Genomic DNA, 57671 nt, shown 5'->3' on the forward strand with positions numbered 1-57671 from the left:
GCAGGTCCATGTCCATCTATAAGTGACAGATTRCTCCGTCTTTCCCGATTCGGTCATGCGACCAAATCGCGTATCCGGTATTAGCATTCGTTTCCGAATGTTATCCCAGTCTTATAGGCAGGTTACCTACGTGTTACTCACCCGTCCGCCGCTAAGTTATCCCCGAAGGAATAACYCCGCTCGACTTGCATGTATTAGGCACGCCGCCAGCGTTCGTCCTGAGCCAGGATCAAACTCTCCATAAAGGTGTTTGACTTGCTCAAAAACTTTTTATTGCTTTAGTCAGAAGCCGAAGCTTCTTAACTGGCAGTTTCGCTCGTTGTTCAGTTTTCAAAGAACAATCTTTTCTTTCGTGTCGGCCGTGTGTTTCAGCGGCGACTTAGATAATATATCACAGACGCCTATAGCATTGCAAGCACTTTTTTGATTTAATTTCATTTTTATTATTGCTGCGATTTATCTACACCATTCAGCTGTTATATTCCTTATTAATCCTTACTCTTCAACAAAATAAAAACGAGCCTTGCTACAGTTTAGACGATGCGATCATCTGTAAGCTGCAGCAAGACTCATATGCATGGTACCTATTTCAAAACTTCGTTAATATGAAGATGTCGTTCAACGGTCAGGTTAACAATTACTCCGCCGATCGACACCCAAGGCCTTGTAGGATGCTTGGCATCAGAGAATACAATCTCGCCGATCCGTCCATCACTAAGCTTCACTACCGTACCGTTGTGGAATTGCGTCACCTTATTCACGAAGATCGTTACATATCCAGGGTCCAGCTTACCGAACGCATCCTCCTGGATTTGCTCCAAAACGAGATATGGCGAAGCCGCTTTGCGATACGATTTGTTAAGCGTCATTGCATGGAAGATATCCGCTATACTCACTATTTTGGCATAGGGATGAATTTTTGTTGCGTCAATACCGAGCGGGTAACCGGAACCGTCAACCTTCTCGTGATGCTGCAGGGCAGTCAGCTTAGCACCCTCATTGAGAGCTGCTACGCTCTTAAGCAACTGATAGCCGAGCACGGTATGGCGCTTCATCTCTTCCTTCTCTTCCCCTGACAACGCATTAGGCTTATTCAAGATCGCCTTATCGATACGGATGTTTCCAATATCGTGCAGCAAGCCTGCGAGCGCAATCTGCATCCAATCCTTCTGCGCGAACCCCGTCCACTGTGCGATCAGATACGAAGTCATGGCTGACGTAACGCTATTATGAAGCAAATAATCACGCTCGTTGAATTGACGAGGCATGAAGGTTAATATTTTGTAGTCTTGAACATGCAGCAGCAGCTTCTCGAGCTGAGACCGTATATCCATGATGGGTAAACCCTCGCCCGTCACATACGATGCAAATACTTTTCTCAATAGCGTCAGCATCTTCTCATATTCACTATGAAGGGGAGAAACCTCCTGCTTTGCAGCTCCCTCCGCTCGAGGCTCCTCTTGCGTGTCCTCTTTGGTCTTCGAAGTGATTGTTCCGTAATCTACAGCAACTGACGTTACTAGAAATGCGTGCAAGATCTCAAGTTCCTTCGGCGTAATGACTTTGCCCTTTTGGAACAAAACTCCGCCTAACGGGGTGAGGACATCTTCTCCGATTTTATCTCCCAGCTTCAACTGAGATACATTTACCGCTGCCATCTGCTGTCCCCTCCCCTATGCTTATCCTGCTTCTGCATGTTACTGTCTGAAATTATTCGACCGGCGTTTCGCCTTCATTCTCTTCTTCGCCGTCTTCAAGGTTGTCATTCTCTTCGCTGCGAGCGACTCTAGTTACGGTTGCTACCGTATCGTCATCACGCGTATTGATGAGCTTGACGCCCTGCGTATTACGACCCATCGTCGAGATGCCTTCCATGCTCGTACGAATCAATGTTCCTAGAGCCGTCATAATCATAAGATCCTCATCGTTCTCAACGACTTTGAGCGATACGATCGGACCGTTCTTATCGGTAACGTTAAGCGTCTTGATGCCTTTTCCGCCGCGGTTCTGACTCCGATAATCGCTAACCGGCGTACGCTTGCCGTAACCTTTGGAGGTTACGATCAATACGTCCTTCTCCGGAACGATGACGTCCATATCGATAACCGTATCATCATCATCGAGCGCAATCCCTTTCACGCCTGTTGCGGAACGTCCCATCGAACGAACATCCTGCTCAGAGAAGCGAATGGACATCCCTTGGGCCGTACCCATAATGATCTCCTGGTTGCCGTCAGTCAGCTTCACTCCGATTAAGTCATCATCCTCACGAAGCGAGATTGCAATCAAGCCAACGCGGCGGATATTAATATAATCATCGAGCGGCGTTTTCTTAACGACACCTTGCCTTGTAGCGAAGAACAGATAATGATCCGGATCGAAATCTTGAACGGGGATAACGGCGTTGACCGTCTCGCCTTGTTCGATCTGAATCAAGTTAATAATCGGCGTTCCGCGAGCCGTACGGCTGAGATCTGGAATTTCATAAGCCTTCAGCTTATAAACTTTCCCTTTGTTCGTGAAGAACAGCAAGTAATGATGCGTGTTCGAGACGAATAGATGCTCAACGAAGTCATGCTCCTTCGTATCCATGCCGACTACGCCCTTGCCGCCCCGTTTCTGGCTGCGGTAAGTCGTTACAGGCAGTCGCTTAATGTAGCCTGTATGTGTAATCGAGATAATAACATCCTCGCGAGGAATGAGATCCTCGTCCAATATTTCATCGTCGCTTGCCGTAATCTCGGTGCGGCGCTCATCGCCGAATCTATCCTTCAATTCCGCAAGCTCCGTGCTAATGATGTCCAATACGAGTTGCTCGTCAGCCAAAATCGCTTTGAACTCAGCAATCTTGCGCTGCAATTCCGCGTATTCCGCTTCGATCTTCTCGCGTTCCAAGCCAGTCAGACGTTGCAAACGCATATCCAGAATCGCTTGTGCTTGCTCTAAGCTGAGCGAGAAGCGCGAAATTAATCCTTCGCGTGCTTCGTCCGTCGTGCGCGAGCTGCGGATCAAAGCAATAACTTCATCCAGATGGTCAAGCGCGATACGCAAGCCCTCCAAAATGTGAGCGCGCGCCTCTGCCTTCTTCAGATCGAACTCTGTACGGCGACGAATAACTTCTATCTGATGCTGGAGGTAGTGATAAAGCATTTCGCGTATATTAAGCGTGCGAGGCTCTCCATTAACGAGCGCCAGCATATTAATGCCGAAGTTCGTTTGCAGTTGCGTCTGTTTGTATAGATTGTTCAATACGACGCTTGGGTTAACGTCACGGCGAAGCTCAATGACGACCCGCATACCGTTCCGATCGGACTCATCGCGGAGATCGGTAATGCCCTCGATCTTCTTCTCGCGGACAAGCTCGGCGATCTTCTCGACAAGCCGCGCTTTAATAACTTGGTAAGGAAGTTCATGAACAATGATACGCGCCTTGTTGCCATTCTCTTCTATCGTTGCCCGAGCACGCATGGTAACGGAACCGCGTCCTGTCAGATAAGCCTGACGGATACCTTGATAACCCATAACGAAACCAGCCGTCGGGAAATCCGGGCCTTTTATAAATTCCATCAATTCGACCGGCGTAATATCCGGGTTGCGAATCAATGCTTGCACGCCATCGATGACCTCGTTCAAGTTATGAGGCGGGATGTTCGTTGCCATACCTACCGCAATACCGGTAACCCCGTTGACAAGAAGGTTCGGGTAACGAGCTGGCAATACGACCGGCTCTTTCTCTTCACCATCGTAGTTCGGTACGAAGTCGATCGTTTCTTTGTTGATATCGCGCAACAGCTCCATCGCAATCTTGGACAGCCTTGCTTCGGTATATCGCATCGCAGCTGCCATGTCGCCGTCAATGGAACCAAAGTTGCCGTGACCGTCGACGAGCATATAACGCATAGAGAAATCTTGAGCCATCCGGACCATTGATTCATAAACAGCAGAGTCGCCGTGCGGATGGTACTTACCGATAACCTCGCCTACGATTCTCGCTGATTTCTTATGCGGCTTGTCCGGCGACATGCCAAGCTCAGACATCGCGAACAAAATACGGCGATGCACAGGCTTAAGTCCGTCCCTTACATCGGGAAGAGCACGGCTAACGATGATACTCATCGCATAATCCATGAATGAATCCCGCATCTCCGTACCGATATCCCGATCCTTAACTGACAATCGTTGTTCTTCCGCCATGATTTACCTCCCTGACGTCATCTATAGCTAGTCCTAATCAACATAACCATTATATTACTTTCACAAATAGAGGGCTGCTAAACCCTATAAGCGCAAATAGAGAAAATGCTCATAAAAATAGGTTAATTACCGCTCTCCAGATGCTAAAAATCACCATAAAATAAACAGACCCAAACTTCATTATACCACTCATTCCAAAGTCTGTCTCCTGCCTCATTGGAAACGAAGAAGCGATTTTTATATCATCGATCTTCTTCTCCGGCTCGAGGAGATCATCGATATAAACTTTTGGAAAAATACCGAATCTGTGAAAGGAGATACGGACGTTGACCATTCAGCGCGTTAACAGCAAATGGGCCAAAACGCTCGTCTTGCTCAAATCAGACTATTTACGCCAATATATCCCGCTTACGAAGCTGTTCAGCCGCGAGACCGTCTACCGGATGCTTAATGAGTACGGCATGATTTATGTGAAGCCCATTAACGGTACGTTTGGCAAAGGAGTTATACGTGTCGAACGCACGACTGACTCGAACCGCAGCTATAAGTATCAGCAGGACACAGTCATCCACCACTATGCAAGCTTTGAAGATCTTTACAAAATGCTGCTGAAGCAGAAGAAAAATCGCAAATATATTGTCCAAAAAGGCATTCATCTGCTCCGTCACCAAAAGCGGCGCTTCGATATTCGGGTCATGGTCCAAAAAAACTTGCGCGGCGAATGGGAAGCGACGGGTATTATCGGGCGCCTCGCCCATCCAGCCAAAATCGTAACCAATTATCACAGCGGAGGAACTCCGATGCCGATCGATTCCTTAATGTCTGACCATGCCAGCCCTCAGCAAATCACGATCTACAAAAACAGACTCCAAAAGCTTAGCATTACGATTGCGAATCAATTAGTCGCCGCCTATCCGAATTTGAAGGAAATCGGCGTCGATATCGCTATCGATCATAAACTTCACCCTTGGATTCTTGAGGTTAATACGCGGCCCGATCTGCAAATCTTCCGTAAGCTCTCCGACCAGAATGTGTTTCACAAAATGTATCGCTATGCGGTAGCCTACGGGCGCTACAAGAGCTGAATAAAAGGAATAAGCAGCCTCTCACGGTGAACTGCACCCCATTTGTTAGAACGACTAACAATGGAGGGGCAGTCCACTTACAGATGGCTGCTTATTATTTATGAACTTGCTAGCCTATGACCGAATGTCCGGAAATGCTAGAAGTCTAAGTTTTTCACATATTTCGCGTACTTTTGGATGAAGTCGCGACGCGGTTCAACGTTATCGCCCATAAGCGTATCAAAGACGATATCCGCCTCCATCGCATCGTCGATCGTAACCTGGAGCATCGTACGGCTCTCCGGATCCATCGTCGTTTCCCATAGCTGCGTCGCATTCATCTCGCCCAAACCTTTGTAGCGCTGTACGTTAACCTTTACGCCTTCACCGAACTCGGCAATAATTTGGTCTCGCTCCTTCTCGGTCTGCGCATAACGAATGACTTTATTCCGTTCAACCTTGAACAATGGCGGTTGAGCGATGTAAATATAACCTGCTTCGATAATCTCCCGCATGTAGCGATAGAAGAATGTCAGCATGAGCGTACGAATGTGCGCGCCATCGACGTCGGCATCCGTCATGATGATGATTTTGTGATAACGAGCCTTCGCGAGATCGAAATCATCACTTATGCCAGTTCCAAGCGCGGTAATAATAGCCCGAATCTCAGCATTGCCGAGAATCCGATCCAGACGCGCCTTCTCAACGTTCAGAATCTTACCACGAAGCGGCAAGATAGCCTGGAAGTGACGATCACGTCCTTGCTTAGCCGATCCGCCGGCGGAGTCGCCTTCGACAATATACAATTCGCTGATCGAAGCGTCCTTGGATGAGCAGTCAGCCAGCTTACCCGGCAATGAACCGACCTCAAGCGCGCTCTTGCGGCGAGTCAGCTCGCGCGCTTTGCGCGCAGCTTCACGGGCGCGGGCAGCTTGCAGCCCCTTCTCGACGATTTTGCGCGATACGGAAGGATTCTCCTCAAGAAACTCTTGCAGCTTCTCGGCGAAGAACGATTCAACGATACCGCGAACCTCGCTGTTGCCGAGCTTCGTCTTCGTCTGTCCTTCGAACTGCGGCTCAGGAATCTTAACCGAAATGATCGCAGTCAAGCCTTCCCGTACGTCATCGCCCGAGAAGTTCGAGTCATTATCTTTAATCAGGTTCGTCTTACGGGCGTAATCGTTAATAATACGCGTGAGCGCACTCTTAAAGCCGGATTCATGCGTGCCGCCCTCATGCGTGTTGATGTTATTGGCGAACGAATAAATATTCTCAGCGTAGCTGTCGTTATACTGCAGCGCTACTTCAACCTGTATATAATCCTTCGAGCCCTCCACATAAATCGGTTTCTCGTGGAGCACCTCGCGGTTACGGTTTAAATACTCAACAAACTCGATAATACCGCCGTCATTCTTGAACGTATTAGATACGCCAGTACGCTCGTCGGTCAATACGATTTGGATGCCTTTATTCAAGAAAGCCAGCTCGCGGATACGCGATTGCAGGATCTCGTAATCATAGACGGTCGTATCTGTAAATATTTCAGGATCGGGCTGGAACGTTACCTGCGTGCCTGTCTCCGTGGACTCGCCGACGATCTTGACGTCATATTGCGGAGCGCCCTTGCGGTACTCCTGCTGATACACTTTGCCGTGAAGTTTAACTTGAACGACTACGAGCTCAGACAGTGCATTAACGACCGATACGCCAACGCCATGGAGACCGCCGGATACTTTATAGCCTTCGCCGCCGAACTTGCCGCCCGCATGCAGAACGGTCATAACGACCTCAAGCGTCGATTTCTTCAGCTTCGTATTCTCGCCTACCGGAATGCCGCGGCCGTTATCAATGACGGTGATGCTATTATTCTCGTGAACGATAACTTCGATTCGGTTACAGTAGCCTGCAAGAGCCTCGTCGATACTGTTATCGACAACTTCCCAAACAAGATGATGAAGACCTTTGCTGCTTGTGGAGCCGATGTACATCCCCGGACGTTTGCGTACTGCCTCTAAACCCTCCAGGACCTGTATCTGACTCTCGTCATACGTATGTTGTTCCAAAGACATGCAAGTTCACTGCTCCTCTCAACTGCTCTTCCTTATCGCCTTACCCGTTCGCCGCAAAATGATGTGCTCGTTTCTTCAACGTAGAGGATGATATGGGCGAATAATAAATCTTTTGCTTCGTCACGACGATTGATTTCGGCTCTTCCTCGCCAATCGTCTCGACATCCTTCCGCTTCCGCGCTCCCGCAACGAATTGCTTGGACAACTTGGAGGATTGCTCGATCGAAATATCAAAAATGGCTACTAGTTCCGCAGCCCGGATAATTTTCTCGCCGCCCAAATGGATATACATAACGTCCACCTCTCCTCTAATAGCGCCTTATCTCGTCACTCGGCCCTCTTGCACATGGTAGATGCCGGCATCTTGAAGCTTGGATAAATTCACGCTTTCAAGCCCGGTCGTCGTTATAAACGTTTGCACTTTGCTCTGAAACGTTTCGATGAGCTGCGTCTGCCGATTTTGGTCGAGTTCGGATAAGACGTCATCGAGGAGCAATAGCGGATATTCACCGATTTCCTCGTTAATGAGCTCGATTTCTGCCAATTTTAAAGATAAGGCCGTCGTTCGCTGTTGGCCTTGCGAGCCATAGGTTTGCGCTTCCTTGCCGTTAATAAAAAACGTCAAATCGTCGCGGTGCGGTCCCGCTAAAGTCACGCCTCTGCGAATCTCCTGATCTTTCACCTGTGTTAACTTTATCATAAATTGATCAAATAAAACAGATTCATCTTGAAGCGCGTCGGTGTCGAAGGAGGGGCAATATTCGATCGTGAGCTGCTCTGCGCCGCCTGTAATGCCTGCATGAATTTGCTCGGCGAACACTTGTAATTTATGTATAAAGTGTTTCCTTTTTTTCATGATTTTAACACCATGCTCCGCAAGCTGCATATTCCACACATCGAGCATCGTCTGATTAACGCTGCCGGGGCCTGCCGTCTTCAAGTAATTGTTGCGCTGCTGAAGCACTTTGCCGTATTGCTGGAGCGTATGCAAATAACCGGGCTGCACTTGTCCGATTTCCATATCGAGAAACCGTCTTCGTACCCCCGGCGTACCTTTTACAATTTCGAGATCCTCAGGCGCGAACATGACGACATTCACCGATCCGATGAAATCGCTCAGCTTGCGCTGCTCCAGACCGTTAATCCGTGCCTTCTTTCCTTGCTGCGTGAATGCGAGATCAAGCTTGACTGAGCCGTAGCGTTTATCTACCTCGCAGCTTAGGCGAGCGGAATCGGCTTCCCAGCCGATCAGCTCCTTGTCCTTCGACGTACGATGCGACTTCGACAGCGCCAGCACGAATATAGCTTCAAGCAGATTCGTCTTGCCCTGGGCGTTAGGCCCAAGAAATATATTCACCTTATTCGGCGTTTGCAGGTCAAGCTGACCGTAATTGCGATAATTTTGCAGTTGTATGCTCGTTAGAAACACGCTTCGTCCTCCCGGTTCGTTGATGCATTAGCTCCTAACAACCGTAAAGACGCCGCATCCTTCCACTTCTACGCGATCGCCGGCATAAAGTTTCCGTCCACGTCTGTTATCCGCTTCGCCATTAATGTGAACAGCCGTTTCCTGAAGAAAAAATTTTGCTTGTCCACCTGTGGATATACAATCCGACAGCTTCAGAAATTGTCCAAGCGCGATGTATTCGGTTTGAATGGAGATTTCCTTCACCCTAATGTCTCATTCCCTTCTTCGCTAGTGATTTCTCTACCTAGCCCGTTGTACGATACGGCAAAATGACGTACATGCTGTACTCATGGTCAAGCGGACGAATAATGATCGGGCTCATCGCTCCGGTGAATCCGATGAACAATTGCTCGCTGTCGATAACTTTAAGCACGTCGAGCATATATTTGGAGTTGAACGCGATACGCAGCGGTTCGCCATTGAACTGCTTCGCCTCAAGCTGCTCCGTTACACGGCCAAGCTCAGTTGAGCTCGACGAAATTTCGATGCTGCCATCCTCAAGCGTCATAAGGCGGACGATGTTCGTTTTTTCCTCACGCGACATCAAATAAGCGCGATCGATCGCGTCCATCACATTTTTTGTATCAAGAACAAGTTCTGTTTTGAACACTTGCGGAATAATTTTAGAAGTGTCGGGATAAGTCCCGTCCAATATACGCGAATAGAACAACACGTTGCCGATCTTGAACAGCACTTGATTGTCGGCGACAACGATATCGACGAGCATATTCTGCTCGGGAACAAGCTTCGACAGTTCCACGAGCGTTTTCGCGGAAATTACGATGTTGTTGAAACGGTAATCCGGATGCGTATCGACTTTCGCAGTACGGCTCGCAAGACGATGGCGGTCAGTTGCGACGAACTTGAGCTCGCCTTCGTTCAGATTCCACAAGACACCCGTCAAAATCGGCGTTTGTTCGCTTGTCGATGCAGCTAGCACGGATTGGCGAATCATCGCTTTTAATAAATCGCCAGGCATTTGGAATATTTCATTTTGCTCAATGGATGGCAGCACCGGGAACTCTTCTGGATCAAGTCCAACCATTTGAATTTCGGTAGCGCCTGAACGAATGATCGTTTGGTAGTGAGCGCCGACTTCGATGCTGACCTGGTCCGATGGGAGCTTTTTAACGATTTCCACAAAAAATTTGGCAGGCAATACGACATTGCCCGGTTTATCCACATGTGAAATAACGAATTGATCTCTTTCAACAGGTATGAAGCTTTGGATGGAGATATCGGTATCACTCGCTGTTAATGTTACACCTTGGTGCGTAACTTCAATCTTGATACCGCCAAGAATCGGAATTGTAGGGCGAGAGGACGCTGCTTTGGCAACCTGTTGGATAGCGTCGTTCAATTCATTTTTTGAGATCGTTAGTTTCATGATTACACTCCTAGCGTTTATATAGATTGAGCGATGCGAAATTTGGTTTTGACGGGCTTTCAACAGGCGGCGTTAGCCGTCTATATTTGATGATGTTTATTAAAGATTTTTAGTAGACGTAGTAGTAGGGGCACTGAATATGTGGATAACCCTGCGGAAAACCGATAAAGCAAGCCTATCCACATGTGCATAGCGTGTGCATAGGCTTGCTTGGTTGTTCACATATGATTTTTGATTTTTTCGGTTAAATTCTGAATGATCTTCGTAAGATCCTGATCCACTTTAAGCTGCTGTGAAATTTTCTCGTGCGCATGGATGACTGTCGTATGGTCGCGGCCGCCGAACGCCTCGCCGATCTTCGGCAATGAGAAGTCGGTAAGCTCGCGTGACAGGTACATCGCGATTTGGCGCGGATAGGCAACGGCTTTCGTACGCTTGCGGGCTTTGAATTCCTCCAGGCGCAGTCCGTAGAACTCTCCGACCTTAGCCTGAATGTCCTGCATCGTGATCATCCGCGGTCGGCTTGATGGAATAATATCCTTCAGCGCTTCGGCTGCCAGATGCGACGTAATATCGGCGTTGATCAAGGATGAATAGGCGACAACGCGGATAAGCGCCCCCTCAAGTTCCCGAATATTCGTATCGATCTGGTTGGCGATATACACCATCGCTTCGTTCGGAATATCAAGATTCTCAGCTTTCGCTTTCTTGCGCAGAATGGCGATTCGCGTTTCGAGATCAGGCGGTTGAATGTCGGTAATAAGTCCCCATTCGAACCGTGAACGCAGCCGTTCTTCGAGCGTTGGAATTTCTTTCGGCGGACGGTCACTAGAAATGACGATCTGCTTTCTTTCTTCATGCAGCGCATTGAAGGTATGGAAGAACTCCTCCTGCGTTTGCTCCTTGCCCGCTAGAAACTGAATATCATCGACGAGCAATACGTCGATATTGCGGTACTTCGTACGGAAGCTCTCGCCGCGATTGTCACGAATGGCGTTAATGAACTCGTTCGTGAACTTCTCGGATGATATATAGAGAACCTTCGTATTCGGATTATGGTCCATGATGTAGTGGCCGATCGCATGCATTAAGTGCGTCTTGCCGAGTCCAACACCACCATAAAGAAACAACGGATTGTACGCCTTGGCCGGCGCTTCAGCGACGGCGAGCGATGCCGCATGGGCGAACCGGTTGTTGGCTCCGATTACGAATGTATCAAACGTATATTTTGGGTTAAGCATATGGCTATGCGTTTCTTCTTGCGCAACCGGTGTTTGCACGGTCTTCGGCGGAAGCGAAATGATCGGTTCTGCGCTGCGCTGCTCTTCAATTGCAAATTGAACGTCCACCTGTCTGCCCAAAAATTCAAACAGTGTCGTTCTTATGAGCTTCGTATAGCGATTCTCCAGCCATTCGACAGCAAATGTTGTCGGGGCGGTTACTTCAAGTATGGAATCATCGACAAAAGAAGCCTTCGTCGCTTTGAACCAGGTGTCAAAGCTCGGCTTGCTTAATTTGGTCTGGATGATTGACAACACTTGCTGCCATAAATCATAGGTATGGCTGTCCACAGACTGTCACTCCTTATTCAACTCGCCTAAGTCGGCGCGGTTAAGCTAAACGTTGTCGAAAATCAGGGATTTATAACGAAAGCATCCACATTATGACGTAGATGAAGAAACTGAGTTATAAATAKGGGATGATTTTGTTCACAATGTTATCCACAGGTTGTTGATAAATATGAGGCTTCTACGATGTAATCCACATCAAAAACATAATAATCATAGCAAAAGATCCCTTATATTTCAACGAATTCGCTGATTTTATCCACATTCTCAACTGCTTGTGCATAGAAGTTATCTACAACACTACATATTGTTTATATCTTGTTATCATTTCGACAAAGTTCGTTACCGATCGAGAAAAATTGTGCACATGTTATTAGTTTTCTAGAATGAGCCGCATTTCATACGTTATCCACAATAAAAATCGGATAAAGCTTATTCCTGTATTTTGCATCGGCGAGGTACATTGACTTTTGACCGCCCACATGGTTTAATTAAAAAGGTGTTTTTTAAACAGAGAAGAAGTTATAACTGACACATTGATATATGTAATATAGGAGGTGCAGAACGATGAGACCTACATTTAAACCGAATGTAAGCAAACGCAGCAAAGTGCACGGCTTCCGCAAACGTATGAGCTCGAAAAACGGACGTAAAGTTTTGGCAGCGCGTCGTCAAAGAGGAAGAAAAGTACTGAGCGCATAAGCAGAAGACCACGTCCGGTGGTCTTCTTTTTTTTGTTTATACAAGCCCTATATTTTTCACGAAATGCAATGTCCTCTATATAGGAATAGGAGGACTGAGTCGTTTCGTCTCCAAATATAAGATTTTATAAGGTTTACACTTATAATTTGGCTTATATTTCACCGCGAAACGGTTACTACACCGCCATTGATCGGTGTAGGTCGTTTACGCTTGGGCTATACTTATTAGAAGAAATGAAAGAACGGTGGCCATAAGTCGTGCATAGAAAGTTGCGTCTGCGTAACCGCGGGGATTTCAGCCGGATCTATCGAGGCGGCAAATCATTCGCAAATGGACAATTTGTCGTATATTGGTCTAAACAGCCGGACGCGGATCCATTCCGCCTCGGTGTTTCGGCGAGCAAAAAAATCGGAAATGCGGTCATGCGCAATCGGATGAGGCGGATGGTTAAGGAGATCGTGCGCCACCAGGCTGATCGGATAGCCCCGAAGACGGATCTTATTCTTATTGTCAGGAAGCCGGCAACGGTCATGAAGATGAAGGAAATGGAGAAATCGGTGCTTCATGTGCTTAAGAAGGCAGGACTGCTGAAGAGTTTGGGCCAACCGCCTGTTAAGCGTAAGGAATAGCCTGTTTTCGGCTGAAAATGGACGTTCACTCAAAGTCGTTAAGAAAGCGCATGCACCTTGATGCTGCTTGTTTCTTTGTCCCATAAATTATGGTATAGTCTAGATTGACGAGCCTGTCGTAAAGCTGCTAATTCAATTGTCAAACGACGTTGGCTTGCTGTGCTTATCAAGTTATAGTCATATAGTTGAAACCCTAATGCTTCTTATTCAGTATTAGGGGAGTTGACTATTTGTTTATCTATAGGTAAGTATACGTTTTTCTCGTTATACTTCACCTATATTTCACTGCGAAACGTTGCTTTAGACGCCAAACATTGGCTTCAGCCGTTTACGCCTTGGGCAATGGCTCTTAGAGAGGAGTTTTCATGTTGTTTCGGAATTCAAAACGCAAATGGCTTCTAGTATTGGGGCTCGTCCTTGTTATGGGCGTGCTTGCAGGCTGTGGAGCTCCTACGAATCAGACGACGGAAACGGCTGATTTATTGAAGGGCAATTTTTGGGAGAAAAACGTCGTTTATTACTTCGCAATCACGCTCGATACGTTTGCCAAGTGGTTCGGTGATTCGTATGGTCTAGCTATATTGCTGCTGACGATTATTGTAAGAACGTTAATCCTTCCGCTGACACTTAAGCAATATCGAAGCTCGAAGGCGATGCAGGCGATTCAGCCTCAGATGGCTGAAATTAAGAAGAAGCATAAGGATAACCCGCAAAAACAGCAAGAAGAAACGATGAAGCTGTTCCAGCAGAATCAGGTCAATCCGATGGCGGGCTGCTTGCCGCTAATTGTGCAAATGCCTGTTTTCATCGCGCTCTACAATTCGATCTACAAAAACCCGGATATTCGCGAGCATACGTTTTTGTGGTTTGAGTTAGGCAAGAGTGCTAATGATGGCGGATGGACGTATTACCTGCTTCCATTACTCGCTGCCGCAACGACATTCATTCAGTCGAAAATGATGCAGAAGCAGCAAACGCAAACGATGCCGGGTATGGGCATGATGCTCACGATCTTCCCTGTATTAATCTTCGTTATGGCGATCAACTTCCCGTCGGCGCTTCCGCTGTACTGGGTATATAGCAACATCTATACAATCGTTCAAAACTACTTCCTGTACGTGCGTTCATCTGACAAGGGTAAGGGGGCCCTCGCGAAATGAAGAAAATCGTTGCATCAGGAAAGACGATAGACGATGCTGTGCGTAATGGTTTGACACAATTGCAAGTGACTGAAGACCGCGTGAAGAAGGTTGTGCTTGAACACCCCACCAAAGGGTTGTTCGGATTGTTTGGCGCAAAGGAAGCGAAAGTTGAGCTTGAATTGATTCCGGATGCTACGGAAGAAGCTGAGAAGTTTCTACTGGAGATTGCCGGAACAATGGGGCTGCAAGTAAGCATCGATCGTAAGCAAACGAGAGAAGGGACGAGGCTGGCCGTTACGGGCAGCGGAGACCTTGGTATGCTGATTGGGCGTCGCGGACAAACGTTGGATGCGTTACAGTACTTGGTTAACATTGTGGCTAATCGTTATTCGGATAGTCATCTTCGAATCGTCCTTGATGCAGAGGATTTTCGCGAGCGCCGGCGCAAAACGCTGGAAGAGCTGTCGGAGCGCCTTGCGGGCAGAGTCATTCGGACCAAGAAGGAAGTTGTGCTTGAGCCGATGTCTCCGCATGAGCGCAAAGTCATTCATTCGCAATTGCAGAACCATCCTCGGGTGAAGACCTATAGCAAGGGCGACGAGCCGAATCGGAGAGTCGTGATCTCGCTTAGGTAATGCTAGTAGGCAGGCAACAAATAGATATTTAGATACGGTACGCAGCAATGGCTCCTATGGTCATTGCTGTTTTTCCATTTGAGAGGTGCTGACTTAAAGGTGATATTGGATACGATTGCGGCTATTTCGACGGCAGTCGGAGAGGGCGGCATTGCGATTATACGGATAAGCGGGCCTGATGCGATAAGCGGTACGGCTTCCATTTTTCAATCCAAAACAAGCTTGAACGATGTACAGTCGCATACGGTCAACTACGGACATATTATTGATCCTGCAACAGGTGAGCAGGTGGAAGAGGTGCTAGTGACCGTCATGCGCGGGCCGCGCTCCTTCACGGCTGAGGATGTTGTAGAGATTAATGCCCATGGCGGCGTAGTAGCGGTTAAACAGGTGCTTGATGTTGTGCTGCAGCTGGAGGGCTTCCGTACGGCGGAGCCGGGGGAGTTCACGAAGCGGGCGTTCCTGAACGGACGCATTGATCTGATGCAGGCCGAGGCAGTTATCGACTTAATTCGTTCGAAGTCGGACCGGGCATTCTCGGTAGCAAGGAAGCAGGCTGAGGGCGCACTGTCGAAGCAGATTAAGGCGCTTAGGCAAACGGTTATTGAGCTGCTAGCCCATATAGAGGTTAATATTGATTACCCCGAGCATGATGTTGAAGATTTAACGAGTGCTTATATACGAGAGCAATGCGGCTCTGCGATTGAGTCAATCGGGAAGTTGTTAAAAACGGCAAACGAAGGCAAAATATTACGAGAAGGTATATTGACCGCTATCGTTGGACGCCCGAATGTTGGAAAGTCTTCGCTCATGAACGTACTGACGCAAGAGAACAAGGCGATTGTCACCGATATACCGGGTACGACTCGTGATGTGATCGAGCAATTCGTTACGTTAAACGGCATTCCGCTTCGCCTGCTCGATACGGCGGGTATTCGCGATACGGAGGATGTCGTCGAGAAGATTGGTGTTGAGCGTTCGCGTTCAGCGCTGGAGGAAGCGGAGCTGATCTTGCTCGTTCTGAATTATAATGAACCTTTGCAGCCCGATGATCGCGAATTATTGGAGCAATTAGCTGGTCGTTCTGTCATTGTTATCCTGAATAAGACTGACTTGCCGCATCAATTAGAAATTGAGGTGGTGGAGCAGTTCGTTTCGGCCGATTCGATCGTACGAATGTCGGTGCTTGAAGAGCGTGGACTCGATCGATTGGAGCGGGCGATTAGCGAAATGTTTTTTGAAGGACAGCTTGAAGCGAATGATCTGACATATGTAAGCAATGTTCGGCATATTTCTTTGCTGAAGCGCGCGAATCAATCGCTCGTCGATGCCATTGAGGCGTCGAATATGGGAATTCCGATAGATGTTATACAGATTGATGTGCGGTCGGCCTGGGAGTCGCTTGGCGAGATTCTTGGCGATGAAGTAGGCGATTCATTAATTGATCAAATCTTTTCACAGTTCTGTTTAGGGAAGTAGGGATAAATAATGGGTTATTTAGCTGGTGAATTTGATGTTATCGTTATTGGAGCTGGTCACGCGGGCTGCGAGTCAGCGCTTGCTTCGGCAAGGATGGGCTGCAATACGCTGCTCTTAACGATTAACCTGGATATGGTGGCATTCATGCCTTGCAATCCGTCTATCGGCGGACCGGCGAAAGGCCATGTCGTGCGCGAGATTGATGCATTGGGCGGCGAGATGGGACGCAATATCGACAAAACGTTTATTCAAATGCGGATGCTGAATACGGGTAAGGGGCCGGCTGTTCATGCTCTGCGTGCGCAAGCAGATAAATTCTCCTATCAGCATACGATGAAGAAAACGATTGAAGAGACCGATAATCTGACATTGAGACAAGGGATGGCAGAGGAGATTATTGTCGAAGAAGGCAAAATTGTCGGCATTACAACGAAGACARGCGCAGAGTATCGTGCACGCGCTGTTATCGTTACAACAGGCACGTACTTGCGCGGCAAAATCATTATGGGTGAGCTTATGTATGAAAGCGGCCCGAACAACCAGCAGCCTTCCGTAAGGCTGTCCGCGAGTCTGAAGGAGCACGGGTTCGAGCTTGTCCGATTCAAGACGGGTACGCCGCCGCGCGTCCATAAGGATACGATTGATTTCTCCAAGACGGAAATTCAGCCTGGCGACGAGTCGCCGAAGTTCTTCTCCCATGAGACGGAATCGTCGGATAACGAACAGTTGCCTTGTTGGCTGACGTACACATCTGAAGCAACGCATAAGATTATCAATGATAACTTACACCGCGCGCCGATGTTCTCAGGTGCGATCGAAGGCACTGGGCCGCGCTATTGCCCATCTATTGAAGATAAAATTGTCCGCTTTGCAGATAAACCGAAGCATCAGATTTTCCTTGAGCCAGAAGGCAAGCACACGTCGGAATATTACGTCCAAGGGTTATCCACAAGTATGCCTGAGGATGTACAACTCGGGATCTTACGATCAATCCCAGGATTGGAAAATGTTGAGATGATGCGTAACGGTTACGCAATTGAATACGATGCGGTAGTACCGACACAGCTATGGCCATCCCTGGAGACAAAGGTCGTTGATGGGTTATTCACAGCTGGACAAATCAACGGAACTTCCGGTTATGAAGAAGCAGCAGGACAAGGGATCATTGCGGGTATTAATGCAGCGCGCAAAGTACAAGGCAAAGAGCCTGTAATTATTGATCGTTCGCAAGGTTATATCGGTGTTATGATCGATGATCTCGTAACGAAAGGGACGAATGATCCTTATCGATTGCTGACATCTCGTGCCGAATATCGCCTGTTGCTTCGCCACGATAATGCGGATCTTCGTCTTACACCTATCGGTCATGAGATCGGTCTTATTTCAGAAGAACGGTATGCCAAGTTCCTTCGCAAGAAAGAGCTGGTTGAGCTTGAGATTGAACGGTTGAAGTCGACGAAAGTGAAACCAGACGATGTGCTTGAGATGCTGACAGCTGCTGGATCGACTCCAATGACGAATGGTGCCGATGCGTTGTCGCTGTTAAGAAGACCTGAAATCACGTATGCAATGGTGGAGTCGGTTGTACCTTCATCGGAACATGAACTGACGGAAGAGATGAAAGAGCAAGTTGAGATCCAAATTAAATATGCAGGATATATCGAGAAGCAGCTGATTCAAGTAGAGCGTCTTAATAAAATGGAGAAGAAACGTATCCCGGATGATATCGAATATAGCCAGGTTCATGGTCTTGCTTCCGAGGCGAAGCAGAAGCTGGCTGTTATTCGTCCACTGTCTATCGGGCAGGCTTCGCGGATTGCCGGCGTAACGCCAGCGGATATCTCTATCTTGCTTGTATATCTTGAGCATTATAATCGCGTAATAGCGGCGAGAGGATAGTTAAGCTTATGGATCAAACGTTGCAATGGTTTACATCACGTATGGAGGAGAGCGGAATCACGCTCTCTCCACTACAGCTTGAGCAATTCGACACCTATTTCCGTTTGTTAGTGGAATGGAACGAAAAGATGAATTTGACGGGCATAACGGAAAGGGACGCCGTATACGAGAAACATTTTTACGATTCGGCGTCGCTTTCTTTTTTTGTAAATATAGATAAGGTTGAGAGGATAGCCGATATTGGTTCCGGCGCAGGCTTCCCAAGTATTCCACTTAAAATTTGTTTCCCTCATCTTAAAGTGACAATCGTTGATTCATTGAACAAGCGGATCCAGTTTCTTAATTTTCTAGTGGAGCAATTAGGTGTTTCGGATGTTTCCTGTGTTCATGGTCGTGCTGAAGATATTGCGAAGCTGCCAGAGCATAGAGACAGCTATGATCTAGTTACCGCAAGAGCGGTCGCAAGATTGAATGTATTAAATGAGTTTTGTTTACCCTTCGTTCGCAAAAACGGACTATTCGCTGCTATGAAAGGCTCCCAGTCGGAGGAAGAGGTGCGAGAGGCGTCATTCAGCTTGCGTGAGCTTAAGGCGAAGATTAAAGTTCAGCATCAGCTGCAGCTTCCGAATGAACAATCGGAACGACATATCGTCATTATAGAGAAGCTCGACGCGACTCCTCGTAAATACCCAAGAAAAGCAGGAACACCACTTAAGCAGCCGCTTATTGGTTAAGATGTAGTGATGAATGTTTCACGTGGAACATTCAAAATGATCTGCTGAGCATTTATACATTTATATGGAATTGAACGATTATCAAGCAGGAGATAGACCTCATTAAGTCGAATTATAATGTTATGGATGTAATGGACGTGATATAAGCTTGTTGGCTCGTAGTTGCGACAGTTTCTAACGCTTAACATCACAATAGAGGAGGAAGCTCCGCTTATACCATGACTATAGTTGATTAAGCTAGATTGCTTAACGCTTAACTAATGGATAGTCTGGAGCATCCAATCCTGCTGTTAAAGCGAGTTTATTGCAAAAACCTTCAAATCTATCATTCTTTCATGTCGTCCCTCAAGCATTTCTACCAATCAGTAGGTTTATTATTCAGAGCATGATTCATTCTAAGTCCTATGACTACAGGATTGATTGATCGTGCTTGATGATGCCTGGTAATAGGTTTATAATTAAACTTTACAGGATAATCATCATCAATGAAATGTGGTTCCCTACGTAAAAATGGTAGCGTGATAGCAAGAAAATAGGATAGTTTGGAAGGTTTATCTCATGATCGGGTGGTAATTATCGATATGAAAGAACAATTTTCTCGTTTATTCGGCTTATCCGAGCAGCGCATCGCGCAAGAAGAGGTTCGTCAGATTCCGATTCAGGATATTGATGCGAGCCCATTCCAGCCACGTACGATCTTCGATGATGATCGTATTGATGAATTATGCCAAACGATTAAGACTCATGGTGTTATTCAACCTATTGTGGTCCGTATGCGTAATGGCAGGTATGAAATTATTGCTGGAGAACGCCGTTGGCGTGCTGTAACTAAGCTCGGGTACGATACGATTCCAGGCATTGTGCGAGAATTCAATGATTCCCAGACGGCTTCAATTGCTCTTATTGAGAACTTGCAACGTGAAGGGTTAACCGCTATAGAAGAAGCGATAGCCTATCAGAAGCTAATTGAATTGCATGAATTAACGCAAGAAAGCTTGGCGCAGCGGCTTGGCAAAAGTCAATCAACCATCGCTAATAAGCTTAGATTGTTGGCGTTAAGTGACACCATCAAGCAAGCGCTAGCGGAACGAAAAATTACAGAACGACATGCCCGCGCACTTCTTTCCTTGGATAATGAAGAGCTGCAGCATAAAGTTTTGGACGAAATACTAACTAAAGATTTGAATGTGAAGCAAACTGAGGTTCGAATCGCCTTTTTGAAAGAGTCGACGAAGCTGAAGAAAGCTAAGCGCATATCGTTCACGAAAGATGTACGTCTTGCGTTGAATACGATCCGTCAATCGATTGAGATGGTATCTGGTTCAGGTCTGCAAATTAAGACGAACGAGAAGGATCATGACGATCATTATGAAATCGTCATCCAAATTCCAAAAAGATAGCAATGATCGATACTTATATTCGTTATAAAATGATACATATAGCTGCTTGGCACGGTTACGCAATGCAGCAATGAATCATGCTCGATGCCGCCCTCGCTGAGGGCGGCGATGCCATTTGTAGCCGTATTTTCAACAATGTAGAGGCACAAGTATTTCGCTTGTGTATGGTTTTTTATAATAGTTTTGCATAAGAGGTGAGACAGTTTTGTCCAAAATAATTGCTATTGCCAATCAGAAGGGCGGTGTCGGTAAGACGACTACGTCCGTTAATTTGGCTGCATGTCTAGCGTCGTTGGGTAGAAGGGTATTGCTCGTTGATATAGATCCCCAAGGAAACACAACGAGCGGGCTTGGCATCAACAAGGCGGATGTAGCCAATTGTATTTATGATGTGCTTATTAATGAAGTCCATCCTAAGGATGCTATGGTGGAAACGAACGTTCCTGGCTTAAAAATCATTCCTGCAACCATACAGCTAGCAGGTGCTGAGATTGAATTAGTACCTACGATCTCGCGTGAGCTTAGACTTAAGAAGTCTTTGCACATGGTCAAAGATCAGTTCGACTATATTCTTATCGATTGCCCACCGTMATTGGGTATATTGACAATTAACTCATTAACGGCAGCTGACTCCGTTCTGATTCCAATTCAATGCGAGTATTATGCGCTTGAAGGTCTGAGCCAATTATTGAATACAGTTCGACTTGTTCAGAAACATCTTAATACGACACTTCAAATTGAAGGCGTATTACTTACGATGCTTGATGCAAGAACCAATCTTGGCATTCAAGTCATCGAAGAAGTCAAAAAGTATTTTCAGCAAAAGGTGTACCAAACCATCATTCCGCGCAACGTGCGTCTGAGCGAAGCTCCTTCACACGGGCAAGCGATTATCACCTACGACCCACGATCCAAAGGCGCGGAAGTTTATCTTGAACTCGCGAAGGAAGTGATAACGTATGAGCAAGCGGCTAGGTAGAGGATTAGACGCACTAATACCATCGCTATCTGTCAATGATGACGATAAGGTCATTGATGTATCGTTAGCACAGCTACGACCGAATCCATATCAACCGCGTAAAACGTTTGATGAGGATTCCATTAAGGAATTAGCTGAATCCATTAAGCAGCATGGCGTTATTCAGCCGATCATCGTTCGCACTGTGCTTAAGGGATATGAGATTATTGCAGGGGAGAGACGTTTCCGTGCATCTCAGCTTTGCGGCAACACAACCGTTCCTGCAGTAGTAAGAAGCTTCTCCGATCAGCAGGTAATGGAGATTGCCCTCATCGAGAACCTTCAACGTGAAGATCTGAATGCGATTGAGACAGCTATTGCTTATCAAGCGCTTATGGATAAGTTCAAGTTAACGCAAGAAGAGTTGTCAATGAAGGTAGGCAAATCTCGTTCCCATATTGCAAACTTCGTTCGACTGTTAAGCCTTCCGACGGAAATCAAAGATAATGTTTCACGTGGAACAATATCAATGGGTCATGCGAGGGCGTTGGTCGGTATTAAGGACGAAGTGATTCAGAGAGAATTCGCTGATCGCATCGTAAGTCAAGAGTGGACTGTTCGTGATCTTGAAGAAGCGATACAGAAGCTTGATGCCAAGCAACCGGAAAGCAAAACGAAGCTTAGCCAGAAAAAACGCGATCCGTATATCGATCATTTGGAAGAATCTTTGCGAGATCGGTTTAAGACGACAGTGAAGATTAAGCAGCAAAAGGATAAAGGTAAAATCGAGCTCCAATACTATAGCAAACAGGATTTGGAACGACTATTGGAGCTGCTTCAATACATGGCATAATACCTGCTGAACAATGGCATACCCGAGTTGTAATCTTCGATTTGAAAGATTAAACTAAGGTATGCCATTGTTATGCCTTAAAAGGTATATTAGTAACGAATTTTATAGAAGGAAGTGATTGGAGTGGGGAATGGCGAACAGCCGCTCATATATTTAGATCATGCCGCTACCTCGTGGCCTAAACCGCCACAGGTGACAGACGCGGTTGTACAGGCTATGCTCCATGATGCTGCTAATCCAGGGAGAGGCAGTCATGCGATGGCGGTAAGAGCTAGTCGCGTATTGTTCGATACACGCAAGCAGCTTGCCAAACTGTTTAATATAAAAAACCCAAATGACATCGCATTCGCTTCCAATACAACGATGGCGCTAAATATGGCGATTAAAGGATGGGTTAAGCCAGGTGACCATGTCATTACGACATCCGTTGAACATAATTCAGTAAGAAGACCTCTATATTATTTAGAGCAAACGATTGGCATTGAAGTGACGTATGTAGAAGGGGACGAACGAGGGAACATTAATATTGACGATGTAGCCGCAGCGATACAGTCCAATACAACGTTAGTCGTTGCTAATCACAGTTCGAACCTGCTCGGAACGATTATACCCATAGATAAGATAGCTGAGTTGACGAAAAGCAAAGGCATAAAGCTTCTTGTAGATGCAGCGCAAAGCGCAGGTATTCTTCCGGTGGACGTAAGAGGGATGGGTATTGATCTGCTGGCATTTCCAGGACATAAAGGATTGCTTGGCCCACAGGGCACAGGAGGCTTGTATATCGATCCTGAGGTGGATCTGGTGCCATTGCTGCATGGCGGCACTGGAAGCCAGTCTGAGGCGCGTGAACAGCCTCAGGTAAGGCCGGATCGGTATGAAGCGGGCACGCAGAATACGCCAGGCCTAGCAGGGCTTAGAGCCGGCGTACAGTATGTGTTGAATGAGACAGTACAGAACATCCATACTAAAGAATGGACGCTCGCTCAGCGAATGATGGAGGGGCTAAGTACAGTGCCGGGGTTGAAGCTGTTAGGTCCAAAGCTTGGGGAGCAGCGTACAGGAATTGTTGCTTTTATTATAGATGGAATTGATCCGTCTGAGTTGTCCTTCATACTTGATCAGCATTATAGCATTGCAGTAAGGGCGGGTTTCCACTGTACGCCGCTCGCACATGCATGCGCCGGAACAACATCTACAGGTGCAATAAGAGCAAGTGTAGGCTTGTTCACAACTGAGGATGAAGTCGATGCCTTGACGAATGCGATGACGGAGATAACGAAGAACTACGGATTGTAGAATTAAAATGGGGGCGGAAGACAACCATGGAAGACTGGACGACAAATCCGATGAATGCAGTAACGGCAGTAGTTGCTTTATTCGTTATTATTTTATTCATTTGGATCGCGGTGCTTGGCAGTAGGTTGAAACGATTAAGGAAACAATATACTGAAGTGATGGGGAATACGGGCATAACAAACTTCGAAGATGTAATCGTTGAAATGAAGGATGGGCTGAACAAACAAGCCCAAACGATTGAACGTTTGCAGACGCAGCTCGCTACAGTAGAGCAAGCGCTGCCTCAGCAGAAGGGCAGAGTAGGTGTGCTTCGTTATAATGCATTCGCAGAGCAGGGAAGCGACTTAAGCTTCTCCATCGCCATAGTGAATGAATCCAATGACGGGGCTGTACTATCGGGCATTCATAGCAGAGAAAATACGTACGTGTATGCCAAACCAATTGAGAAGGGCGAGTCCCCGTATCCGCTAACACCTGAAGAACGAAAAGCGATTCAGACAGCGAAGTAATAAGGGCCACACAGCGGTTTTATGGACTCCTATCATTTATAGATGCAAATGGGATGTGTATTCGGAGGCAGCGGTTTGTTCACGGGTACTGGACGCAATATGAACTGAATTAGCTACAGCGGTAAATAAGCTTAACGAAATGATGTCTGCCATCTTCATAACCAGGTGCAAGCGAGTGTTCTGCAGGACAAAATACTCCATGAACCCGCCAACATTAACGATGCCCGTAATATGCATATCGCCAACAGGAGGCAGGTCTTTGTTCACGCCGGCGCCTGGACGAACCGGACCAGAGCCGACTTGTATAGAGCCAACGCTCGATACTTGGCCGAGGCAGGCATCAATGCCGATAATGAAGGGCTTATGGAATCGGCGATTGATTTCTAGAAGAGTTTCTTCTAGATTCATGGCATGAACGGGTTCTTCCAGCGTACCGAACAAGGCATAATGAGGGCTTCTGAATTTGGACAAGGAAGTGCCGATAAGCGGACCTAGCGAATCGCCGGTCGAGCGGTCAGTACCGACGCATACAATAACAAGAGGGCGTTTGCCAGCCTGTTCATCGAGCATTGAGGTTATCCGGTTAACGAGCAGCCCGACTACATTCGCGGTCGTGTAAGGTACCTTCAAAGGTGTTTCCTTCATAAATGGTAGCTTCATAGAATCCCTCCGCTAATTGCAAATATGATACTAGTATATGGATAGGACAACCATTTTATACGTAGGCTCACATAGTAAAAAAGTACGAACTGAAATGCTGGAGGTGCGTATGCTAATCGCATTTGACTCCACGCAGCAGGCGCTACGGGCGGAAATGCTGCTGGAATACGCTGATGTTGATATTGATATTTGTCCAACGCCGAAAGAAATTACGGCAGGCTGCGCCTTATCGATTCATTTTCCGGAAGAGGATATGGAGACGGTTAAGGATGTCATCGAGCAGGAACATGTAGAAATAAGAGGCATATTCAAGCCGGATACGGTTGCAGGATATGTCCAAATAGACATATAGGTTAGCCTGAGGCTAACAGGGGATTAAAGGCAATGGAGGGATGGTTCCAATGTCCATTCGAGAATTGTATACAAACAGTGTAAATTGGGTGACGGACAAGGAACTATGGCAAGGCTTTGGCACTTCGGTTCTGAGAATCGTTCTTATTCTGGTTATATGCCGGATTGCCGTTTGGATTATTCATAAGACGATTAACCGTGTTGTGCTGGAGCGGGAGGCGAAGCGGCCTTCCAGTCAAGGCAGGCGAATGACGACGGTCGGCAAGCTCATGAATAACGTCGCTTCTTACGTTATTTATTTTATAGCGGCTATGCTCATATTGTCTGAGTTCGGAATAAATCTAGGGCCATTGCTGGCAGGAGCAGGCGTACTTGGGCTTGCGATCGGGTTCGGTGCGCAGAGCTTGGTGAAGGATGTCATTACGGGTTTCTTCATTGTCTTGGAGGACCAGTTCGCTGTAGGCGATGTTATCCAGACGGGCCAGTTCAAAGGGACGGTAGAGATGATCGGACTTCGAACGACTCGGATACAAAGCTGGACAGGCGAGATACATATTATTCCGAATGGAATGATAAATGAAGTGACGAACTTCTCTATCAACAATACAGTCGCTGTTGTCGATGTTGCAGTCGCTTTCGAAGAAGACGTCGATCGCGCACTTGAAGTTATACGGAAGACGATGGCCGGCATGCAAGATGAAAATTTGGTTAATGCACCGGAGGTGCTCGGTATTCAGACCATTGCGGCATCCGGCGTAACGGTTCGAATCATAGCTGAATGCAAGCCGAATACACATCCAGTGATGGCGCGTAAGCTGAATATTGAGATTAAGAAGGCGCTTGATGAGAATGGGATCGAAATTCCGTATCCGAGGATGGTTACCTTTCAACGGAATGAGAAGGGAGGCGTGAAGGATGGAGCGTAAGCAATTCGAGCTTGGGGACATTGTTCTAATGAAGAAGCAGCATCCCTGTGGATCGAATGAAATGGAGATTATACGCATGGGGATGGATATACGAATCAAATGTGTAGGCTGCAAGCATAGCGTTCTCGTGCCACGAGCGAAGTTCGAGAAAAACATGAAAAAAGTACTTAGGACAAAGGCACAGGAAGAGCAGCAATAAATAGGCACACTGCGAGATCAAAAATATTTCATGCTAGGTGTTGCAATAGTCTGTCCTATATGTTAAGATAATTTTTGTCTTGAATGCGGAGAGGTACCCAAGAGGCCCAAGGGGGCTGACTCGAAATCAGCTAGGCGTGTCAAAGCGTGCGTGGGTTCGAATCCCACCTTCTCCGCCACTTATAACTAACAGTCAAACGGTTCGCACGCGGATCGTTTTTTTTGTGTCTTAATATTGAAGAGAAATGAGGGTACAACCAATGAGTACGCCAAAGCTGCCGTTAACCGATGATGAACGTAAGCGCCTTAGAACGCTAAAGATCAAGTTAGCTCAGATCGCTGATTACAGCCCATCTGAAATGGCTGGAAGCCTGGACATTAGCGAAGACAGGGCGAGTCTGCTATGCGCCTTAGCACAGTTTCAGCGAGTACCCTCTATTGGTCCATCATTAGCGCATAATCTTGTAGAGCTGGGCTTCCACACGCTGCAGGACATTAAAGATGGGGGAGAGGGCGGCGAGGAGCTTGTTAACCGTCTAGAGAAGCTCCATGGCGTCTGGATGGATCCTTGCGTAGAGGATGTGATGCGACTGGCTGTCCATCATGCCCATCATCCGGGCAGCGACAAGCAGTGGTGGGACTTTACCGCCGAGCGTAAAGCGTACAGAAGCGAAAACGGATATCCGGCTGATCGGCCAGCTAAAGCTTGGCATCAATGAAACTACAAGCAAGAAGAGAGCTCTCGCGAGCTCTCTCCTTGGACGGTGTTTGATAAGTTGAGTCGATCAATTCACACTACAAATTACAGAAAGCATGAGCCATCATTCGTCAATCGGAACAAATCAGCTGATAGCTTCATTACCCTTTTGAGCACAGACATACATATCCGTTTGAACGGTGTATATATGGTTGCTCGAATGCGCGTGTGTTACAGACGGTAGTCTTTGGCACAACCCTCCGCTTCTAAACTGAGTGGACGAAATCCTCTAAAGGCCCTTTCACCAAACGGTTCAACGGAACCACACCTCTCTAATCACCGTCGATATTAATATGACCCGATATCCGCTTTACTATTCATCACATTTACAAAAAAATTAATGACCCATTCGTTTCCACTTGCGTTCATGATTCGACGTGTCGGGAAAGCGCTGGCCCTTACTAAGCGTTACTTTCTTCGGATTCTGAATCCCCATATGATACGAATTGACTCCATCCTCAATATAAGTGCCGTCATTAGGAGCTTTGTCGCCCGGTGAAAATAATGTCCATTCGCCCATGCCGATCGCCTCCAGCTTTATTGAATTGATAATACTGAGCACCTGTCTATGGTCGCTCGGATTTTAGTATGAGCAGTAAACGCTCATCACATAAGTAGCAGAATACGGTTGTCGCATGTACGTTCATAAATTTGCCGAAATTAGAACGATTGACTTTGATAATGAGAATTGTTATCATTTTAAAGGTATAGAAGACGTGCCGTGTTGTGCGTTCATAAGAAACTTACTTATTAGGGGGAAGTACCTTGTTATTACGCAACAAGAAATTTGTATTCGTATTGATTAGTTTGATGGTTATGTCGTTATGGCTCGCAGCATGCGGCGCAAGCGATAATAATAAAAATGCCGGTAATGCGGCAACGAATGCACCTGCTGCAACGGATGCATCGGCCGCTGCGGAAGAGAAAATGTTAGTGGACGGACTAGGCAACGAAGTGAAGATTCCTGCGGATCCGCAACGCATTATCGCATCCTACCTAGAGGATCACTTGGTTGCTCTAGGCGTTAAACCTGTAGCGCAATGGTCAGTGCCGAACGGAATTCAGGATTATCTGCAAGGTGATCTTGCTGGCGTGCCTACACTGGCGCATGACCTTCCATTCGAAGCGGTAACTGCTTTGGAGCCGGACCTTATTATTGTGGGCATGTCTTCAACGGTTGAAGGAAAATACGATCAATATAACAAAATCGCTCCTACGTTCGTTCTTGGTGACGACATCAATAACAACTGGCGCGAAGCTTTGTTCAAGGTTGGCGAAGTATTGGGCAAAGATGCAGAAGCTAAGAAGGCGCTGGAGACCTATGATGCCAAAGCAAAAGAAGCGAAGGAAAAAATCGCAGCAGCAGCACCAGGCGAATCCGCGGCAGCGATCTGGCTGGTAGGAAAAAACTTCTACATGGTAAGTGAAGGCTTGTCTACCGGTTCCTTGCTGTATGAAGAGCTCGGCATTCCAGTTCCAGAGGTCGTTAAAGAAGTTTCCGCTACAGAAGGCGGCAACTGGAAGGCGATCTCGCTTGAGAAACTGGCGGAGCTTGATGCTGACCATCTGTTCTTGATCAACAGCGACAAGGATTCAGGTTCCGAGATGCTTAACGATCCGATCTGGAAAGAGATTCCGGCTGTAAAAAGCGGCAATGTCTATGAGTATCCAGCTTCGTCGAGCTGGCTGTATGGGGGAACGGTAGCTTTCTCCCAAGTCATCGACGATGTATTGGAAAGCATCGTGAAGTAATAAATTTAAAAGAGCCGTACCTTCGCAGCGAACGAGGGACGGCTCTTCTTTATTTTACAAGTAAAGCGCACTTGTCATGTGGTATTCAATTTGATATAGTATAGAGATGCGAGCCTATGGCTCGTTCCTTGCTCCATTTATGGGGCCGTTAGTCCAAAAGGAGGTGAAACAATATGCGCAAATATGAAGTAATGTACATCATTCGTCCAGACGTTGAGCAAGAGGCTCTTCAAGCTCTCGTTGATAAATTCAATGGCATTATCTCCAACGGTGGAGAAGTCACGAAAACAGACGTGATCGGAAAACGCCGTCTTGCGTATGAGATCAATAAGCTTCGTGACGGGTACTTTGTACTGGTACATTTCAACGCAACGACTGAAGTTGTGAATGAACTTGACCGCGTCATGAAGATTACGGATGAAGTTATCCGTACATTGATCGTCAGAGACGTAGCTTAAGTCTAGTCAACGCAAGCGATTGGGAGGTCGGAAACGATGTTGAACCGTGTTATACTGATTGGCAGATTGACGAGAGACCCCGAGCTTCGCTATACGCCTGCGGGTGTTGCGGTAACGCAGTTTACGATTGCGGTTGACCGTCCGTTCACGAGCGGACAGGGCGAGCGCGAAGCGGATTTCATTCCGGTCGTAACTTGGCGGCAGCTTGCTGAGACTTGCGCCAACTATTTACGCAAAGGCCGCTTAACAGCGGTTGAAGGACGCATTCAAGTGCGGAATTACGAGAACAACGAAGGCAAACGCGTCTACGTGACGGAAGTTATCGCTGATAACGTTCGGTTCTTGGAATCCAACAAAGAAGGCGGAGCGCGTGAAGAGGGCGGCAGCGGGTACAGTGCTACCGGCGGCGGTACAAGCAATAGCAGCGGAGGCGGCTCATACGGCGGAGGCAACTCTTCCTATGGCGGCGGCAATCGTTCCGGTAATAACTCGAATAGCAACAGCCGTGATCCTTTCCAGGATGACGGACGCCCGATTGATATTTCGGAAGATGATTTGCCATTTTAATTTATTGCGAAACGGAGGATATGACTCATGGCTTTCAAGCAAAGAGATAACGGCGGAGATGAGCGTCCAGAACGTAAGTTCAGCGGACGTAAAGGCGGCCGTAACAAACGTCGTAAAGTATGTTTCTTCACTGTGAACAAAATTACTCACATTGATTATAAAGATACTGATTTGCTCAAGAAGTTCATCAGCGAGCGCGGCAAAATCTTGCCACGTCGTGTAACGGGTACAAGCGCGAAATACCAACGCTTGCTTACTGTCGCTGTTAAACGTTCGCGTCAAATCGCATTGCTTCCATACACGACTGAATAGTCGCTAATTGAATAAGCAATATTCGGAGGAGCCTGCCACAAGCGGGCTCCTCTGTTTATTTACGGGGGTTCGTATGAATAAATACGAACCCCCGTTGTATATTAGTAACAATGTTTGGAGGGAACCATCATGTTATTCATTCTACAATTAGCCATCATTATTGTTGCAACGAAGCTTGCCGGCCATCTCTCCGTACGTCTAGGGCAGCCATCTGTGCTGGGTAAGTTGATTGCCGGCATTATTATCGGCCCTGCTCTGCTCGGATGGGTGGAGCCAAGTGAATTCATCGATCATATGGCCGAGATCGGCGTGCTGCTATTAATGTTCATCGCCGGACTGGAGACGGACTTGAAGCAGCTCCGCGACAATTGGAAGTCCGCGTTCGCCGTGGCGATAGGCGGCGTTATACTGCCGTTCATAGGCGGATACGCCATAGCCGAAGCTTTCGGGCTCTCGAGTAACGAATCGCTCTACCTAGGCTTGCTGCTTTGCGCGACTTCCGTCAGCATATCCGTTCAAACGTTGAAAGAGATGAACCAGCTTGGCTCAAGAGAAGGGACGACGGTACTTGGCGCAGCAGTCGTGGACGATGTGGTAGTCGTTGTGTTGCTCGCCGTCATGATGAGTATGCTAGGAGGGGGCGGCGATGTGTCGCTGCCGCTGCTAATTGGCAAGAAGGTGTTATTCTTCATCGTTATTATAGCTGCAGCTATATGGATCATTCCGCCTTTCATGAAACTGATCTCACGACTTAAAGTGACGGAGACGGCCATAAGCGGCGCTCTTATCGTATGCCTGGCCAGCGCCTACTTCGCCGAATGGATGGGCGTAGCGGGCATTATTGGCGCTTTCGCAGCGGGCATCGCAATTTCGCAGACGTCGTTCCAGCATGAGGTTGATACGAAGGTAGCGGTTATAGCAAATGCGCTATTCGTGCCTGTCTTCTTCGTCAGCATTGGACTCAATATTACGTTCACAGGGCTCGGGAATCAGATTGCCTTCATTGTGGTATTGTCCATTGTGGCCATTGCGGCGAAGCTGCTAGGCGGCGGAATCGGTGCGCGATTAACGGGTTTCAATACAAGATCTTCGCTAGCGATCGGAGCGGGAATGGTATCAAGGGGCGAAGTGGCGCTTATTATCGCCGCATCGGGCCTGCAATCGGGTCTGCTGCCTTCTGCCTATTTCACTTCGGTTATTATGGTGGTCATTATTACGACGCTCGTAACGCCGCCCCTGCTTAAGGTGTTGTTTCCGAAGGAACGTCAAGAGGGAGCCGCTTAATCTATATTCGAAAAAAGAAACAGCCAATAGGCTGCCCTATGCTCGAAAGTGAGCGGAGGGCAGCCTATTGGCGCTGAAATGACAATAGAGATGCGAACCCTCTATTGTATTCGTTATAATGGATGATGACTAACGAATGGAAAGGAGAATGATGGTATGCAGCAGCTTGTTATGTATTGCGCGCAGATGACGGGCGCAACAGAGGAATATCCGTTCGGTCCCGAACCGCTCGTGATGAAGGTTGCAGGAAAAATGTTCGCTTTATTCGGCGATCAATCGATCTCGCTTAAGTGCGATCCCGTCATCGCCCAAAACTTGCGCGAACAGCACGAAGCCGTGAAGCCTGGTTATCACTTGAACAAGAAGCATTGGAATACCGTGCATATCGATGCTTCCTTGTCCGAGGAGGAGCTGCATGCAATGATTGATCATTCCTATGAGCTCGTTGTTGCCAGTCTCACGAAGGCTGATCGAAGAAAACACGGTTTAGGCTAGCGCTGCGTTTAGTAAGATAGCTGCTGAGAGCATTGTGTTTAGAACCTGCTTAGCTGTTTCTCGCAGAAGTCGCCTACTACAGGAAGCTTGTAGATTCTGCCTTGCAGCGCCAGCACCATAAGACCAATCCAAAGCACGAAGGTAGCCAGCGATAGCAGAAGTCCGAGCAGCCAGCCAAGGAACGGAATGAAGCCCAAAACGATGTTGATGATCAAGATTGCCGCGAAAATAACGGTCGACTGCATGGCATGCAGCCTGACGTAACGGCTTTGCTTCTCGATGACCAGGAAGATGATGCCTGTAATGAAGCCGGCTAAATAACATAGCAATGCTGCAACCTTGGGATCAAGACCAGTCGATGAGCTGTCGGGATTGATGGATGGATGTTGCATAATTATTGATCACCCTTTCCTATTAACATATTTATGCAATGATTGTATTCGATGCCGAGAGCCAATAGACCTCTTTTTAATTTTCTAATCATTTACAAGTTTTATCTGCATTTTTCCACATTTGCCACCAATCCGTTGTAAAAGTTTTGTAACCTGTTGTTATAATAGATCGTCTAGAATGTAAGATGAGCGAAAGTGACAACAGAGTGAATGGGAGCAATCTGCTATGAAAAGAAAGTATAAATGGCTGTCGGCGACAGCTGCCATATTGGTCATCGCTGCAGTTGCAGGTTATTTCAATCGAGGCGCGCTGGCTGCGCTAGGATTGGATTGGTTCGTTGCCGGACAAATAGAGAAACAGCTGGAGAAAACATATAAACCGGTCCTTGGACGCGAGCCCATGCCGGTAACCTTTACTGCAGAGGAGCAGGATCCGTTCTCCGTGCTGCTGCTTGGGGTCGATCAGCGGGACAAGGAGATTGGGCGTTCGGATACGATGATCTATACGGTCGTACGGCCGTCTGACGGCAATCTGCTAATGGTCTCGATCCCTCGGGATACGTATACGGAAATCGTAGGCAAGGACAAAGAGGACAAAATTACTCATGCGTATGCATTCGGCGGAGCGGGAATGGCGATGGACACGGTGGAGAACTTGTTCGATGCGCCGATCAACTACTACGCCTCGATCAACTTCGAAGGCTTCCGCGAGGCGATTGACGCGCTCGGCGGCATCTCGCTTCCGATAGAAGAGGACATCGTTAATAAGGATCCGAACCATGAGAAGTTCACGATCAAGGGCGGGCAGAGCAGCTATAACGGGCAAGATGCGCTCTATTATGTACGCTACCGCGAGGATGCTGGCGGCGATATTAGCCGGACGGAGCGACAACAGACCTTCCTCGGCGCGATGATGGATAAGGCGTCGAGCATGAATCAGTGGACGAAGATTCCGGAGCTGATCGATATTATGGGCAACAACTTCGAGACGGATATGCGTCCTGACCAAATGCTTGACCTGGCTCAGTCGCTGCTGCTTTCGAAGGAGCGCCATATCTACAGCCATTCTCTCACGGGAGAGGGCAGAAGGCTCGTCAGCGGCGGGATTTGGTATTATTTTGCCGATGAAGAGGACTTGTCAAATGTGAAGGTTATGATCGACAATTGGTTGAATGAAGATACGCCGGCAGCTGCGCTGCAACTGCCCGAGAAATATATGGCTCAGAAAGAAAAAGAGGTACAATCGCTCTCTAGCGAGAATAAAGAAGTAGAGTAAGCTAAAACGGCTGTTATCGCTCTAGACTATAGCAGAGCATACGGAACGGAGTTGTTTTCTAAATGAATATTGCGTTTTTTTTGCTTCCGAAGCAGGAGGTTGTGACCGTTACGGTCGATGCGACGCTCAGGCAGACGCTGGAGCGAATGGAGTATCATCGTTATTCGGCGGTGCCGATCATAGACGATGAGGGCGGTTATGTTGGAACGGTGACGGAGGGCGATCTGCTATGGTTCTTGAAGAGCCGAACGGATCTTGGCTTCGACCAGACGAGCAAGATCAGCCTGTCGGAGGTGCCGCTGCGGATGAATAACCGTTCGGTTCGAATCGACTCCAATATGAACGATCTTATCTCGCTCGCGAAGGCGCAGAACTTTGTCCCTGTCGTGGACGATATGAACCGGTTCATCGGCATTGTGCGCAGGAGCGAAATTATCGATTATTGCGAGAAGCTGATTTTTGAACAACATAATAATGTGATGCAGGACTAATTAATTGCTTTATCTCGTAGGATAGAGGCGGAATTCATAATCGGATTTCGCCTCTTTTGTATTCAATCGACGCCAAATCTGTAGTGCGTGATATGTTTTGCTTTTGTGCTATAATGAGTTGTAAAGTTTCGCCCAAATATCAGATTACATGCGCAAGAGGTGAACGGTTTGAAAACCGGCTTGAAACCAGTGCTATGGAGCTTCGTGGCACTCTTATTACTAATGTCTATTGCTGTGCCGCTTCTCAATGTTCTTACTGTTATGTTCATGATGGTGCCAATTGTTGTGTTGTACGCGATTCTGCCGAAGACTTCGTTCGCCATCCATCTTATTATTCCCTTCGCGCTCGCCACATGGGTGATTGGACTGCCGGTGCTGATTGTCGGCTTGTTCTTCGTTCTGCCATCGATTGCGATGGGTATAATGTACAAGATGAAGTCAAGGGCGTCCAGCGTCATACGTACCGTAACGCTTGTTGTGCTGGCGCAAATGATGCTTCTGCTGCTCATATCGGAGACGATGCTGGATACCTCCATTATTGGAGAGCTTAGCTCGATGATCCGTACTACGGTTACCGATCTTACTGCGCAAGGGCTTCTGCCGAAGGAATGGAATTCCGATACGACAGAAATGATGATTCGTACGATTGTGAACGCGATTCCGCTTACGTTCATGATGACTTCGCTGCTGTATGCGATCTTAACGCAGTATTTGGCAAGACGTATTGTGAACAACAGCGGACTTGAAGTGCCGGCCTTCACGAAGGCGAAGGACTGGCGTCTGCCGCGCTTGCTCGTGTTCCTTTACCTGATTACCTACGTAATGCAGATGTTCACATCCAGCACGAGCGAAACTTATTTTGCCGTGGCGCTGACCAATTTGGTGCCATTGCTCGGTTATGTATTTTCGATTCAGACGATCGGCTTTTTCTTCTATCTCGCTTATCATCGGAAATGGAATGGAGCCGTACCGATTCTTATCGCAATTCCAGTGCTTCTATTCCCGCCTCTTTGTTTGATTGGTTTGCTGGATACTGCCTTTCCGATCCGGAAGTCGTTTGTCAAATCATAACACGGGAGCGAATTAGAAATGCCGAAGTTTTTGGTTACACGGTGGCATGGGATGCACCAGGTATGGTCTTTCGTATTGATGGTTCTTATGACGCTTGCGCTCTCGTGGTATGAGTGGCTGCTGGGGTTAATTGGACTGCTCTTTACGGGGGCTGTACTCGTCTATACGATATTGGCGGAGCGGGCTTTCCGCAGAGACTTGGAGAACTACCTAGGTACGTTGTCTTATCGAGTTAAGAAGGCGGGCAACGATGTTATCAGCGAGCTCCCTTTCGGTATTATTATTTATAATGAAGAGAGAGCCGTCGAGTGGCATAATCCGTATATCACGCAAATCGTAGGCAAAGAATCGGTGATCGGCTGTCCGCTGACGGAGCTGTTCCCATCGCTGCAACAAGCGAAGGAACGCGAGGGTACGATTGAGGCTACGGTTGGCTCGCAGGTGTATGAGCTAATATTCAAGCCGAAGGAACGTATTCTCTACGTGAAGAACATTACAGAGCGCTGGCAGCTTAGCAAACGTTACGATGAAGAGAAGCTGGCGCTTGGCGTCGTCATGATCGATAATCTCGAAGAGGTTACGACCGGAATGGACGATCATCAACGCGGTACGCTGTTATCGAAGGTAACGACTGAGATTACGGAATGGGCGCAGAAGTATCATATTTACTTGAAGCGTCTCACATCCGATCGTTTCCTGCTTATTACGGACCAGAAGACGCTTAAGGTGCTTGAGCAGTCCCGGTTCATTATTCTAGATGAAGTACGCGAAATGACAGGCGAGCAGAAAATTCCGATTACGCTTAGTATCGGGTTCGCAGCAGGGGCGGAGCATATCATCGAGCTTGGCCAATGGGCGCATACGAGCCTCGACATTGCGCTCGGCCGCGGTGGCGATCAGGCATCGGTCAAGGTTGGCGCGCGCCAATCATTCTACGGCGGCAAGACGAACGCAGTAGAGAAGCGGACGCGCGTAAGAGCGCGTGTTGTGGCTCATGCGCTGCGCGACTTGATCAAGGAGAGCCACAACGTCGTTATCATGGGTCATAAGATGCCGGATATGGACGCGATTGGAGCGGCCATCGGCGTGCTGAAAGCAGCGCAGCTGTTTGGCAAGGAAGCTTATATCGTACTTGAGGGCGTTAATCCGGCAATTGATAAGATGATGCTTCTTATTAGGGAAGACGAGCGGCTCGCGAAGCGGTTCGTGACGCCGGAGCAAGCGGCGCAGCTTATCGTGCCGCATACGCTCGCGGTTGTCGTCGATACGCATAAGGCGTCCATGGTTAAGGAGCCGAAGCTGCTGTCGCAAACCGATCGCATTGTGGTGGTGGATCATCATCGCCGCAGCGAGGAATTTATTTCGAACGCCATATTGGTTTATATGGAGCCTTACGCATCATCGACATGCGAGCTAGTTACCGAGCTGCTGCAATATATCCATGAGCGTGTCGTGCTTGATATTCGGGAAGCTACAGCGCTGTTAGCCGGCATTACGGTCGATACGAAGAGCTTCTCGCTGCGCACCGGCGCCCGTACTTTCGAGGCGGCATCGTTCTTGCGCCGCAACGGCGCGGATTCCATGATGATTCAACGGATGCTGAAGGAAGATCTGGAGGAATACGTACGCAAGGCCGAAATTATTAAGCATGCCGAGGTGCTCTATGAGCATGTCGCTATTGCGGTAACGGAGAGCGGACGCAAGTATTCGCAGCTCCTTATCGCGCAGACTGCTGATACACTGCTTAATATGACGGATATTCTGGCATCGTTCGTCATTGGCGAGCGGGCCGACGGATTAATCGGCATTAGCGCAAGATCGCTAGGCCATATGAACGTACAGGTTGTAATGGAAAGAATGGGCGGCGGCGGACATTTAACAAATGCGGCCGCGCAGCTTGAAGGAACCGTAGGCGAAGTGGCCGAGAAGTTGAAGCAAGTATTAAAAGAAATCGATGCGGAAGAGGGGTTATTTGAATGAAAGTGATCTTATTGAAAGATGTTAAGGGACAAGGGAAAAAAGGCGACGTGAAGGAGCTCTCCGAAGGTTATGTACGCAACTTCTTGTTGCCGCAAGGTCTAGCGAAGCTGGCTTCCGACGGCAACTTGAAGACGCTGGAAGTTCAGAACGCATCCGAGCAGAAGCGCAAGGACAAGGAGAAAGAAGATGCCGAAGCGCTCGCGAAGAAGCTTGGCGAGATGACCGTTGTCGTGAAGACGAAGGCGGGAGAAGGCGGCAGACTGTTCGGCGCTATTACAAGCAAACAAATTGGCGAGGCTCTTGCAGAGCTTGGCATTAAGATTGATAAACGCAAGATTGAGCTTGAAGATCCGATTCGTACGCTTGGTGTTACGCTAGTACCGATTAAGCTCCACCCGCAAGTGAAAGCGAAGCTGAACGTACAGGCAGCAGAAGAATAAGCAAAGCAACATCGAAAGAAGGAAGCGAGGGTAAGTGATGGAAGAAGAGCTGAGATTTGATCGAATTCCGCCGCAAAACGTGGAAGCCGAGCAAGCTGTTATCGGGGCCGTGCTTCTGCAGGCTGAAGCGCTTATTACCGCCATGGAGCGCCTGCGAAGCGAGGATTTCTACAGCGGTCCCCATCGGCTAATATACGAGTCGATGATCGAGCTTGGCKAGACCAATCAGCCGATTGACCTTGTCACGTTAACCGCGCATCTGCAGGATAAGCAAGTGCTTGAGGAAATTGGCGGCGTCAGCTACTTGGCGAAGCTGGCCAATTCCGTACCGACGGCAGCCAATGTCGACTATTATGCTCAGATCGTAGAAGAGAAATCGATGCTTCGCCGTCTGATTCGTACAGCGACGAATATCGTCTCTGACGGCTACGCAAACTCTGAGGATGTGGGCGTCCTATTAAGCGATGCCGAGAAACAAATTCTTGAAATCTCGAACCGCCGCTCCAGCAGCGGGTTCATCTCGATCCGCGATGTGCTGATGGAGGTATTCGAGAAGGTCGAGCACTTATATATGAACAAGGGCGGAACGTCTGGGATTCCGTCCGGCTTCGTCGATCTGGACAAGATGACGTCCGGCTTCCAGCGAAGCGATCTGATTATTGTGGCGGCACGTCCATCCGTCGGCAAGACGGCGTTCGCGCTGAACATTGCGCAGAACGTTGGCGTACGGGCTAGAGAAACAGTAGCCATCTTCTCTCTGGAGATGTCCGCGGCGCAGCTTGTACAACGTATGATCTGCGCCGAGTCGAACGTCGATGCCGGCCGGATGCGTACCGGTCATCTCGAGGGCGACGACTGGGAGAAGCTTACGATGGCGATCGGCTCCTTGTCCGAAGCGCAAATCTTCATCGATGATACGCCCGGCATTACGGTAGCGGAAATCCGCGCCAAGTGCCGTCGCTTGAAGAAGGAGAAAGGGCTTGGCATGATTCTGATCGACTACTTGCAGCTCATTCAAGGCCGCGGCAAAGCGGGAGAGAACAGGCAGCAGGAAGTATCGGAAATATCGCGTACGCTTAAGCATATCGCGCGTGAGCTGGAAGTTCCGGTTATCGCGCTGTCGCAGCTCAGCCGTGGCGTTGAGCAGCGGCAGGACAAGCGACCGATGATGTCCGACCTTCGGGAGTCGGGATCGATCGAGCAGGATGCCGACATTGTATCGTTCTTATATCGTGACGATTATTATGACAAAGAGTCCGAGAAAAAGAATATTATCGAGATCATCATTGCCAAACAGCGTAACGGACCGGTTGGAACGGTCGAGCTGGTGTTTCTCAAAAACTACAATAAATTTGTTAGTATTGACAGAGCTCATCAGGATCCGTCGCAAGCATCGTAAATATCCGAACAATTGTATGGGCGACTGTACAATTGTTCGTTTTTCGTTTGACTTATCTATGACGTACTGCTACACTAATAATGCTGTCTTTTTGCTTTGTATCAGCTGGGCTGCCTCAGGGCATCATAGCTGGTATAGGCTGTGAGACGGTAATTTTCGGTGTTCTTAAACGCCGGACGGGGGTATGATTATGTCTACGGTTGTTGTTGTCGGTACGCAGTGGGGAGACGAAGGGAAAGGCAAAATCACTGATTATTTGGCTGAGGGAGCCGATGTCGTCGCTCGTTACCAAGGTGGTAACAATGCCGGACACACCATTCTCATTGATAATAAAAAATATAAGCTGACGATGATTCCGTCAGGTATATTCAATAACGATAAAGTATGCGTCATCGGCAACGGGATGGTTATCAATCCTGAAGCGTTGATCGACGAAATTAACTATATTCATGACAATGGCTTCTCAACGGAAAACTTGAAAATCAGCGATCGCGCGCATGTCATTATGCCGTATCACCTCGTATTGGACGGCCTTGAGGAAGATCGCAAGGGCGACAATAAAATCGGTACAACACGCAAAGGCATTGGTCCTTGCTACATGGACAAAGCGGCTCGCAACGGTATTCGGATATCCGATCTGATGGATGCGGAAGAATTCGAAACCCGCGTACGCGCTGTTATGCTGGAGAAGAATCACCTGATCCAACAAGTATACGGCGGAGAACCGCTTGATGCTGACAAGATCGTAGCTGATTATCTTGGTTTCGCTGAAGTGCTTCGTCCTTATGTAACGGATACATCCGTTATTCTGAACGATGCGATCGATGCTGGAAGCAAAGTGTTGTTCGAAGGCGCTCAAGGCGTTATGCTCGACATCGACCAAGGTACTTATCCGTTCGTTACATCCTCCAACCCTTCGGCTGGCGGCGTATGTATCGGTTCGGGCGTAGGCCCTTCGAAGATTCAACAAGTAATAGGCGTTGCCAAAGCGTACACGACTCGTGTCGGCGATGGTCCGTTCCCAACCGAGCAAGATAACGAGATTGGTCAATTGATCCGGGATAAAGGACATGAGTACGGTACGGTTACAGGCCGTCCGCGCCGTGTCGGCTGGTTCGACAGCGTTGTTGTCCGCCATGCGCGCCGCGTTAGCGGCATCACAGGTTTGTCGCTCAACTCGCTTGACGTACTGAGCGGACTTGATACGGTTAAGATCTGTACGGCGTACAAATACCGCGGTGAATTGATCGAGCATTACCCAGCGAGCCTTAAGATGCTGTCTGAGTGCGAAGCGGTGTACGAGGAATATCCAGGCTGGTCCGAAGATATTACGAACGCGAAGACGCTTGATGATCTGCCGACAAATACGCGCAACTACTTGAACCGCATATCCGAGCTGACAGGCATTCCAATCGCAATCTTCTCGGTAGGCCGTAATCGCGAGCAAACGAACATTGTGCGTTCGATCTACTAATAATAGTTCGCTTAATGTGAATATAAGAGCTGCCCATACACGATATGGGCAGCTCTTTTTTTACCCGGAATCGGCGGTTGCTTGCGCATTATCGCTAGTCGTCGAATGCGGCTTTCGAATGAGGGATACCAAAAACAAAAGCGTTGGAATGAGTAAGAAACCAATGATGTAGATGAACATAATATAATTCCCGCTTTGGTTATAATCCATTATACGAGGCGTGCCCCATCCGCTAATAGCCAGCGTAAGGGAACCTAGAGGGAAGGCGAACGGCTTGTAAGCGGACATTCTTAACCACTGCGCAACGGCAAGGCAGGTGGCGCTAAGGATGACAGTGGTCCGAATGAGCACGTCAAGCACCCAAAAGATCATGAGGAAGACGTCGAATTGCTCGATGAAATCAAAAGCCTCCACATATCGGGCAAGGATCATAAAGGGGTGGCTAAAGAGTGACGTCGATTGATCGAGAATGAGCAATACGAGAAGCATCATGCCGGTGAGTGAAGCCGTCGTGGCGCATACGGCGATGAAGCCGTGTTTTCTCGCCTTGCCGATATCGCTGACATAAGGCAGGAAGAAGGTCATGAAGATATACATCGGAAACCATACTTGCAAATAGACGGAGCTCCTTAGAACAGGCACAATGCCTTGCTGCAGCATCGGAAGCAGGCGGTCAAATTCAATTTCAGATAAAAAAGGCAAAAAGAAAATTAGCATCAGAATGACGATAATCGGCGTGCAAAGCTGCGCGAGCCTGCCAACGACCTCTACGCCGGAGCGAACCGCAATCGCGCATACGAGTATTAAGGACAGGTTGATGACGAGGGGCGGCGTCTCGCGGAAGAAGTAGGCCGACATCACTTCGCCGAACAGTCTCGTCTGGTTGGCGTTCATCAACAGCATCACGAGAAGGGTAATGAAGCCTACTGCCTTGCCGGCAAAGACGCCAAGCAGCTCCTCGCTGTATTGAACGAGCGATCGCCCGGGAAATAATCGATGCATATAGACGAGGATGGCAATCAGGTAAAAGGCTGTTACCGAGGCCAGCGCCGGAGAAAGCCACATGTCCGTCTTAGCTTGGATATACGCAAATTGCGCGGCTAATATCATAGAGGTGGCTAGCGTACTCAAGTAGATCATGCACGCGAGCTGAGAAGATTGGATTTTGCCATGGTCGAGCATGATGTTCGTTCCCCCCGGTCATTCCGTGTGTAGGTGCTACGATTGAATAAATATAGCGCGGCTTAATCCGCCGAATATCCGAATATACCACTGCGCTGGCCCTGGCGTATGCGGAAATAGCAAGATATAGATGCCTAGAGTAAGACCGAGCGCATAAACAACGGCATAGCTGATAATGAGCCGCTTGTTGGTCAGCCACTTCAGGTCGAATAAGGTAGTGGCTGCAGCTACCAACAGAATGGCGATATAGGTGCTCAAAGGGAGGCTCCTTCCGCTTCATCCTTAGAGTGAGAAGACTCCGTTGCCTTTTTATTCGGGTGAAGCCCTCTCCGGCATAAATCGATTAGCAGAAGCAGAAGCGGCAGCACGATGGCGCAGGTTATATAAAATACAGGGACGATCCAACGATTAAGTGTTACTTGAAGAGAGCTCTGCATTCCCCAAAAGCTGAAGATGAGAAGGAGCATGCCCATTGGAATGACAACGGGCTTCAGATCGGGAAGCTTGAACCATTGTCCCATTCCCGTGGCCAAGCAGTAATAGCCGTATGAAACCCGAATAATGACTAAGACGACCCAGACCATCATCGCGATCGATTCCAAATGCTCAAAAAATTCGCTGAATGAGGAGTATCGGCTAATGACCATAACGGGATATAGATATATCTCTGTCGCATGCCGGAGGAAGGAAGCAACATGCCAATTGATGATGACGAGCATGAGACATAACATAACGGTCGAGGTTACGCTCCATCCTTTAATTTTTTGGTTTCTTCCTACCGAAGGCAAATAGAAGGTTATCAAAGAGAACATCGCATACCAGGTTTGCAAAACAAACGCCCCTTGAAGCGAAGGGAGTAATCCGTTCTCGAATAGGGGCAAGACGGGTTTCAAGTCACTGTACAAKGGCCAAAATATGAGGGCGCAAAGTAGGAACGGAAACGGCAGAAAAAATACGGCTAAACGACAGAGAACTTCAACGCCGCACCAAATAATGATTGCGGACAGCAAAATAAGGCAAAACGCAAGCACGATAGGCGGTGTTCTCATCAAAAAGGATATATTGATAAAATCACAAAATTGTCTCAGCATATAAGCGGTTGCGTACGTTACGTAAAACAGAAAGAGCAGCGACAACAGCTTGCCGACAACCGGACCAACGATTCGATCGGCGTATTGCACTAGCGACATGCCGGGATATCGGTTATGCAGACTGATCCAGGCAAAGATGCACAGCAGACCGCCGGCAAGTCCCCAGATCGGAGAGACCCACAGGTCGTGGCCGGCAGTTGGCGCAGCCGAGCTGACTTCGGTTAGGAATGCCGTTCCCATGAGCGAGAGGAACATGAGCACACAGAGCTGAAAGGCGGATATGAACGTTTTCGGCATAGATCGTTCCCTCTTTTCTAATAAATGCGCAGTATTAATTGCTGTCCCTAATCCATGCTCCTATGACCGATTCCACGAGCTGATAGGGTCCGGGCAACGTCGGATCATACGCGACGACGACCGCGAGAGCCCACATGACGACCATGAGAGCGGCAAACACGGCTTTGGATTTCGGATCGCGCAATTGCTTCCATTGCAGAAGAAACAGTCCGGCCGTTACGACAGTAATATAAACCAGCCCGGTTATGCTCATTGTGATTGTTCCATCCCGTCGTTCAGCACTTTATTCTTACCTACCAAGCCGATCCGCAGTATCGTTACGTCGATGTCATACTTCACCTCTACCTGGGGGAAAACATGGTCCCAATCCGGCTTGTTCTTCTTCCATACTTGCGGATGATGGCGATGGAATTGATCGGCGAACCCTAGCACGTCCGTATTCGTTTGCTGCGCAATCTTGACTGCCCCCTCAATCCTTTCCATTATTTCCAGGCTGAACTGCTTCTCAAGCATCTTCACGTTCTCTGGCTTCGTCACATCAAGCTTCGTCGTATTCTCGTTAATGTTGCCCGCTATTTTGATCTGAACGCTCACGGCTAGCTTGTCGCCTTGCACGATGGGCTTCAAGTTAGTGTCACCGCTCACGATTTCCATTGAGGCATACCCATTGCTGTCTTCGATCTTGGTCGTAAGAGTGGCTATCTCAATCTGATCGTGCAGCCATAGCAGTCCACGTGCTTGATAGATGTCATATAAATAGTTCAGCTTCTGTGCTTTGATTGAGCCGATACCACCGAGGTAGGGGGATGTTTTATTGCCGCTCTTCTTCATCCGTACCCATGGAATAAGAGTCGTGTGGGCCTCATCCGATAAATCGACGATCGCCTCGAGCAGCGACACGTCGAGTCCCGTCTGAATGACGGACATTTCCCGCAACGCTTCCGCGCTATTGCGCTCGATATTCGATTTCCAGGCCAGCAGCTTGTCGGCGTTTCCTTTGGATATGTATATATTCGCCCGCTCGCGCGGATCGGGATGGCGAATAAGGAAGTCCAAAGGATCGTTCAAGCCATGTTTGGCCAGCTTCTCGCTAAAAATGAATACGTCGGACTGTCCCCAAAACAGCCTGCGGGACAGCAGCTCTTGCAGCCGGGATGCTGCTTCCGACGTATTGGCGCCAATCGCGCTCTCGACGAAAGCTTGCTTTATTTCCCCGCTCGGCTGGCTGCCAAGCGACTGTCCGGAGCTTGAGCTGGCAGGGACATAGATCTGAACGCTGAGCTTAATCTTATTGTCATCAGCCAGATCAAAGCCCGCAGCGGTTACGATAGCCAGATCGTTAATTTCGTTCCGATCCCAGCAGGCGGTCAGGCACGACGTTGCGATAAGCAGCGTAAGCAGCACGGCTGCAGGGCGGACAAGCCGGTAGGCGTACACGTGTATCATTCCTTCTTCAAGCGTGATTTTGGCAACCTGAGACGGTATTTATTCCATGGCCCGCCGGTAAAGTGCGGCCTTGTATTCATTGCCCAGCGCGGCGCGCGAATAAGCGTGTCCTTCAACTGCTCCGGCTGCAACGGCGAGATTGGTGACAAATACGGAACGCCGAATGAGCGCAGCGAGAGCAGATGAACGATGATGAGAACGGTCGACAACACGATGCCGTACAGCCCAAGAATGCCCGCGCTTAAAATCATCGGAAAACGAATGATACGCAGCGCAATCGCGAGCGAATAGTTCGGTATGAGAAAAGAAGCGACGCCAGTGATCGCGACGACCATAATCATAGGCGAGGAGACGATACCCGCGGATATAGCGGCTTGGCCGATAACGAGGGCGCCAACGATGCTGACGGCGGCACCGACCTGCTTCGGTAGGCGAATGCCGGCTTCGCGCAGCGCCTCGAACGTAATCTCCATGAGCAGCGCCTCGACGAGCGCCGGGAACGGGATCTGCTCACGCGACTTGGAGATCGTCAGCAGCAATGTCGTCGGAATCATTTCTTGATGATAGGATAGGATGGCAACGTATAGCGACGGCATGAAGATCGCGATAGCGGCCAGCAAGAACCTCAGCCAGCGAATGCCGGTCATGGCGATTGAACGCTGATAGTAGTCTTCCGGCGACTGCATCATGCTAACTAGCGTTGCAGGTGCTATTAATGTAATCGGCGTACCGTTTATAAGGACGGCGATTCGCCCTTCAAGCAAGGCGGATGAGACGACATCCGGGCGCTCCGTTGTTTGCAGCTGGGGAAACGGAGAGAGCGGCTCATCCTCTATCATCTCTTCGATCATATTGCTATCGATGATGCCGTCCACATCGATGATGCTGAGTCGATTCTCCATCTCCTCTATGAGGCTCGGATCGGTTATCCCCTCCATATATGCGATTGCGACCTTTGTTTTCGTATATCGGCCAATCGATAATGTTTTCAACTGAAAGGCTGGCGACTGCAAACGGCGCCGCAGCATAGCCGTATTAATTCTAAGCGTCTCTACGAAGCCTTCGCGAGGTCCTCGTACGACAATTTCTGCCTCGGGCTCTTCGATCGCTCTTGACTCCCAAAGCGGCATGCAGAATACGAGTGCCGTCGGCTCTCCGTCATGTAGCAGCACGCTGTCCCCGGCTGAAATATGCGTGCAAGCCTCATCCATCGTCGCAATGCTTTTGGAGGAGGTGAGCGTCACGACCCGAATAACGCTTTCCCATCCGACCGCGTCCTCCGGCGGCTTATTGTTCTTAAGCGGTCGCAGCAGCTCCGCGTCGATTTCCTTAATGTCGGTCATGCCATCGATATAGACAATGGCAAGCTTGACTCCGCTATGAGTCTGGAATTCATGGAAAATGACGTCCTTGCTGCTTGCATATAGCTGCCGCAGACAGTCGATATCTTCTTTGAGACCGCCGGTAAGCGGCCTAGCCAGCAGCTTGCGCTGCTCATCTAACTGCTGCAGCGGCGAGATGCGCCCCGATTTGCTGTTTTGCTGCGATTGGGGACCCTTATTGTCGGTCATAACGATTGCGCACCTCCTGACAGAGCAACTACCAAATAGAATGCGMATCAGGGAGTAAAAACATGCAGACAATTCCATTTTTATAAGGGGAATGAGGAATGTCTCTCTCTATAGTTGACCATAATGATAGATAACAGATTGCGGCTCAAGAAGGGATTGAGGCAGAGATGATGAAAAAAGTAGGGTGGCTGGGCAAGCTCATCGCGTCGGGGCTTATCTTAAGCTTTCTATCGATATGGACGACGGGTTATATTGTTACGAGTTACGTAGATACGCTCCTGAAGCAATTCAACCTGCCGCTTGAGGTGCCGCCAATAGCGATGTCGGGTGTATGGGGCAAGCTGTGGGGCAGCGATCCTCCGCTTGCGAAGGAGGATGTTGCGGAAGGCGGAAGCGGGCAGGACAAGCCGGAGGCTTCATCTTCTCCGGAGGACACGACCGCATCAAGCGGCAACGGCGAGCAGGACGATGAGCCTGTAACGGAAGATGCTTTCGGAGAAATCGAGAATCCACCGCTTACGGATATCGGTATCGGAGGAGGAACGGAAGCGGGAGGATCGCCGTCGCAGCCCGATCAGGAAGTCGATGACAGCGGGGAAATCGACGGAACAGAGACGGCAATATCGACCGAAGATTTGACAGAAACGAAGGAGCAAATGTCGGATGACGACAAGGAAACGTTATTCGGGCTTCTCATGAGCAAATTACCGCAAGAATCGATGCAATTGATCTCCGGCTATGTAGAAGATGGTCTAACGGAACAAGAGCTGACAAGCGTTCAACAGATTATGGCACAGCATCTCGACAAAGCGGAATACGAGCAGATGATGAATATTCTGAAAAAATATTAATCTTCTTAACAGTTTGTAAAGGTTGCCCCATTTGTTAGGCATATGTTAAAGTATTAGGCGAGTGATCCGACAGGATAATTCGCTTTTTTTGGTTGATTAAGAAAAAAATAGTAGCTTTAACGCGAAAAGGAGACGATCATGACCGTTTTCAGGGACAAGGGTCGACTGCAGAAGGTATGGGACAAGACGACCCAGTACTTTAGACCTGCACGATCAGAACACTTGAATGGCAAGAAGCAGCAACAGCCCGCCAGCGTTCAGACGACTTCGCCGTTTTGGCGCAAGAAGCCGTTTGTAATCGTCGTTGGGTCGCTTGTACTCCTCACTGTAGCCGGATTTAGCGGAAGCCAATATGTAAAAGCAAACACAGTTCAATTCTACAACGTATATATGAATGGTACAGCCGTTGGCACGGTAGACCAACCTGAGGCAGTCGAGCTGCTAATACAGCAAGAAACAGCGAAAATGCAAGAAGCGAATCCGGACATCAAAATGGTATTGGATACCGGCACGATTACATACGCCAGTGAAAGTGCATTCAAGGCAGTCGCGGAGACCGAGGCAACGCTTGGTAAGCTGGAAGGAATGTTCACGACACACGCGGTCGGCGTGGAAGTGAAGATTGACGGCAAAGTAATCGGAATCGTGAAGGATCAGCAGACGGCAAATGATGTATTGCTTCGCGTGCAGAGCAAGTATGCGCCTGAGCTGGCCGCCTCGCTTAAGAAGAAAAATGAAGTATCCGTATTGTCTTTCAACTCCGATTCGGAGCAGAAAGAGGCGGATGCCAAGGCGGAGACGCCTTCGAAGACGCCTGGCCGGGAAGTAACGGACGTAGGCTTCGTAGAAGACGTAGTGGTCGACGAGGTGGATATCGCGCCGGACGACATTATGCAAGCCGAGGATGTGTACAAGCTGCTCGTTCAAGGCAGCGTGAAGCCGACGAAATACACGGTTCAAGAAGGCGACTGTGTCGGCTGTATCGCACAGAAGTTCGATATTTCACCGCAAGTCATCTATGAGAACAATACTTGGATCAAGGATGATAAGATTACGATCGGCGATGTGCTTGATCTGACCGTACTGCAGCCAGAGCTCACCGTTACAACGTCGGAGAATCTGGTTGAGATTGAGCCGATCGCGCCGGCGGTTGAGATTCAGAAGAACGCGAGCATGCGTCTCGGCGAATCGAAGGTAATCAAGGAAGGCGTTCCGGGCTCGAAGCGCCTCACGTATAAGATCGTGAAGCAGAACGGCTACGTCGTTAGCGAAGAGCTGCTCACTAAGGAAGTACTGAAGGAAGCGGTAGCTTCGATCGTCATGAAGGGCACGAAAGTTGTGCTTGGCGAAGGCTCAGGCAACTTCGCAATGCCGGTTTCCGGCAGCAGGCTGTCCAGCAAGTTCGGCAAGCGTTGGGGCCGCATGCATACGGGTATCGACTTAACGGGCAACAAATCGATTCTTGCATCCGATACGGGCGTTATCGAATTTATCGGCAGCAAGTCGGGCACGGGTAAGACAATTATTATTAACCACAAGAACGGTTATAAGACGTTATACGGACACTTAAGCTCCTACAGCGTCAAGGAAGGCGCGATTGTCGAGAAGGGCCAGAAGATCGGGGTAATGGGCAGCACAGGTAACTCCACTGGCGTCCACCTTCACTTCGAAATCATTAAGAACGGCACGAAGGTTAATCCATTAGGGTACTTATAATACTTATAATTTCATACCAATAGAGATAAAGGGGCGTTAGCTTCGCTGTTGCACACAGCGGGGTTGACGTTCCTTTTTTTGTGGGTTCGATCATCCTTGAATTTACTCTAGAGGCGTTTTATATCATGAGCGAAGTTTCATTGTGAACGAGGAGTGGGTGTATGTTAGAATATAAGGGATTACAAGGACAAGATACGGGCGGTGTAGCGATGCACGGAAAAATATTAGTGGTCGACGACGAACAGCCGATTGCAGATATAATAAAGTTTAATTTGGAGAAGGAAGGCCATCAGGTCATCTGCGCTTTCGACGGCGGTGAAGCGGTCAGATTGGCGTTCGAGGAGAAGCCTGATCTGATTCTTCTGGATCTGATGCTGCCGGTCAAGGATGGCATGGATGTGTGCCGCGAGGTGCGCACGAAGCTGCAGATGCCGATCATTATGCTGACGGCCAAGGATACGGAGATCGACAAGGTGCTTGGTCTTGAGCTTGGAGCGGATGATTACGTAACGAAGCCGTTCAGCACGAGGGAGTTGCTTGCTCGCGTGAAGGCACATTTGCGCCGCCACAATAAGCCGGCTGCGACAGGTTATGGCGATGCGGGAGCGGGAGGACAGCAGATCGATCTGAATGCCGCGCCGGAACAAGAGAAGCAGGGGCTTAAGCTGTTCAACCTGTTCATTGATACGGATATGTATGTCGTCTATAAGGACAATACGCCGCTTGATCTGACTCACCGCGAATATGAGCTTGTCTACTACATGGCTCGCAACAGCGGTAAAGTCATGACGAGAGAGCATTTGCTGCAGGCGGTATGGGGCTTCGAATATTTCGGCGACGTTCGGACGGTAGACGTGACGATCCGTCGTCTGCGCGAGAAGATCGAGGATGATCCTAGCCGTCCGGAATATATTTTGACGCGGCGCGGACTTGGTTATGTGATGCGTAATCCGAAGTCCGGCGGATTTGGTTACGGATGAAAGGGAAATCCTTTTTTCGCACCATTCAAGTAAAGCTCGTTATTATCTATTTGCTGCTTATTCTCGTGGCGATGCAGCTGATTGGCGTCTACTTTATTAGTACGGTCAAAAACTCGCTGATCGAGAGCTTCACGAACAACTTGAAGGAGCAGGCTGATATCTTATCCAAGTTCGCCGCGCCTAGCTTGTCGCCGAAGCTGGAAGCGGATAGCGATAGCTCGGAGAATACGACCGAGACGCTTAGTCTTGTCGTGCGCAATTTGTTCAGTATTAGCGGCGCCGAGGTGCAGGTGCTGGACTCGAACGGCAAGATCGTCGCCACGTCGCAGCAGATGCAGCAGTCGGATATCGGCAAGAAGAACAATGAGCTTGCGGTTAGCCGTGCCTTGCAGAACATTCGAGACAATGAAGAAGAAATTATAGATGAAGACAATATGCATAAGAAGATGATTGCCCAGCCTGTCGTGTTGAACGAAAAGGTCGTAGGCGCGGTCTATATTGTTGCCTCCATGAACGATCTGTATGACACGGTGAACCGGGTTAACCAGATTTTTTTCTCGGGTACGTTAATTGCGCTGGGACTTACCGGCGTTCTAGGCGTGCTGCTCGCGCATACGATTACAAGTCCGATTCAAGGCTTGACGAAGCAAGCCGAGGCGGTAGCGGAGGGCAAATTCGACTTCCAGGTGCCGGTGCTTGGCGATGACGAGATCGGCAGGCTGAGCATGGCGTTCAACGATATGACGATTCGGCTTAAGGATGCGTTATCGGTCAACGAGGAGGAGAACGAGAAGCTCGCTTCGATTCTCTCCAATATGAGCGACGGCGTCGTTGCTGCGGATGAGCATGGCAAAATCATCGTATGGAATCGCCGCGCCCTAGAGTTGCTGGATGTACGTTCCTGCGAGGGATATGAGCTTCCCACGCTGTTGGGCCTCTCCGAGCAGAAGCTGCAAGAGCTGCAGCAAGGACGCGGACAGACGCTGCTGCTCGATCGCGGACAGGATGTGGAGCATCTCAGCGATGAAGAGGGCGATGTGCTGCGCGTGACGTTCACGCCGATACACCGCCGGGACAAGGGTATTACGGGCACGATAGCCGTCTTGCAGGACGTAACGGAGCAAGAGAAGCTGGAGCATTCGCGCCGCCAGTTCGTGGCGAACGTCTCGCATGAGCTGCGGACGCCGCTCACGACGATCAAGAGTTACGCGGAGGCGCTTAATGACGGCGCGCTCGAGGAGCGCGAGCTGTCGTCGCGGTTCGTCGGCGTTATTAGCAACGAGACGGAGCGGATGATTCGCCTCGTCACCGATCTGCTGCATCTGTCGCGGCTTGACTCCAACCAGGCGCCGCTTAGACGGAGGCAGACGAACGTGCATGATATGCTCGACGAGGTGGCGGATCGCTTCTCGTTCCAGCTGCGCCAGAAGTCGATTAAGGCAACCGTCCGCGTGGACTCCGGCTTGCAGGACGCGTGGCTGGACCGTGATCAGATCGATCAGGTACTCGATAACCTCATATCGAATGCAATTAAGTACACGCTCGATGGCGGCAAGATTGAGCTGACGGCCCGGAAGCAGCAAAGCTCTGGGACGATCGCTATTAGTGTGAAGGATACGGGGATCGGTATTCCGAAAAAGGATTTAAGCCGTATTTTTGACCGCTTCTATCGGGTGGACAAGGCTCGCTCGCGGAACATGGGCGGCACGGGACTCGGTCTATCGATTGCCCGGGAAATTGTGAAGGCGCATGGCGGCTCGATCGCGCTGGATTCGGAACTCAATGAAGGAACGACCGTAACATTCACGCTTCCATTGCTGCAGGAAGGGGGCGAGATTGCATGATAGAGAAATTCAAAACGGGGGCGCTAATTGCGCTTGTTGCAATCAGCCTTATACAAAGCTATTTGCTTGCCTATAGTATGCCCGGTCTTAACGCCACCGTCCGAAGCGATCAGAACTATGCAAACTCTGAACCGATGGGACGCGAGATGAGTGTAGAGAGCGTGATCTTTCCGGATCAGCTTATCGTTCATTTGGGCGACAATAAGCATACGGTTATTTTGCCGGGTACCCAGTTCTATGAGATGATCTTGAATCAACGGATCAAGGGGCGGGAATTCAAGGGCTTCCAGCGCAATCCGGCGAACATGCTCGATTGGGACGAGGTTCGGAAGAACGATATCGGCATCGAGCTGCGCTTCGATAGCGGCGTGCCGGTGGAGCTGCTCCAGAAGCTGCTCAAGCTGGAGGGCGACCTGCTGTTCTTGAACGAGACGATTAACCGAATCTGGATCTTCAAGACGACGGGTACGGAAGAGGTGCGTACGTTCTTCTTCGCGGATGACGGGCAAATGGTGTATGAATCGGTACGCGCAGACTTGACGGTGCGCGACGTGCAGGACTATGTAGGCTTCGGCCAATACCAGCCGACGTATACGATGACGGCCGACGGCCTGTATTATCCGGACAATCCGATCGTCGCGTCGGAGATCGTATACCCTTACGAGACGTATTCGCCCGACCTGATGCAGCGCAACCTGTTCTTCGATCCTAGCACGACGAGAACTTGGGAGGACCGCAACGGCTCACAAATTTATACGGACGGCAAACGGGGCTTGCAGGTTGAGCAAAATGGCATGTGGATTAGTTATACAGACCCTGCCGCCCCGCAAAATATTGAAAATGCGCTTAGCGACAATGTGTTCGCGTCCGTTGAATTCATTAACGACCATGGCGGCTGGGACGGTGTGCATCGTTTCGTAAATCCTGGCTTATCGAGTAAAGGGAAGCTTGTGCTGTTCCAGCAATACATCGAGCATTACCCGGTCATTGAATCGGCGCCGTTCCATTACGGTTATATGAGATTGGCGCTTCAACAGGGCGTCGTTACCGAATATGCACGTTCCTTGATTACGCTCGGCGTGAAGGAAGAGAGCAGGAAGGAACGCTGGCTGCCGGGAGGCGAGCCGCTTCGCAAAACGCTGCAATCGTTCGGGCGACGCAGCGAAGTCATTGCGTTATTCCCTGCATTGCAGGCCCTGCCGGTGGAAGAGAAGAAGATGCGTTTCACCCCTGTATGGGCCGTACGGCTGCAGGATGGTTCGGAGCATTTACTCGAGAATGCATATCCATACGGATATGAGCCTCCGAAGCAGGAAGAACCGAAGAAGGAAGGCAATGCGGAGAACTCGGGCAATCTTACGCTCGGCGGCAGCTCAGGAAATGGACGGACCGGTTCGCTGAGCTCGCTTAGCAATGCGGGGCTGCTGGCGAATAAAGCGGCCGGCGGGGAGCCGAATTGAACAATTAATTGACCGGTGAAGCGGTTATGGAGGTGAAGGCGAGTGGATTGGAGTAGAGCGAAGAGCGTGCTTATTTTCTCGTTCCTGCTGCTTAATATTTTGTTAGGCTATCAGCTATGGCTCGATATTCGGGAGCAGGTGAACGTGAACGTCAATTCGGCAGAGCTGCCGCAGGACAAGGTGCTGCTTATGCARCAAAAGGGCATATCGCTGAGTGCCAATCTGCCGCTGGAGACCCCGGAGCTTCGCGATATTACGTATTTGCTGCATTCGGACAGCAGGAAGAATGCCCAGCCGATTATGCTGGAGACGGCGGTCGACGGCCGGATTGTTTTCACGCAATCGGAACTGGTAAAGACGCTCGGGAGCATTATTCCTGAGCTGAATCAATATGTTTATGACCAGCTCGTTAGCGATGACGGCGTGTTCGTCCTGCATCGTATAACGGAAGGGCGGCCGATGTTCGATGTGAAGCTGGAGCTGCATCATAGCTTTCAGAAAATAACGGGTTATCAGCAGGATCGGATCGAGATTCTAAGCAGGGGCGATGCGAAGCAGGTGTTGCCTGCGGCCAAGGTCGTTGCCAGCTTGATAGAGACGTACTTGCCGAACGGCGCGGTTATTACCGATATACAGCTGGGCTATCACGGACAAATCTTTGACTCCGAGAAGCAAGTGTCCGCGCCTTCCTGGCGGGTCATGCTGGAGGACGGTCAAATCTATTATGTTCATGCGATCAGCGGAGAAGTTACGACGGATGAGGAACAAGTAGAGACGGTAGGACTTAGGTAGCGAGTGGGTTCGCAGCGCAGGTGGGGAGTCCTTCCTGTGTTTAGTGTTTAGAATATAGGGGATTCGTCCATTTATTTATTAAGAAGTGAAGCGAAAATCAAATAAAGTAGCCAATTAGCGGGAATTTATCTGCTAATTTCTAGTAAATGCCGTTGATAGACAGGATATTGCGAAACTAGAGAGAAATGATAGATAGATACGTGCGTATGCCGTATGTATGGGCAGAAGGGATAGGACGGGCGGTTATGGGATTACGATTCACGGTACTGGCAAGCGGTTCAACGGGAAATGCGACAATCGTGCAAGGCAGTGAGAAGACGGTGCTTGTCGACGCGGGACTCAGCATGAAGAAGCTGGATGAGGTCATGCGGGAGCAAGGAATAGCCGGGCATCATATAGACGCGCTGTTCGTTACGCATGAACATTCCGATCATATTAAAGGATTAGGCGCGTTCGCGCGCAAATACGAGCTGCCGATCTATGCGAACGAGGCAACGTGGGGCGCGCTTGAGCGTCACGTCGGCAATATCGCACCTGAGAAGCGCGTCATTATGGAGACGGGCGAGGCGCTTGATTTTGGCCCGATGAAGGTGCAGTCTTATCCGATCTCGCATGATGCGGCGGAGCCGGTCGGGTACACGTTCGAAGAGCGGGGCGAGAAGCTGAGTCTGGCTACAGACCTAGGTTATGTAAGCGAGAAGGTGAAGCGTCAGATCATCGATTCCGATGTACTGGTGCTCGAATCGAACCACGATACGGAAATGCTCCGCATGGGGCGTTATCCTTGGAATATTAAGCGCCGAATATTGAGCGATGTCGGCCATTTATCGAACGTAGCGGCAGGCGAGGCGCTGTGCGAGCTCATGACGGATCGAACGAAACGCGTCTATTTGGCTCACCTTAGCCTTGACCATAATGTAATGGACTTAGCGAAATTAACGGTCAATTCTATATTGGAAGACCACGGAATATTTTATAAGAAGGAAGAGCATCCGCTGCGCGAGACGCACCATGACAAACCTACCCCATGGGATGAAGTGAGGCGGAAATAAGCGATTCCATCTGTGCATCAAGCTCTTCTTGCTTGGCGCTAAGCTCTTCTCTCGTTAGCAGACCTTTCTCTATGAACAGCTCTAGCATGGCGCTAAGAGCGAGGACGGTGCGGTAGTGGTCATCCTTCAGATCTGCGAGCTTGGCAACGAGCTGAACATGCTCCCATGAAGCGGGGGATTTGGATTTCATAATGGCTTCTCTCCTTCAATGAATGAATAGTTACATGAACGTTATCGCTATGAAAAATGATGCAGCAAAAACTGTAGAAATGATTGTGCTTCCTAACGAATCTATTATTATTTTAGTCAATTCTTCCGAAAACATTCCTAGATACCAAAAAATAGTCTTGATGTCGGTAGACATTGAGAGGAGCGATAGCGATGGGCTTATTCGACGACGATTTCTACTCGACAAAGGTTTCTCGGCGCGCGCGTGTCAGCAAGCGAGAAGACTTTGCGTTTCCTTATAAAAGTGGCGGCCGAAAATGGTCAAATGTAAAGGTCGCCTTCGTATCATCTTTCACCAGCGCCATCGCTGCGACTCTATTGTTCGGAGCATTCTTCGGCGGCGGCGGAGATAGCGGAAGCGGTCCTTCCGCGAAGGCTGCAGCCGGGGTCATCCAGACGATGGACGCGTCGGAGCGGGCTATTCAAGCGTCGGCTAAAGTAAGACCAGCCGTCGTTAGTATTGTGAACGAGCAAATGTATTCGCTCGGCGGCGAGGCGCTAGAGGAAGGCAGCGAAGACAAGGGCACGCTGCGCGAGGCTGGCGTCGGTTCGGGCGTTATTATATCGAAGAACGATGGCAAGGCGATCATCGTGACGAATCATCACGTGATCGACAAAGCGGTATCCGTGAAGGCGGTTCTCATGAATGGCGAGAAGCGCGAGGCGCGTATTGTCGGCAAAGATCAGATTACCGATCTAGCGGTACTGGAGATCGATGCGAAGGGCATTGATGTTGTGGCAGAGATTGGCGACTCTTCGGCGCTACGCGCAGCAGAGTTCGTCATTGCAATCGGCAATCCGCTGGGACTTGGCGATTCATTGTCGCAGGGCATCGTCAGCCGGACGCATCAGATCATTCCTGTCTCGCTAAACCAAGATGGCGTGTATGACTGGGAGCAAGAGGTTATTCAGATCGATGCGTCCATTAACCAAGGCAACAGCGGCGGTCCGTTGATCGATATGAACGGCCATGTGGTTGGCATCAACAGCATGAAGATCGCCGACTTTGGCGTAGAAGGCATCGGCTTCGCTATTCCGATCAACAACGCGATGCCGGTTATCGAGAGCCTGCTGAAAAACGGCTTCGTGCCGCGTCCGTACCTGGGCGTGTATACGATGGACCTGGAGCAATATTGGGAACAGCAGAGCATGGCGGAAGCTTTCGAAGGCGAATTGTCCGAAGAAGAGGACGGCGGCGAAGCGCCGAAGGCGGAAGACAAGGATGAGGCGGCAACTGAAGAAGGCGGTCAGGAGCTTGGACTGCCGGATGAGGTGTATGACGGCGTCATCGTCCTTGAGGCGGTCGGTCCGGCTCTGGATGCCGGCCTTGCGTTCAACGACGTAATCGTGAAGCTGGATCGCCAGTCGATCGGCAGTACAATGGAGCTTCGCAAATACTTGTACGACCAGAAGGAAATCGGCGACGAGATCGAGGTCACGTTCTACCGCGAGGGCGAACTGAAGACGACGAAGTTCAAGCTTGGCGTGAAGGATGACGAGGAGTAAGCCTTTGAGCGGAGAGTAAGGATGTATATGAATGATAAAGAATGCAGGATTCGAACGGGCAACCGTTTGGATCCTGTTTTTTTGTTTGTTTGCTTTTGCCTAACGAATTCAGAAGCGCTTATTGTTGGATAGGAGAGGGCATTTGGTCGTTAGCGAATCCAGAAACACTTATTTCTCTGAAATGGCACTCTAATGCATCGTACTTGGGTGAATAAGGTTCGCTCGATTCGTAAGGATGCCGAATATAGGGTGAAACAGCGAATAAGCGTTCTACGATTCGTTACTGGGCTAAAAAACATGATGATTGTTAAGTGATTAGCGATCGTGTGGTTGGATTGGAAACTTCTAACGTACTTCTTAACTTCACAGCATACGACATTTTCTGATATGCTGGAGATAGCGAACAAAATCAAATTATCAACTAGGGATAGGAAGCGAGCAGATTATGTATTGTGTATGTAAAGCTCATATTGAGAACGCGTTAGATAGATTCGTAGATGAGTATGAGGATGCGCCGGACGTGGTCGATTTAAAGGAAACGCAGTTCGCGGATTGGGATCCGCCGCGCAAGTGCGATTTGTGTGAAGAAGCAGCCACTTTCCTGGTGGTGTAACGGGTATATATTCGGTCGGCGGCTGTTGTTTACGGAAGGAATGGATGGTCGTGGTGCTATGAGTCAATCCTCGTCCTTGTCGAGCAGCTTCTGTATGATTTGACGCTGGTAATCGATGAACGCTTCGGATGATGCCCAGCCGCGTTCGGACATTATAGTTTGATAGCGAAGCTTCTTGGCGGATAACTGGCCTTGAAGCTTTTTGCGTTCGGTATCGTTCTGGCAGGCGGATATGAGATCGCCAAGCGTGATCATTTCTTTGCGAAGCTGCATTTCCTCGGGAAGTACTCCGGCGTTCTTGAGCAGCTTGTAGCCAACTCGGAGCTCCTCTGGCACGTTATCCATATCGTCTGGAGGAAGCGGCTTGCCGGCGCCGGGCAGATTGTCGAATTCCCCTTTGCGCATGGCCTCGCGTATCTTCTCCTCGGCTAACGTACGAAAAATATCCATCTTCAATCAACTCCTTTAGCAGTAGTTTATCACAAATCAATGCTAGTCAAATAAGCAGAATAAAGGATTTGCAGGGCAGTTGGGCGATGAGGGGCTTCGCTTCACATATCGGGTTATTTTCTGCTATGCTGGGAGCAACATTTAAAAGGATGTGTAACGTAATTTATGCATATACAGATAGCGGCGGTTGGCAAGCTGAAGGAAAAATATTTGGTGCTTGGCATCGCGGAGTATGCCAAGCGGCTCGGGCCTTACGTGAAGCTTACGCTCACGGAAGTGCCCGATGAGAAGGCGCCGGAGACGATGAGTCCGGCGGAGGAAGC

At 49.0% G+C, this 57671-nt stretch carries 59 protein-coding genes, 1 tRNA gene and 1 rRNA gene (1 of these 61 running past the window's edge); 41 read left to right on the top strand and 20 right to left on the bottom strand.

Annotation, left to right across the window (positions count from 1 at the left end; genetic code table 11):
• From AC1DF0_RS03820 to gyrA, 3 genes are all read right to left on the bottom strand, one after another.
• Positions 1–245, bottom strand: a 16S ribosomal RNA gene (locus AC1DF0_RS03820); the annotation flags it as partial.
• Positions 246–584: 339 nt separating this feature from the next.
• Positions 585–1658, bottom strand: a complete 1074-nt coding sequence (locus tag AC1DF0_RS03825; RefSeq protein WP_442049871.1) for an HD-GYP domain-containing protein — start codon at positions 1656–1658, stop codon at positions 585–587.
• A gap of 52 nt (positions 1659–1710) precedes the next feature.
• Positions 1711–4194 carry a DNA gyrase subunit A gene (gene gyrA, locus AC1DF0_RS03830; RefSeq protein WP_442049870.1) on the bottom strand — a complete coding sequence of 828 codons (2484 nt, stop codon included), beginning with the start codon at positions 4192–4194 and terminating at the stop codon, positions 1711–1713.
• A gap of 326 nt (positions 4195–4520) precedes the next feature.
• Between gyrA and AC1DF0_RS03835 the strand changes: the two genes are divergently transcribed.
• A complete protein-coding gene (locus tag AC1DF0_RS03835; RefSeq protein ID WP_477573134.1) occupies positions 4521–5279 on the top strand; it encodes a YheC/YheD family protein in 759 nt (252 codons plus the stop codon).
• A 137-nt stretch (positions 5280–5416) separates the two neighbouring features.
• On the opposite strand, the gene gyrB is transcribed toward AC1DF0_RS03835, so the two are convergent.
• The 6 genes from gyrB to dnaA form a co-directional block, all read right to left on the bottom strand.
• Positions 5417–7327 carry a DNA topoisomerase (ATP-hydrolyzing) subunit B gene (gene gyrB, locus AC1DF0_RS03840; protein ID WP_442049868.1) on the bottom strand — a complete coding sequence of 637 codons (1911 nt, stop codon included), beginning with the start codon at positions 7325–7327 and terminating at the stop codon, positions 5417–5419.
• A gap of 40 nt (positions 7328–7367) precedes the next feature.
• On the bottom strand, positions 7368–7619 hold the full coding sequence (remB, locus tag AC1DF0_RS03845) for an extracellular matrix regulator RemB (RefSeq protein ID WP_012772007.1): 252 nt from the start codon (positions 7617–7619) through the stop codon (positions 7368–7370).
• 27 nt (positions 7620–7646) lie between these two features.
• Positions 7647–8756: a DNA replication/repair protein RecF gene (gene recF / locus AC1DF0_RS03850; protein WP_442049867.1), complete on the bottom strand. Its 1110-nt coding sequence runs from the start codon at positions 8754–8756 to the stop codon at positions 7647–7649.
• 27 nt (positions 8757–8783) lie between these two features.
• Complete coding sequence (gene yaaA / locus AC1DF0_RS03855) at positions 8784–8999, bottom strand: S4 domain-containing protein YaaA (protein WP_337103829.1); 216 nt, start codon at positions 8997–8999, stop codon at positions 8784–8786.
• A 40-nt stretch (positions 9000–9039) separates the two neighbouring features.
• On the bottom strand, positions 9040–10182 hold the full coding sequence (dnaN, locus tag AC1DF0_RS03860; RefSeq protein WP_442049866.1) for a DNA polymerase III subunit beta: 1143 nt from the start codon (positions 10180–10182) through the stop codon (positions 9040–9042).
• Positions 10183–10400: 218 nt separating this feature from the next.
• Positions 10401–11753 carry a chromosomal replication initiator protein DnaA gene (gene dnaA, locus AC1DF0_RS03865; protein WP_475823026.1) on the bottom strand — a complete coding sequence of 451 codons (1353 nt, stop codon included), beginning with the start codon at positions 11751–11753 and terminating at the stop codon, positions 10401–10403.
• Positions 11754–12317: 564 nt separating this feature from the next.
• Here dnaA and rpmH point away from each other — a divergent pair.
• The 12 genes from rpmH (at position 12318) to AC1DF0_RS03925 (ending at position 23986) form a co-directional block, all read left to right on the top strand.
• Positions 12318–12452, top strand: a complete 135-nt coding sequence (gene rpmH / locus AC1DF0_RS03870; protein ID WP_307204190.1) for a 50S ribosomal protein L34 — start codon at positions 12318–12320, stop codon at positions 12450–12452.
• Positions 12453–12709: 257 nt separating this feature from the next.
• Positions 12710–13081 (top strand): ribonuclease P protein component, encoded by a 372-nt coding sequence (rnpA, locus tag AC1DF0_RS03875; protein ID WP_337103832.1) that lies wholly within the window; start codon positions 12710–12712, stop codon positions 13079–13081.
• 365 nt (positions 13082–13446) lie between these two features.
• Positions 13447–14241 carry a YidC/Oxa1 family membrane protein insertase gene (locus tag AC1DF0_RS03880; RefSeq protein ID WP_337103833.1) on the top strand — a complete coding sequence of 265 codons (795 nt, stop codon included), beginning with the start codon at positions 13447–13449 and terminating at the stop codon, positions 14239–14241.
• Complete coding sequence (jag, locus tag AC1DF0_RS03885; protein ID WP_477573135.1) at positions 14238–14858, top strand: RNA-binding cell elongation regulator Jag/EloR; 621 nt, start codon at positions 14238–14240, stop codon at positions 14856–14858. Before AC1DF0_RS03880 ends, jag begins: the two co-directional genes overlap by 4 nt.
• Positions 14859–14957: 99 nt before the next feature.
• Entirely contained in the window at positions 14958–16337 is a 1380-nt protein-coding gene (mnmE, locus tag AC1DF0_RS03890) for a tRNA uridine-5-carboxymethylaminomethyl(34) synthesis GTPase MnmE (RefSeq protein ID WP_442049875.1), read from the top strand.
• Positions 16338–16346: 9 nt separating this feature from the next.
• Positions 16347–18236 (top strand): tRNA uridine-5-carboxymethylaminomethyl(34) synthesis enzyme MnmG, encoded by a 1890-nt coding sequence (gene mnmG / locus AC1DF0_RS03895; RefSeq protein ID WP_477573136.1) that lies wholly within the window; start codon positions 16347–16349, stop codon positions 18234–18236.
• A gap of 8 nt (positions 18237–18244) precedes the next feature.
• Positions 18245–18970, top strand: a complete 726-nt coding sequence (gene rsmG, locus AC1DF0_RS03900) for a 16S rRNA (guanine(527)-N(7))-methyltransferase RsmG (RefSeq protein WP_442049862.1) — start codon at positions 18245–18247, stop codon at positions 18968–18970.
• Between the two features lie 581 nt (positions 18971–19551).
• Positions 19552–20370, top strand: a complete 819-nt coding sequence (noc, locus tag AC1DF0_RS03905) for a nucleoid occlusion protein (RefSeq protein ID WP_475823022.1) — start codon at positions 19552–19554, stop codon at positions 20368–20370.
• A 205-nt stretch (positions 20371–20575) separates the two neighbouring features.
• Positions 20576–21349: a ParA family protein gene (locus AC1DF0_RS03910; RefSeq protein WP_477573137.1), complete on the top strand. Its 774-nt coding sequence runs from the start codon at positions 20576–20578 to the stop codon at positions 21347–21349.
• Positions 21330–22181, top strand: coding sequence for a ParB/RepB/Spo0J family partition protein (locus AC1DF0_RS03915; RefSeq protein ID WP_337103839.1), 852 nt, complete (start codon positions 21330–21332; stop codon positions 22179–22181). The genes AC1DF0_RS03910 and AC1DF0_RS03915 overlap by 20 nt, the downstream gene beginning before the upstream one ends.
• A 123-nt stretch (positions 22182–22304) precedes the next feature.
• On the top strand, positions 22305–23477 hold the full coding sequence (locus tag AC1DF0_RS03920) for an aminotransferase class V-fold PLP-dependent enzyme (RefSeq protein ID WP_442049860.1): 1173 nt from the start codon (positions 22305–22307) through the stop codon (positions 23475–23477).
• 26 nt (positions 23478–23503) lie between these two features.
• A complete protein-coding gene (locus AC1DF0_RS03925) occupies positions 23504–23986 on the top strand; it encodes a DUF4446 family protein (protein WP_442049859.1) in 483 nt (160 codons plus the stop codon).
• A gap of 36 nt (positions 23987–24022) precedes the next feature.
• On the opposite strand, the gene yyaC is transcribed toward AC1DF0_RS03925, so the two are convergent.
• Positions 24023–24646: a spore protease YyaC gene (gene yyaC / locus AC1DF0_RS03930; RefSeq protein ID WP_442049858.1), complete on the bottom strand. Its 624-nt coding sequence runs from the start codon at positions 24644–24646 to the stop codon at positions 24023–24025.
• A gap of 109 nt (positions 24647–24755) precedes the next feature.
• Here yyaC and AC1DF0_RS03935 point away from each other — a divergent pair, with 109 nt between their 5' ends.
• The 5 genes from AC1DF0_RS03935 (at position 24756) to AC1DF0_RS03955 (ending at position 26840) form a co-directional block, all read left to right on the top strand.
• The gene (locus AC1DF0_RS03935) at positions 24756–24998 is read left to right on the top strand and encodes a putative Se/S carrier protein (protein ID WP_442049857.1); all 243 of its coding nucleotides are present in this window, start codon (positions 24756–24758) and stop codon (positions 24996–24998) included.
• Between the two features lie 49 nt (positions 24999–25047).
• Positions 25048–25923: a mechanosensitive ion channel family protein gene (locus AC1DF0_RS03940; RefSeq protein ID WP_477573138.1), complete on the top strand. Its 876-nt coding sequence runs from the start codon at positions 25048–25050 to the stop codon at positions 25921–25923.
• Positions 25913–26122, top strand: coding sequence for a DUF951 domain-containing protein (locus AC1DF0_RS03945; RefSeq protein WP_442049855.1), 210 nt, complete (start codon positions 25913–25915; stop codon positions 26120–26122). The genes AC1DF0_RS03940 and AC1DF0_RS03945 overlap by 11 nt, the downstream gene beginning before the upstream one ends.
• Positions 26123–26209: 87 nt before the next feature.
• Positions 26210–26300, top strand: a tRNA-Ser gene (locus AC1DF0_RS03950).
• A gap of 81 nt (positions 26301–26381) precedes the next feature.
• Positions 26382–26840, top strand: coding sequence for a helix-hairpin-helix domain-containing protein (locus tag AC1DF0_RS03955; protein ID WP_442049854.1), 459 nt, complete (start codon positions 26382–26384; stop codon positions 26838–26840).
• Between the two features lie 375 nt (positions 26841–27215).
• On the opposite strand, the gene AC1DF0_RS03960 is transcribed toward AC1DF0_RS03955, so the two are convergent.
• Positions 27216–27398: a YjzC family protein gene (locus AC1DF0_RS03960; protein ID WP_442049853.1), complete on the bottom strand. Its 183-nt coding sequence runs from the start codon at positions 27396–27398 to the stop codon at positions 27216–27218.
• Positions 27399–27643: 245 nt separating this feature from the next.
• Between AC1DF0_RS03960 and AC1DF0_RS03965 the strand changes: the two genes are divergently transcribed.
• The 6 genes from AC1DF0_RS03965 to AC1DF0_RS03990 all read left to right on the top strand — a co-directional run bounded on the left by AC1DF0_RS03965 (position 27644) and on the right by AC1DF0_RS03990 (position 31746).
• On the top strand, positions 27644–28630 hold the full coding sequence (locus AC1DF0_RS03965) for an ABC transporter substrate-binding protein (protein WP_442049852.1): 987 nt from the start codon (positions 27644–27646) through the stop codon (positions 28628–28630).
• Positions 28631–28803: 173 nt separating this feature from the next.
• Complete coding sequence (gene rpsF / locus AC1DF0_RS03970) at positions 28804–29088, top strand: 30S ribosomal protein S6 (protein WP_442049851.1); 285 nt, start codon at positions 28804–28806, stop codon at positions 29086–29088.
• Positions 29089–29124: 36 nt separating this feature from the next.
• On the top strand, positions 29125–29655 hold the full coding sequence (ssb, locus tag AC1DF0_RS03975) for a single-stranded DNA-binding protein (protein WP_442049850.1): 531 nt from the start codon (positions 29125–29127) through the stop codon (positions 29653–29655).
• Positions 29656–29682: 27 nt separating this feature from the next.
• Positions 29683–29967 (top strand): 30S ribosomal protein S18, encoded by a 285-nt coding sequence (gene rpsR / locus AC1DF0_RS03980; RefSeq protein ID WP_307204231.1) that lies wholly within the window; start codon positions 29683–29685, stop codon positions 29965–29967.
• Positions 29968–30096: 129 nt separating this feature from the next.
• On the top strand, positions 30097–31251 hold the full coding sequence (locus AC1DF0_RS03985) for a cation:proton antiporter (RefSeq protein ID WP_477573139.1): 1155 nt from the start codon (positions 30097–30099) through the stop codon (positions 31249–31251).
• A 156-nt stretch (positions 31252–31407) separates the two neighbouring features.
• Entirely contained in the window at positions 31408–31746 is a 339-nt protein-coding gene (locus tag AC1DF0_RS03990; protein WP_337103853.1) for an MmcQ/YjbR family DNA-binding protein, read from the top strand.
• A gap of 38 nt (positions 31747–31784) precedes the next feature.
• Here the strand turns inward: AC1DF0_RS03990 and AC1DF0_RS03995 are convergent, their stop codons facing one another.
• Positions 31785–32138, bottom strand: a complete 354-nt coding sequence (locus AC1DF0_RS03995) for a magnetosome magnetite crystal formation protein family (RefSeq protein ID WP_475823011.1) — start codon at positions 32136–32138, stop codon at positions 31785–31787.
• Positions 32139–32364: 226 nt separating this feature from the next.
• Here AC1DF0_RS03995 and AC1DF0_RS04000 point away from each other — a divergent pair, with 226 nt between their 5' ends.
• The 7 genes from AC1DF0_RS04000 to AC1DF0_RS04030 all read left to right on the top strand — a co-directional run bounded on the left by AC1DF0_RS04000 (position 32365) and on the right by AC1DF0_RS04030 (position 40269).
• On the top strand, positions 32365–33414 hold the full coding sequence (locus AC1DF0_RS04000) for an LCP family protein (protein WP_477573140.1): 1050 nt from the start codon (positions 32365–32367) through the stop codon (positions 33412–33414).
• 62 nt (positions 33415–33476) lie between these two features.
• Positions 33477–33905, top strand: a complete 429-nt coding sequence (locus AC1DF0_RS04005) for a CBS domain-containing protein (protein WP_337103856.1) — start codon at positions 33477–33479, stop codon at positions 33903–33905.
• A 168-nt stretch (positions 33906–34073) separates the two neighbouring features.
• The gene (locus AC1DF0_RS04010) at positions 34074–34976 is read left to right on the top strand and encodes a DUF2232 domain-containing protein (protein ID WP_477573141.1); all 903 of its coding nucleotides are present in this window, start codon (positions 34074–34076) and stop codon (positions 34974–34976) included.
• A gap of 18 nt (positions 34977–34994) precedes the next feature.
• Positions 34995–36956, top strand: coding sequence for a DHH family phosphoesterase (locus tag AC1DF0_RS04015; protein WP_442049839.1), 1962 nt, complete (start codon positions 34995–34997; stop codon positions 36954–36956).
• Positions 36953–37396, top strand: a complete 444-nt coding sequence (gene rplI, locus AC1DF0_RS04020; protein ID WP_477573142.1) for a 50S ribosomal protein L9 — start codon at positions 36953–36955, stop codon at positions 37394–37396. The genes AC1DF0_RS04015 and rplI overlap by 4 nt, the downstream gene beginning before the upstream one ends.
• A gap of 37 nt (positions 37397–37433) precedes the next feature.
• On the top strand, positions 37434–38795 hold the full coding sequence (gene dnaB / locus AC1DF0_RS04025) for a replicative DNA helicase (protein ID WP_477573464.1): 1362 nt from the start codon (positions 37434–37436) through the stop codon (positions 38793–38795).
• 190 nt (positions 38796–38985) lie between these two features.
• On the top strand, positions 38986–40269 hold the full coding sequence (locus AC1DF0_RS04030) for an adenylosuccinate synthase (RefSeq protein ID WP_477573143.1): 1284 nt from the start codon (positions 38986–38988) through the stop codon (positions 40267–40269).
• Between the two features lie 60 nt (positions 40270–40329).
• Here AC1DF0_RS04030 and AC1DF0_RS04035 read toward each other — a convergent pair whose 3' ends face one another.
• From AC1DF0_RS04035 to AC1DF0_RS04060, 6 genes are read right to left on the bottom strand one after another with little or no spacing between them, the layout of a single operon-like run.
• The gene (locus AC1DF0_RS04035) at positions 40330–41451 is read right to left on the bottom strand and encodes a GerAB/ArcD/ProY family transporter (RefSeq protein WP_442049836.1); all 1122 of its coding nucleotides are present in this window, start codon (positions 41449–41451) and stop codon (positions 40330–40332) included.
• Between the two features lie 36 nt (positions 41452–41487).
• Positions 41488–41709 carry a hypothetical protein gene (locus tag AC1DF0_RS04040; RefSeq protein ID WP_442049835.1) on the bottom strand — a complete coding sequence of 74 codons (222 nt, stop codon included), beginning with the start codon at positions 41707–41709 and terminating at the stop codon, positions 41488–41490.
• Positions 41706–42839: a GerAB/ArcD/ProY family transporter gene (locus AC1DF0_RS04045; protein WP_477573144.1), complete on the bottom strand. Its 1134-nt coding sequence runs from the start codon at positions 42837–42839 to the stop codon at positions 41706–41708. Before AC1DF0_RS04045 ends, AC1DF0_RS04040 begins: the two co-directional genes overlap by 4 nt.
• 34 nt (positions 42840–42873) lie before the next feature.
• Positions 42874–43092: a hypothetical protein gene (locus AC1DF0_RS04050; RefSeq protein WP_442049833.1), complete on the bottom strand. Its 219-nt coding sequence runs from the start codon at positions 43090–43092 to the stop codon at positions 42874–42876.
• The gene (locus AC1DF0_RS04055) at positions 43089–44276 is read right to left on the bottom strand and encodes a Ger(x)C family spore germination protein (protein ID WP_477573145.1); all 1188 of its coding nucleotides are present in this window, start codon (positions 44274–44276) and stop codon (positions 43089–43091) included. Before AC1DF0_RS04055 ends, AC1DF0_RS04050 begins: the two co-directional genes overlap by 4 nt.
• Positions 44277–44281: 5 nt before the next feature.
• Positions 44282–45856, bottom strand: a complete 1575-nt coding sequence (locus tag AC1DF0_RS04060; protein ID WP_442049831.1) for a spore germination protein — start codon at positions 45854–45856, stop codon at positions 44282–44284.
• 167 nt (positions 45857–46023) lie between these two features.
• Between AC1DF0_RS04060 and AC1DF0_RS04065 the strand changes: the two genes are divergently transcribed.
• The 7 genes from AC1DF0_RS04065 (at position 46024) to AC1DF0_RS04095 (ending at position 54551) form a co-directional block, all read left to right on the top strand.
• Positions 46024–46707 (top strand): hypothetical protein, encoded by a 684-nt coding sequence (locus AC1DF0_RS04065; protein ID WP_442049830.1) that lies wholly within the window; start codon positions 46024–46026, stop codon positions 46705–46707.
• A gap of 138 nt (positions 46708–46845) precedes the next feature.
• Positions 46846–48423 carry a peptidoglycan DD-metalloendopeptidase family protein gene (locus AC1DF0_RS04070; RefSeq protein ID WP_442049829.1) on the top strand — a complete coding sequence of 526 codons (1578 nt, stop codon included), beginning with the start codon at positions 46846–46848 and terminating at the stop codon, positions 48421–48423.
• 209 nt (positions 48424–48632) lie between these two features.
• A complete protein-coding gene (yycF, locus tag AC1DF0_RS04075) occupies positions 48633–49403 on the top strand; it encodes a response regulator YycF (protein WP_337103881.1) in 771 nt (256 codons plus the stop codon).
• A complete protein-coding gene (gene walK / locus AC1DF0_RS04080; protein ID WP_477573146.1) occupies positions 49400–51247 on the top strand; it encodes a cell wall metabolism sensor histidine kinase WalK in 1848 nt (615 codons plus the stop codon). The genes yycF and walK overlap by 4 nt, the downstream gene beginning before the upstream one ends.
• Complete coding sequence (locus tag AC1DF0_RS04085; protein WP_477573147.1) at positions 51244–52707, top strand: YycH family regulatory protein; 1464 nt, start codon at positions 51244–51246, stop codon at positions 52705–52707. Before walK ends, AC1DF0_RS04085 begins: the two co-directional genes overlap by 4 nt.
• Positions 52708–52749: 42 nt before the next feature.
• Positions 52750–53499, top strand: a complete 750-nt coding sequence (gene yycI / locus AC1DF0_RS04090) for a two-component system regulatory protein YycI (protein ID WP_442049826.1) — start codon at positions 52750–52752, stop codon at positions 53497–53499.
• Positions 53500–53744: 245 nt separating this feature from the next.
• The gene (locus AC1DF0_RS04095; RefSeq protein ID WP_337103882.1) at positions 53745–54551 is read left to right on the top strand and encodes an MBL fold metallo-hydrolase; all 807 of its coding nucleotides are present in this window, start codon (positions 53745–53747) and stop codon (positions 54549–54551) included.
• On the opposite strand, the gene AC1DF0_RS04100 is transcribed toward AC1DF0_RS04095, so the two are convergent.
• On the bottom strand, positions 54520–54741 hold the full coding sequence (locus tag AC1DF0_RS04100) for a hypothetical protein (protein WP_337103872.1): 222 nt from the start codon (positions 54739–54741) through the stop codon (positions 54520–54522). The two genes, AC1DF0_RS04095 and AC1DF0_RS04100, sit on opposite strands and share 32 nt — an antisense overlap.
• Before the next feature lie 191 nt (positions 54742–54932).
• On the opposite strand from AC1DF0_RS04100, the gene AC1DF0_RS04105 reads away from it, so the two are divergent.
• Positions 54933–56285 (top strand): S1C family serine protease, encoded by a 1353-nt coding sequence (locus tag AC1DF0_RS04105; RefSeq protein ID WP_442049825.1) that lies wholly within the window; start codon positions 54933–54935, stop codon positions 56283–56285.
• 445 nt (positions 56286–56730) lie between these two features.
• On the top strand, positions 56731–56898 hold the full coding sequence (locus AC1DF0_RS04110) for a CxxH/CxxC protein (protein WP_307204279.1): 168 nt from the start codon (positions 56731–56733) through the stop codon (positions 56896–56898).
• Between the two features lie 63 nt (positions 56899–56961).
• Here the strand turns inward: AC1DF0_RS04110 and AC1DF0_RS04115 are convergent, their stop codons facing one another.
• Positions 56962–57348 carry a DnaJ family domain-containing protein gene (locus AC1DF0_RS04115; RefSeq protein ID WP_442049824.1) on the bottom strand — a complete coding sequence of 129 codons (387 nt, stop codon included), beginning with the start codon at positions 57346–57348 and terminating at the stop codon, positions 56962–56964.
• Positions 57349–57513: 165 nt separating this feature from the next.
• On the opposite strand from AC1DF0_RS04115, the gene rlmH reads away from it, so the two are divergent.
• Positions 57514–57671: the 5' portion of a 23S rRNA (pseudouridine(1915)-N(3))-methyltransferase RlmH gene (gene rlmH / locus AC1DF0_RS04120; protein WP_337103875.1), read on the top strand. The gene runs 322 nt beyond the window's last position; 158 of the gene's 480 nt are visible here — the first part of the coding sequence; its start codon is at positions 57514–57516; its stop codon lies beyond the right edge, outside the window.

The organism is Paenibacillus sp. 05T425, assembly GCF_056396205.1.

Bases quoted from the DNA above. Each gene is read 5' to 3' on its own strand.
- AC1DF0_RS03825 (WP_442049871.1), bottom strand. From the start codon at position 1,658: ATGGCAGCGGTAAATGTATCTCAGTTGAAGCTGGGAGATAAAATCGGA.
- gyrA (WP_442049870.1), bottom strand. From the start codon at position 4,194: ATGGCGGAAGAACAACGATTGTCAGTTAAGGATCGGGATATCGGTACG.
- gyrB (WP_442049868.1), bottom strand. From the start codon at position 7,327: ATGTCTTTGGAACAACATACGTATGACGAGAGTCAGATACAGGTCCTG.
- remB (WP_012772007.1), bottom strand. From the start codon at position 7,619: ATGTATATCCATTTGGGCGGCGAGAAAATTATCCGGGCTGCGGAACTA.
- dnaN (WP_442049866.1), bottom strand. From the start codon at position 10,182: ATGAAACTAACGATCTCAAAAAATGAATTGAACGACGCTATCCAACAG.
- rpmH (WP_307204190.1), top strand. From the start codon at position 12,318: ATGAGACCTACATTTAAACCGAATGTAAGCAAACGCAGCAAAGTGCAC.
- AC1DF0_RS03880 (WP_337103833.1), top strand. From the start codon at position 13,447: ATGTTGTTTCGGAATTCAAAACGCAAATGGCTTCTAGTATTGGGGCTC.
- jag (WP_477573135.1), top strand. From the start codon at position 14,238: ATGAAGAAAATCGTTGCATCAGGAAAGACGATAGACGATGCTGTGCGT.
- rsmG (WP_442049862.1), top strand. From the start codon at position 18,245: ATGGATCAAACGTTGCAATGGTTTACATCACGTATGGAGGAGAGCGGA.
- noc (WP_475823022.1), top strand. From the start codon at position 19,552: ATGAAAGAACAATTTTCTCGTTTATTCGGCTTATCCGAGCAGCGCATC.
- AC1DF0_RS03915 (WP_337103839.1), top strand. From the start codon at position 21,330: ATGAGCAAGCGGCTAGGTAGAGGATTAGACGCACTAATACCATCGCTA.
- AC1DF0_RS03925 (WP_442049859.1), top strand. From the start codon at position 23,504: ATGGAAGACTGGACGACAAATCCGATGAATGCAGTAACGGCAGTAGTT.
- yyaC (WP_442049858.1), bottom strand. From the start codon at position 24,646: ATGAAGCTACCATTTATGAAGGAAACACCTTTGAAGGTACCTTACACG.
- AC1DF0_RS03935 (WP_442049857.1), top strand. From the start codon at position 24,756: ATGCTAATCGCATTTGACTCCACGCAGCAGGCGCTACGGGCGGAAATG.
- AC1DF0_RS03940 (WP_477573138.1), top strand. From the start codon at position 25,048: ATGTCCATTCGAGAATTGTATACAAACAGTGTAAATTGGGTGACGGAC.
- AC1DF0_RS03945 (WP_442049855.1), top strand. From the start codon at position 25,913: ATGGAGCGTAAGCAATTCGAGCTTGGGGACATTGTTCTAATGAAGAAG.
- AC1DF0_RS03955 (WP_442049854.1), top strand. From the start codon at position 26,382: ATGAGTACGCCAAAGCTGCCGTTAACCGATGATGAACGTAAGCGCCTT.
- AC1DF0_RS03960 (WP_442049853.1), bottom strand. From the start codon at position 27,398: ATGGGCGAATGGACATTATTTTCACCGGGCGACAAAGCTCCTAATGAC.
- rpsF (WP_442049851.1), top strand. From the start codon at position 28,804: ATGCGCAAATATGAAGTAATGTACATCATTCGTCCAGACGTTGAGCAA.
- ssb (WP_442049850.1), top strand. From the start codon at position 29,125: ATGTTGAACCGTGTTATACTGATTGGCAGATTGACGAGAGACCCCGAG.
- rpsR (WP_307204231.1), top strand. From the start codon at position 29,683: ATGGCTTTCAAGCAAAGAGATAACGGCGGAGATGAGCGTCCAGAACGT.
- AC1DF0_RS03985 (WP_477573139.1), top strand. From the start codon at position 30,097: ATGTTATTCATTCTACAATTAGCCATCATTATTGTTGCAACGAAGCTT.
- AC1DF0_RS03990 (WP_337103853.1), top strand. From the start codon at position 31,408: ATGCAGCAGCTTGTTATGTATTGCGCGCAGATGACGGGCGCAACAGAG.
- AC1DF0_RS03995 (WP_475823011.1), bottom strand. From the start codon at position 32,138: ATGCAACATCCATCCATCAATCCCGACAGCTCATCGACTGGTCTTGAT.
- AC1DF0_RS04000 (WP_477573140.1), top strand. From the start codon at position 32,365: ATGAAAAGAAAGTATAAATGGCTGTCGGCGACAGCTGCCATATTGGTC.
- AC1DF0_RS04005 (WP_337103856.1), top strand. From the start codon at position 33,477: ATGAATATTGCGTTTTTTTTGCTTCCGAAGCAGGAGGTTGTGACCGTT.
- AC1DF0_RS04015 (WP_442049839.1), top strand. From the start codon at position 34,995: ATGCCGAAGTTTTTGGTTACACGGTGGCATGGGATGCACCAGGTATGG.
- rplI (WP_477573142.1), top strand. From the start codon at position 36,953: ATGAAAGTGATCTTATTGAAAGATGTTAAGGGACAAGGGAAAAAAGGC.
- AC1DF0_RS04030 (WP_477573143.1), top strand. From the start codon at position 38,986: ATGTCTACGGTTGTTGTTGTCGGTACGCAGTGGGGAGACGAAGGGAAA.
- AC1DF0_RS04035 (WP_442049836.1), bottom strand. From the start codon at position 41,451: ATGCTCGACCATGGCAAAATCCAATCTTCTCAGCTCGCGTGCATGATC.
- AC1DF0_RS04050 (WP_442049833.1), bottom strand. From the start codon at position 43,092: ATGAGCATAACCGGGCTGGTTTATATTACTGTCGTAACGGCCGGACTG.
- AC1DF0_RS04060 (WP_442049831.1), bottom strand. From the start codon at position 45,856: ATGACCGACAATAAGGGTCCCCAATCGCAGCAAAACAGCAAATCGGGG.
- AC1DF0_RS04065 (WP_442049830.1), top strand. From the start codon at position 46,024: ATGATGAAAAAAGTAGGGTGGCTGGGCAAGCTCATCGCGTCGGGGCTT.
- AC1DF0_RS04070 (WP_442049829.1), top strand. From the start codon at position 46,846: ATGACCGTTTTCAGGGACAAGGGTCGACTGCAGAAGGTATGGGACAAG.
- yycF (WP_337103881.1), top strand. From the start codon at position 48,633: ATGCACGGAAAAATATTAGTGGTCGACGACGAACAGCCGATTGCAGAT.
- walK (WP_477573146.1), top strand. From the start codon at position 49,400: ATGAAAGGGAAATCCTTTTTTCGCACCATTCAAGTAAAGCTCGTTATT.
- AC1DF0_RS04085 (WP_477573147.1), top strand. From the start codon at position 51,244: ATGATAGAGAAATTCAAAACGGGGGCGCTAATTGCGCTTGTTGCAATC.
- AC1DF0_RS04095 (WP_337103882.1), top strand. From the start codon at position 53,745: ATGGGATTACGATTCACGGTACTGGCAAGCGGTTCAACGGGAAATGCG.
- AC1DF0_RS04100 (WP_337103872.1), bottom strand. From the start codon at position 54,741: ATGAAATCCAAATCCCCCGCTTCATGGGAGCATGTTCAGCTCGTTGCC.
- AC1DF0_RS04105 (WP_442049825.1), top strand. From the start codon at position 54,933: ATGGGCTTATTCGACGACGATTTCTACTCGACAAAGGTTTCTCGGCGC.
- AC1DF0_RS04110 (WP_307204279.1), top strand. From the start codon at position 56,731: ATGTATTGTGTATGTAAAGCTCATATTGAGAACGCGTTAGATAGATTC.
- AC1DF0_RS04115 (WP_442049824.1), bottom strand. From the start codon at position 57,348: ATGGATATTTTTCGTACGTTAGCCGAGGAGAAGATACGCGAGGCCATG.